The sequence below is a fragment of the Actinocorallia aurea genome (assembly GCF_054783995.1).
In genome coordinates this window covers 1-55,336 of the sequence record NZ_BAAGPQ010000035.1, presented here as the reverse complement: position 1 = coordinate 55,336, position 55,336 = coordinate 1, and the positions used below count along the sequence as shown (strand labels likewise).

Genomic DNA, 55,336 nt, shown 5'->3' with positions numbered 1-55,336 from the left:
CCCGATCCGCCCCCTCGCGGCGGTGAGCGCGTGAGCACCGCGGTCCAGCGCCTCGGCGCCTTCGCCGCCGGAGTCCGCGCCGAGGGCCTGCCCGCCGAACTGCGCGCCGACGCCGCCCGCCGCGTCCTCGACGTGCTCGGCAACAGCTTCGCCGCGACGAACGAGGCGCCCGCCATGGCCGTCGGCGCGCTCGTCGCCGAGTGGGGCGGCGCAGGCCGCTCCACCGCGCTCGGCCAGGCCGGACCCCTGCCGGAACCGAGCGCCGCGCTCCTCAACGGCACCCTCGCCCACTCCCTGGACTTCGACGACACCCATCTGCCGTCGGTGCTGCACCCGTCGGCGTCGGTCGTGCCCGCGGCCCTGGCCGTCGCCGAGGCGCGCGGCGCGTCGGGCGCACAGCTCCTCGACGCGATCGGCGTCGGCGTGGAGATCGCCGTCCGGGTCGGCATGGCCGGGTACGACCCGGGCCTGGGCAACTCGGTGTTCTTCGAGCGCGGCCTGCACGCCACGGCGATCTGCGGCGCGCTCGGCGGCGCGGCGGCGGGCGCGATGCTGTCCGGGCTGGACGCCGAAGGCGTCGCGCACGCCATCGGGATCGCCTCCAGCATGGGGTCGGGCCTGCTGGAGGCCAACCGCACGGGCGGCACCGTCAAGCGGGTGCACTGCGGCTGGGCGGCGCACGCCGCCGTCACCGCCGCCGGGCTGGCGCGGACGGGGCTGACCGGTCCGCCGACCGTGCTGGAGGGCAGGTTCGGCCTGCTCCAGGCGTTCTGCGGCGACCAGTACCACCTCGGCCCGCTGCTGGACGGGCTCGGCGAGCGGTGGGAGCTGCCGGGGATCTTCTTCAAGCCCTACCCGTGCAACCACTTCACCCACGCCGGGATCGACGCGGCCCGGCGGCTGCGCGCACGGGGCCTGGACCCGGCCCGGATCGAGCGGATCGACCTCGGCGCGCCGACCCCCGTGCTCCGGACGATCGGGGAGCCCCGCGAGGACAAGATCCATCCGAAGTCCGGCTACCACGCGGCGTTCTCCGGCCCCTACACGGTCGCGGCGGCGCTGCTCGGCGGGGGCGGGCTCGGCCTGTTCCACGAGGACTTCACCGACGAGGCCGCCGCCGACCCCGCGCGGCTCGCGCTCGCCGCGAAGGTGCACTGCGCGCCGGACGCCCGGTGCGACGAGATCTTTCCGCACCAGTTCCCCGCGGTCCTGCGCGTCACCCTGGACACCGGCGAGGTCCTGGAGGAGCGGGTGGACGTCAACCGGGGCGGCCCCGGGGACCCGCTGAGCGCCGACGAGCTCGCCCTGAAGTTCCGGCTCAACGCGACCCGGCTCCTCTCGGAGGCCGAGGCGGACGAGGTGACCGCGCGCACCTACGGCCTGCCCGACGCGCCCGATCTCGCGGCCTTCACCGGTGCGCTGAGGGCCCCGGCGTCCCGCTGATCCGGCGCCCTCCCGTCGCGGTCACCCGCGAGGCGGCGGGAGGGCCCCTTCCCCACGGCGATTCCGGATGGGGCCCTGTCTTCACTGGCATGAAACTCTCACTTTGGGAGTCTTGTTTGTGAGGAGGTGGGCGTTTACTTTCGGGGCGAACCCGGCGAAGGGAACGTCACCGTGTCCGCTGAAACGCCCGAACTGCCGATCCACCGCGAGGAACCGCTGGACCCGCCCCCCGGGCTGGGCGCCTTCCGCGCCGAGGCGCCCGCGCGGGTGCGGCTCCCCGACGGGAGCGGCGCCTGGCTCGTCGTGGGGCACGCCGACGTGCGCGGCCTCCTCGCCGATCCGCGCCTCAGCGCCGACGACACCCACCCGGCCTACCCGACGCTGCTGCCGGTCCCCGCGGAGAAGGGCGCGCTGTCGTTCCTGCGCTTCGACGACCCCGACCACGGCAGGATGCGCAGGATGCTCGCCGCCGAGTTCACCGTCCGGCGGATCAACCTGCTGCGCCCGTCGATCGAGGAGGCCGTGGACCACCTCCTGGACGACATGCTCGCCAAGGACCGCAGGGCCGACCTCGTCGTGGACTTCGCGCTGCCGCTGCCCTCCCTGGTGATCTGCCTCCTGCTCGGCGTCCCCTACGCCGACCACGAGTTCTTCCAGGCCAAGAGCCTCGACTTCCTGAACGTCGAACTCGACCCCGAGGTCGCGACGGCCTCCGTCGCCGAACTCGACGCCTACCTGGCCCGGCTCGTCGCCGCGAAGGTCGCCGAGCCGACCGACGACCTGCTCGGCCGGGTGGCCGCCGCCCAGGTGGCGACCGGGAACCTCACCGAGGAGGAGCTGGTCCTCATGGCCCGGCTGCTGCTCATCGCCGGGCACGAGACCACCGCCAACATGCTGTCGCTCGGCACCTACACCCTGCTGAGGTCGCCCGATCAGCTCGCCCTGCTGAAGGCCGACGCCGAGCACGCCCCGGCGGTGACCGAAGAGCTCCTGCGCTACCTGTCGATCGTGCACTTCGGAGTGGCGCGGACCGCGCGCGAGCCCGTCGAGGTCGGCGGCGTCACGATCGGCGCGGGCGAGGGCGTCCTCATGTCGCTGGCGGCGGCCAACCGCGACGCGGCGCACTTCGGCGCGGCCCCCGACACGTTCGACGCGACCCGCCCGCCCGGCCACCATGTCGCGTTCGGGTTCGGGATCCACCAGTGCATCGGGGCGGCGCTGGCCCGGCTGGAGATGAACGTCGCGCTGCCCCGCCTCTTCGCCAGGGCTCCCGGACTGGCCCTGGCGATCCCGCCGCAGGACGTGGTCTTCCGGCCCGAGCAGTTCGTCTACGGGGTCGCCTCCCTGCCCGTCACATGGTGAGGCTCCGGGCGGATCTGACCGCCTGCCGGGGCGCGGGCCAGTGCGTCTTCACCGCGCCCGAGCTGTTCGACCAGGACGACGAGGAGGGCAGGGTCGTGCTCCTGCCCGTGGCCGGCCCCGATCCGGAGCGGGCGGCCCGCGCCGTGCAGGCCTGCCCGAACCGGGCGCTCACCCTGGAGTGAGGATCAGGGCACGCGGGCGATGAAGCCGTGCATGCAGATGTCCTCGACCCGGGCGCGCTGGTCCTCGGGGATGTTCGGGCGCCAGAGCGGCAGCGGGCTCACACCCGGCTCGATGAGTTCGAGGCCCTCGGCGAACGCGGCGATCTCCGTCGAGGTGCGCACCCGGAACGGGATTCCGCTCTGGGTGTTCACCTTTTCGTGCGCCTCGGGGCCGCCGGGCAGGTCGTCGCTGCTGGCGTGGGAGAACACGATGTGGCTTCCCGGCGCGAGCGCCTCGCGGAGCGTCCGGAAGATCCTGGCGGCCTTCTCGTCGTCGACCATGAAGTGGAAGACCGCGAGCAGGATCAGCCCGACCGGCTTCGACATGTCGATCGTCTCGTGCAGCCCGGGAAGGCCGAGGATGTGCTCGGGGTCGTCCAGGTCGGCTTCCAGGTAGGCGGTCCTGCCCTGGGCGGAGCTGTTCAGCAGCGCCCTGGCGTGCACCAGGACGATCGGGTCGTTGTCGATGTAGACGACGCGGCTCTCGGGCGCGGACTGCTGCGCGATCTCGTGGACGTTGCCCGCGGACGGCAATCCGGCGCCGACGTCGAGGAACTGTCGGATCCCCGCGTCCTCGGCCAGATAGCGCACCGCGCGGTGCAGGAACCGCCGGTTCTCGATGGCCGACATCCGAATGGTCGGGAACAGTTCGGCGACGACGCGGGCGGACTCGCGGTCGGCCTCGAAGTTGTCCTTGCCGCCGAGCCAGTAGTCGTATCGGCGCGCCGGGTGCGCACGGGAAGCGTCGATACCCCCAGGTACCTCTTCAATATCCACAAACCGCATTCTCCTGTAAATCAGGAGCGTTTGGTACATGATCGACTAAGGCCCTCGAAAGATCGTTCCCCCGCCCCCTCCTCCCAGAAGGCAGCCGGCATGGACCTGCACTACAGCCCGTTCGACTTCGCCATCCAGAAGGACCCGTACCCCGTGTACAAGCGGATGCGGGAGGAGGCGCCCGTCTACCGCAACGAAGAGGACGACTTCTACGCGCTGTCCAGGCACGCCGACGTGGTCGCCGCGCTGAAGGACTCCGAAAGGTACTCCAGCAAGAACGGCCTCCGCCTTGAGCCGGCGTTCTGGGGCCCGCAGGCCGAGCAGATCTTCTCCTTCGTGGCGATGGACCCGCCCCGGCACACCCGGCTGCGCTCACTGGTGCAGAGCGCGTTCACCAACAAGCGCGTGCAGGCGCTGGAGCCGCGGCTGCGCGAGATCGCCAAGGCCCACCTGGAGCCGCTGCTGTCCGGCGACACCTTCGACCTCATCCACTTCGCCGGGGGCTTCCCGACCGACGTCATCTCCGAGCTCGTCGGCGTGCCGGAGTCCGACCGCGCGAAGGTGCGGGACCTGGGCATGGCCATCATGTACCGCGAGCCGGACGGCGGTCCCGTCAAGGACCTGCCGCCGTCGGCGATGGCCGCGGTCGGCGCGCTCGTCGGCTACTACACCGAGCTGACCATCGACCGCGCCAAGGTCAGGCAGGACGACCTGCTCTCCGGCCTGCTCGACGCGGCCGAGGGCGAGGACAGGCTGACCCCCGAGGAGGTCGTGTCCATCCTCATCCTCCTGGTCGGCGCGGGCATCGAGACCACCATGCTGCTGCTCGGCAACGCCTGGCACGGCGCCTGGTCGCACCCCGACCAGAAGGCGCTCGCGCTCGGTGGCCGGATCGACGACTGGGTCGAGGAGACCCTGCGCTTCGACCCGCCGTCGCAGACCATCGCGCGCACCACGGTCGCCGACGTCGAGGTGCACGGGACCGTCATCCCCGCCGAGTCGCGCGTCCTGCTGATGACCGGCGCCGCCAACCACGACCCCGCGGTGTTCGAGAACCCCGACGCGTTCGTGCTCGGCCGCGACACCTCGGGCTCCCTGGCGTTCGGCTACGGCCGCCACCACTGCCTGGGCTCCATCCTGGGCCGGCTGGAGGCCAGGATCGCGCTCCAGACGCTCAGCTCCGCCATCGCCGACTACGAGATCGACGAGGCGAGCGCCGTCCGCGTCGGCTCGTCGAACAACCGGGGCTTCGCCTCCCTGCCGACGGGCTTCACCAGGCGCTGACCGGCGAAGGGCCCGGCAGCGCCGCCGGGCCCTCCACCCAGGGGTCAGGGCAGGAAGCTGGTGTGCGCGATCTCGACGGAGATGCCCGCCGCGCGGTGCAGCGAGACCATCGGCGACACCGAGGCGAGGCGGGAGAAGCCGGCCGCGTCCATCTGGGCGCCCGCCGAGGGCACGTCGCCGGTGAGGAAGACCGGGTAGAAGGGCGTGCTGGTCGTCGTGCACGCGTTCTGCGGCAGCGCCGGCGACTGCGTGACGACGCTGACGTACGGGTCGTCGGTGTCGCCCAGCTCGACGGTCTCGTGCACGAACACCGAGGAGCCGTTGGACAGGTCCCAGGGCATGTCGTAGGACACCTCGGGGGAGAAGGAGATCCCGGAGACCGACGCGACCTGCGTGCGCACCGCGGCGATCGGGCACGGCAGGATCGAGATGTTGCGGACCGCGCCGAGGTCGATGCCGGGCGGCTGCCCGGCGTCCTGGCCGCCCGGCGCGGCCGAGACCTCCACCAGCTGGACCAGCACGCCGCCCGCGCCCTTCCAGAACGCGAACGCGCCGCTGTCGGAGACCCGCTGGAAGCCCGCGTTCGACATCCTGGCGGCCGCGTCGTCGACGTCGGCGACGTCGTAGGACAGGTACGGCCTGGCCTGCGTGGGGGTCGCGGCCCAGGGGCCCGGCGCGGGGGCCTGCAGGAGCTCGATGTTCGGCGCGCCGCGCAGCGTGCGGGCGCGGCGGACGTCCACCCGCGAGCTGCCGAAGCCCGCGACGGCCACGACGGGCTGGGTGGTCCTGATCTGGGTGAACCGGTTGCCGGTGCCCGCTCTCAGGTACCGCACCGCCGCGTCGATGTCGGCGACGGCGAAGCCGATGTGGTCGGGCGCCCCGAGCGGGCCGCTCACGCCGGGCCGGTCGGCCGTGTCCTCGGTCATCGCCGTGCCGGGGAACGCCAGCGCGAGCACCGGCACCAGCCCCAGGGCCAGAGCGCGCGCGATCTTGGGAACCTTCACGAATCTCTCCATGACGTGTCTGCTGACCGCGCCGCGCGGCGCCCTCCGAAAGCGCGCGCGACCACGGGACGGCATCGAGCCGTCGCGGTCAGTACGGGGGGACCGCCCGTTAATGTCCCGGTCGGCCACGTTGGGTGATGATTAAATCACTTCAAGCAGCCAATGTTGCAGAAATCGCAGGATTGGTCACTCTGTGAGAGTTTCTGGGGCTTCCGGCGGGTGCTAAAACCCGTCGCCCTTCCCTCCGGACAGGGCTAGGCTCGGCGCGTCCCCCGCCGCCCCCAAGGAGGCGCAGGAGATGGACGTGCTACTCGACATCGAGACCCAGGACCCCGACGACGTGCTGGCGTTGTGCCTGCTCGCGGGGCATCCCCGAGCGGAGCTGCGCGCGGTGACGGTCACGCCGGGCTCCGCCGACCAGATCGGGCTCGTCCGCCGGGTCCTCGCCCTGCTGGGGCGGCCGGACGTGCCCGTCGGAGGCGCCGACCCGGAAAACGGGCGGGAATATGTGTCGGGGTTCCACCGGCGCTGGCTCGGCTCCTGGCGCCCGGCCGATCCCGACGGCCCCGCCGTCACCGTGCTGGCGGACGTGCTGCGCGCGCGTCCGCGGGCCGTGCTCGTCACGGGAGGCCCACCGCACCACTTGGGCGCGCTGCTGGAGGAGCGCCCGGACACGCGGCTCGACAGGTGGGTCGCGCAGGGCGGCTTCGCCGGTGACGCGCTCGTGCCGCCGGAGCACCGGCTGCCCAAGTTCGCGGGGCGCGACGTGTGCCCCACGTTCAACTTCAACGGCGCGCCGCGGGCGGTGCTGCGCGCGCTGGCCCCCGAGGCGCCCATCGCCCGCCGCGACCTCGTGGGCAAGAACGTCACGCACGCGATCCGCTACGACCGGGCGTTCCACGAGCGCGTCGCGCCGCACGCCGAGGGGTCGCCGTCGCTCGCGCTCATCCACCGCGGCATGGAGCTGTACCTGCGGCGCCGCCGCGACGGCAAGCTCCTGCACGACCCGGCGGCAGCCTGCTGCGCGCTCGTCCCGGACCTCGCCGTCTGGGCCGAGGCCGAGATGCGCCGCGAGCCCGGCGGCTGGGGCGGGCGTCCCGCCGAGGGCACCCGCACCTTCCTCGCCACCGCCCTCGACCACGAGGCGTTCTTTCGCGTGTTCACCGGCCGGGACTGACCTCCGCTTCGCCGGGCGCGAGAGAACCCGCGTGCGCGGCGCCCGCCCGTCGGCAAGACTGCCGGGATGCTCACCGCACGCGCAGCCCTGCTCCTGGACCAGCTCGACATCGCCGAAGCGCTTCTGGAGTACCACCTGGACGGCCTGGGGGACGCCGAGTGCCTCTGGGAGCCGTCTCCGGTGTCCTGGACCATCCGGCCGGACGGCGCGGGAGGGTGGACCGCGGACTGGGCGGAGACCGAGCCCGAGCCCGTGCCGACGCCGACCATCGCCTGGCTGATGTGGCACATCGGGTTCTGGTGGACGACGGCGGCGGGGGAGTGCTTCGGCGCGGGCGCGCCCGGCCGGGCGGAGATCGCCTGGCCGGGGTCGGCGGACGCGGCGGCCGCGTGGCTGCGCGGGCTCGCGGCGGAGTGGCGCGAGCGCCTCGCGGAGGTGTCGGACGCCGAACTCGACGGAAGGACCGTCACCCTGTTCGGGCTGGACCGGACGCTCGCGCAGGCGGCGGCCTGGGTCAGCGTCGAGCTGGTGAAGAACGTCGCCGAGATCGGGTCGCTGCGGCTGCTGCACGCGGCGCTCGGCTCGGCGGGGCGGTGAGGCCGGCGGCCGGGGCGAGGGCGCGGAGGCGTTCGGCATCGCGGATCGCGGCGCAGCCGTGGTCGTTGTTGAAGTAGACGTAGGCGCGGGTGAAAGGGCCGCCGTCGGCGAGGCGGTCGAGCCAGGTGCGCAGGGCTCGGTCGCCGTAGTGGGGGCGGGGGGAGGCGGTGCCCTCGTGCAGGCGCAGATAGGCCCAGTCGGCGGTCGCCCACAGCGGGTTCTGGGGGCGGCCGAGGCGGTCGGCCCAGGCGAGGGCCGCGCCGCGCGCCTCCAGGACGGCCCGGACGTCGTCGGTCCACCAGGACGGATGGCGGAACTCCACCGCGAGGCGCACGCCCCGGGGGAAGGCGCGCAGGCAGGCGTCCAGACGGTCGGGGTCGGCCCGCAGCGTCGGCGGGAGCTGGAGGAGGACGGGCCCCAGAGCGGCGCCCAGCCCTTCGGCGGCCCGCATCAGCCGCGCGACGGGTTCGACGGGCTCGCGCAGCCGCTTCATGTGCGTCAGGTAGCGGCTCGCCTTGACGGCCATGACGAAGCCTTCCGGAACCGTTCCCTTCCAGTCCGCGAACGTCTCCCGGCCGGGCAGCCGGTAGAACGCGTTGTTGTTCTCGACCGTGCGAAACCGTTCGCCGTAATAGGCGAGCCAGCCCTTCTTGGCGACGTCCCGCGGATAGAACCGCCCCCGCCAGTCGTCATACATCCACCCGGACGTCCCCACCAGCACCTCGTCCATCCGTCGAGCACCCCCCTCGCGCACCTCGTCCCGGGCACCGGGTCGTGCGGTGCCGGGCCCCGCGGGGCCCGGGTCCGATACTGGGGGCGTTTCCGGAGGAAAGGCTGGGGAAGCTCAAGTTTCGGTCAGATGCCTCGGGCCAGGAGGACCACCCCGGTCGTGGCGGCGAGCCTGTCCTTGGAGATCTCCTGGTATTCGGGGGAGTGGGCCCAGCGGCGGAAGGCGTCGGCGTCGCGGAAGGACATGAGGATGACCTTCTCGTAGGACCACTCGCCCTCGATGACCTCGGGCTTCTCGTCGGCGGACAGGAGCCTTCCCTCGTAGGAGATGAGGACGTCCATGAAGCCCCGGACATAGGCGTCGTAACGCGCCCGGTCGTGGATCGCTATCTGTGCCACCGCGTAGACCGTCATGTGGACAAAGTAACGAATGCGGTTCGGTTGTGCCAGGTATGCGGTGATTCACGGTAAGACGGGAGGACTGCGGCGTGCGGAGGTGTTGTGGGAGGGACGATGCGGGCCTACCGGCTCGGCGAATGGCTGGCGGAACCCGGATTCGCGGAGGTGCCGGTGCCCGAGCCGGGACCGGGCGAGGCCCTGGTGCGGGTGGCCGGATGCGGGCTGTGCCACTCGGACCTGGCGATGCAGGGGATCACCGCCGACGTCGGCAGGGCGCTCGGCTGGCACGCTCCCTTCACCCTCGGGCACGAGACCGCCGGGCACGTCGCCGCGGTGGGGCACGGCGTCCACGGGGTGGCCGAAGGCGACGCGGTGGCCGTGGTGTCGCCCGCGTCCTGCGGCTCCTGCCGGTTCTGCGCCCGCGGCCTCGACAGCGTCTGCCCCGAGCGGCCCTACGGGCGCGGGTACGGCCGCGATGGCGGGCTCGCCGAGTACGTCCTCGTGGAGGACGCCGTCCGGGCGCTGGTAAGGCTCGCGCCCGGCTTGGACCCGGTGACGGCCGGTCCGTACACCGACGCGGGCGCGACCTCCTACCACGCGGTCAAGCGGGTGCTCCCGCGCGTCCCCGACGGAGGGACCGCCGTCGTCATCGGCGTGGGCGGGCTCGGCGGGTTCGCCGTGCAGTTCCTGCGGCTGCTCACGGGAGCCCGGATCGTCGCCGTCGACACCGACCCCGACGCCCTCGCCCGCGCGCTCGAACTCGGCGCCCACGAGACGATCGTCGGCGGCCGGGGTGTCGTCCGCGCCGTGCGCGAGCTGACGGGGCACGGAGCCGACGCCGTCCTGGACTTCGTCGGCGCGGACGCCACCCTGCGCGCCGGCGTCGGGTCGGTCGCCCCCGGCGGCGCGTTCGGCCTTGTCGGAGCGGGGGGCGGCACCTACGACCGCCCATGGTTCGGCGGCCTCCCTAAGGACGCGGAGATCTTCACCTTCCAGGGCTCGTCCGTCGCCGACCTCCGCGAGGTCCTCGCCCTCGCCGCCTCCGGCGACCTCCGCAACGATGTGGCCCTCTACCCCTTCTCCGACACCCCCGCCGCCTACGCGGCCCTCCGCGAGGGCGCCCTGGCGGGCCGCGCCGTCATCTCCCTCATCTGACCCTCCCCTGGCGCGGGGAGCCGCAGCCGGAACGAAGGACCGCGTGAAATTCGACGTACCGGAAAACCCGCGCCTACCTGGGGATACGTACGTCGTGGACGGCCCGTGGCCAATGCGGCGAAACGCTTTCCCATCCTTTGTCGGGGGGCGCGGGACATCGGAGTATTCCGGCTTCTAAAGAATTGATCAAAGGGCCCCGCGCGGACTTCGCGGGGCGGCCGGGAGGGCAGGAAACGCGCGGATCCCGCGGTGCCTACCGCGCGCCGCCGTCCGGGCGGCCCGACCGCGGGGAGGCCGAGGAGGGCGTGTGAAGGTGAACCGGCGGGCGGCGCTGGCGTTGTGCGGCGCGGTCCTGGCAGGCGGTGTGGCGGCGACGGCAGCCCCCGCGGCGGCGAACATCGTGCGGGCGGCTGATCCCTACTCCGACAAGTGGGGTGTCATCGGCCGCAACTCGATCGGGTCGCCCGTCGCCGAGCTGCGCTTCGGACCCTGGGGGCGCACCACCGCCACCCCCGCGGCGACCCAGCCGCCGCCCTCCGGCCGCGGCAGCCTCGGGCTCCTGGTCGCGGCGGGCCCCAACCCGGGCACCGCCACCGACGACGAGAAGATCGCCTACGGCAACGAGACGGACTTCGCCGGATTCCGGATCGCCGACATCCGCGCCCTCCGGTACTCCATCTTCACGGCGATGGACTCGATCGAAGGGGTGTCCCTGCCGAGGATCTCCTTCGAGATCGACCCGAAGCTGGACAAGAACGTCACCTACTCGACGCTCGTCTACCTGCCGGACCGCTCGGCGAGCCCGTCGGCCCCGGCGTCTCCGGGCCCCGGCCGGTGGCAGACCTACGACGCCGCGGCCGCCGGCGGGGCCTGGTTCGCCACCGGCACGACCGGCGCGACGATCGGCTGCACCCTGGCGCAGCCGTGCACCTTCTCGCACGCGAAGGAGAAGCTGCCGAAGGCCGTCGTCACCTACGCCGTCCAGTTCCAGAAGGGCCGCGACAACGCCTTCATCGGTGCCGTCGACGCCCTCCGCATCAACAGCACCCTCTACGACTTCGAACGCGAAGGAGTCCGCAGGCGCCCGATCTGAACCGTCGCGGCGCGGCGACCGAGAGGACGGGGCCGTGCCCCCTGCCCTCCAGGGCAGGGGGCACGGCGTTCTCGGTTCGGGCGTCCGGGGCCGGGCCCCGGGCCGGGTCCCCGAGCCGGGCCCCTGTCCAGGCCGGGTCCCCGGGCCGGGCCCAGGGCCCGGTTCAGGCGTCCCGGCCGGGCGTCCGGTCGGGGGTGCTGCGGGCGGCCCGGCGGGCCAGCGCCAGGGCGGTGAGGGCGCCGAGGGTGGCGGAGGCGCCTTCCAGGCGGGAGCGGCCCGTCGGGGTCTGCGCCGCGGTGCGCGCGCGCTCGACGGTGCCGGTCACCACGGGATGGGTGAGGACGGTGCGGCCCTGGCTGACGGCCCCCTCACCGAAGGAACGAGCGGCCCGCAGGGCGCGGTCCTTACGCGCGACCGGGCGGTGCGCTCGGCGGGACCGGGCCCAGGCCAGCGCACCGAGCGCGAGCGCGCCCGCCGCGAGCGCGACGCCCTTGCCGCGCTCCGGACGGCGCGCGGCATGACCCGCCTTCTCCCGGGCGGCGCGCAGGTGGTCGCGGGCGGAGGCGTCGGCCTTGTCGGCGAGCAGCGTGACGGTCTGCCCGAGCGTGCGCCGCGTGCTGTCGATCTCCTGGTGGACGGCCTCGGCCTCGCGATCCCGCGTCGCCGTGGTCCCCAGGTTCTCGCTGGTCATCGTGTGCCTCTCTGCTGTCGGACGGTCGGCGGGACCCGGCTCCTGGCCGGGGCCCTCGTCAAGGAATCTTCCCCATCACGTAAAGATAAACACATTTCTTCCGAGATTGTGCCGTGATCTGAAAGATCGCCTTCCGTGATCTGCTCACTCTCTGTGCACAATGGCGTGATCCACATCTCTTTTCAGTAAATCGTGATTCAAGGAATGGTCAAGGGGAATGTATCGCTGCGACACCAATCGTGAGTGGAGAGGCATATGACCGTCGCAGGGATCATCACCGCCATCGTCATCGGCGCGATCGTCGGGATGCTGGGCCGGCTGGTTCTGCCGGGTCGCCAGCCGATCGGCGTTCTGCTGACCGTGGGCGTCGGCATCCTCGCCGCGCTCCTGGGCACCGCGCTGGCCCAGGAAGTCGGCGTGGCCGTCACCGACGGCGTCGACTGGATCGAGCTGGCCTTCCAGATCGGCCTGGCGGCCGTCGGAGTCGGGCTCGTCTCGGCGCTGCGCGGCGGCAGGTCGCGCACCGGCCGCTACTGACCGGTCCCGCGCGGCGCGGTCCCGATCGCGCCGCCCCGCAGACGCCGCACCCGACCTTGAAGGCGGGTGCGGCGTCCTTCGCGTCGGCAAGGCGATGGTGTTGGCAGGGCGCGGCAAGGCGATCCGGCAAGGGCGGAACGCGGAAAACCGGTTGCCCGCGAGGTGCCGGGATGAGATGTTCTCACTATGAGAGTAAAGAGGAAGGCGGTCGCCGAGCAGACCGTGGCGATCCTTGAGGCGGGGTCCTACCGGGTCGGCGGACGGACCGTCGCGCTCGACGTGCCGCGCGCGGTGGCCGCGGCCCGGCTCGTCCAGCCGGGAGGGTTCGCGGCGCCGCGGCGCGGTCCGCACGGCACCGTCGTCGAACTGACCCCGGAGACGACGCTGGAGGCGGCGCGCAGGCTCGGGCCCGGTGTCGCCGCGCTGAACTTCGCGTCCGCCAAGAACCCCGGCGGCGGCTTCCTGCGCGGCGCGCACGCCCAGGAGGAGGCGCTGGCCCGCGCGTCCGCGCTCTACCCCACCCTGCGCCGCTTCCAGGCCGAGTTCTACGACGCGCACCGCGCGGCGGGCGACGCCCGCTACTCCGACCGGATGATCTACTCGCCGGCCGTCCCGGTCTTCCGCGAGGAGTCCGGCGCTCTGCTGGAAGAGCCGTACGAGGTCGCGTTCCTCACCTCGCCCGCACCCAACCGCGGCGCGCTGCCTCCGGACGTCGACGTCTCCGCGCTGCTGCGCCTGCGCGCCGCCAAGGTGCTGTCGCTGGCCGCCTCCGAAGGCCACGAGCGGCTTGTGCTCGGTGCCTGGGGCTGCGGCGTGTTCCGCAACGACCCCGCCGAGGTCGCCGCCGTCTGGGCGGACCTCCTCGACGGCCCCTTCGCCGGGGCGTTCGCGCACGTCGCCATGGCAGTCTGGGATCCGGGCCGCGCCACCCCGCAGTACCGCGCGTTCGCCGGACGGTTCAAGGAGCGGGCTGGCAGTTCGGGCACCAGTAGGTGACGCGGTCGTCCTGCCCCGCGACCCGGATCGGCGTCCCGCAGCGCAGGCACGACCGCCCCGCCCGCCCGTACACCCACATCGGCTGGGCCGCCGAGCCGGTGGTGACCCGGCGCGGGCGCTCCCGGTTCGCCTCCAGGAGCCGGTGCGCGATCTCGACGAGGGCGGGCAGGTCGGCCCGTCCCGCGGGAGTCCGCGGATGCGTGCGGCCGGTGAAGAGGATCTCGGCCTTGAAGATGTTGCCTACCCCGGCGAGGTTGCGCTGGTCGAGCAGCGCCTCGCCGATGGGCGTCTCGGGCCGCGCCGCGAGGTTGGCGACGGCGAGATCGGCGTCCCAGTCCGGCCCGAGCAGGTCGGGTCCGAGATGCCCGACGACCTCGCGTTCGTCGGCGACCAGCCGCAACTGGTGCACCCGGTATCCGACGGCGCTGCCCGCCTCGGTGCGCAGCAGCGCCCGGATCTGGTGGAACGGCCCGGAAGGCCGCCTGCCGGGCGGGAACACCTTCCACGCCCCGTCCATCAGCAGGTGGCTGTGCAGGACGAACCGGTCGAAGCGGAAGAGCAGATGCTTGCCGCGCGGCACGACCTCGCGCACCGTCCGGCCCGTCAGATCGACGGTCGCCAGCCGCGGCACCCGCAGATCGGCCTCCAGCAGCACTTTTCCCGCGAGCACCGGCCGCAGGTTGCGCGCCGCCCGCCACACACTGTCACCTTCCGGCACCCTTCCATCATCACAGAGGCCCGTCGGGCGTACCGGTCGACTCCCGGTGTTCTGCGCGGCGTCATCGGCTCCCGCTCGCCAGAAGGCGGCCTTTCTCGGCGGCTCTCCGGCCGTGTCGCCGCAGCCGAAACCGCCTGAAAGTGGTCGATGTCCTCACCAGATGATGACATCATCTGGTGAGGACATCGAAAGGGGCGCGGCGTGGCGGACGGGAGCAGGGGCGAGCAGCAGGCGGAGACGCGGAGGCGGGTGCTCAAGGCGGCTCGGGAGGAGTTCCTCGCCGTGGGGTTCCGCGGGGCGACCGTGGACGGGATCGCGGCGCGGGCCGGGATGACGCGCGGGGCCGTCTACTCCGGGTTCCCGGGGAAGCGGGCACTGTACTTCGAGGTGCTGGCCGGTGCCGCCGAGGCCGCCGCGTTCCGTGAGCCGGTCGGCCTCGAACCCGCCCCCGCGGCGGATCCCGTCGTGGCGCTGACGGAGTTCGCGCGGGCCTGGACGGGGCGGCAGCCGCTGGCGCTCGACGAGCCGGGGGCCGCCGCGCGGCTCGGCCGGGAGGTCCTGGCCGAGATCGCCGTGGACGAGGCGGCGCGGCAGGCCTACAGCGGGCTCGTGGCGCTGGACGCGCTGCTGCTCGGGCTCGCGCTGGAGCGGATCGACCCGGCCCGCACCTTCCGGGGCCGCCGCGTCCGGACCGCCGAGCACGCGCTCACCCTCCTGCACGGTGCCGCCGCCCTCGCGGCCGCCGCGCCCGGCTTCGGCGAGCCCTTCGACCTGATCCGGACCTGCGGCGCGCTCGCCGCCGCGACCCCCGAGGATCCCTGGGACCCGCCGCACCTTCCCTACGTCGGCAAGGCCCGCCCCGTCGACGAGGCGTGGACGCCGCCGAACGCCGTCGACGCGGTCCGCGCCGTGCCCGCCGACCTCGCCACGGACGGGGTCGTCGCCGTGCTCGGGATGCGGCATCTCGGCGCGGTCGAGGAGGCGGTCCGGGGCCTGCCCGACGGCGTTGTCACCGTGGTCCCGGTGTGCGCCGAGCCCCGCGAGTTCGGGCCGCTGGCGCGGCTCGCCGTGGCCGAGGCCGCCGCCTGCCTGCGCGCGGCCTTCCCGCCCTACGCCCTTCCCTCGCTGCGCGTCGTCCACGACCGGGACGGAGCCGTGGCCGCGGCCGCGGGACTCGGCGGCGCGGGCGACACCACCCAGGCCGCGGTCCTGGTCCGCGGAGGCAGGATCGTCGCGCGGGCCGACGGATACGGCGCCTGCCACGCCGCCGCGACGGCCGGCTGATCCCTATCGGGGCCCGATCCGCGGCACGTTCGTCTGGCTGAACTGCTGCGGACGCGCGGGCTTGCCGGATTCGGCGAGGTTCACCTGGTAGGCCCACAGCAGGACCAGCACGGCGACTGTGGCACAGATCCAGAGCGTGACGCGGCGCATGCGTCTCCCTTCCTCGCGGACGTCTCGGACCCTGAACCGGAGCTCACGCACCGTGCTCAGCCATCGGGCCCGACCCGCTTCCCGGGCTCCCCGGCGTAGCCGGGTTCTCGAAGAGGCCGGGGACCGGGCCCAGCGAGTACAGACCGGTTAACCACGCGAAGTCCTCGGTGTGCATCTGGTCGGGACGCACGCCCGCGCGGCGCATGGCGCGGCGGACCGCGCCGAGCCAGGCGGGCGGACCGCAGGCGAAGATGTCGCGCTGGGCGATGTCGGGGACGAGGTGCTTGAGCGCCTCGGCGTCGTCGGCGTGCTCGGAGCCCGCGGGCAGCCACGACAGGCCGGAGCGGCGGCGGCCCGGCAGGAAGTGCACCTCCACGCCCCGCCGGCCGGCGATCTCGCGGATCTCGTCGGCGAAGACGGCGTGCTCGTGGTGTGAGTACCGGTAGATGAAGGTGGTCTCGCCGGGCGCGAACGGGGTGTCCTCGAGGAGCGCCCGCATCGGCGTCACCCCGATCCCCGCGGCGATCATGAGCATCCTGGGGTTCTTGCGGCGCGCGGCCGTGAGCGTGCCGTACGGGCCCTCGATGAGCACCCGGACGCCCGGGGCCAGGCACGCCGCCCGTGAGCTGCCGTCGCCCGCGGCCTTGACGGTGATCCGCATCGTGTCGCCCCGGGGCGCGGCCGAGACCGTGTACGGGTTGCCGCGGCTCCAGCCGGGGCCGTCGAGGAAGCGCCAGATGAAGTACTGGCCGGAGCGGGTGCGCAGCCGGTCGAGGTTGCGGCCGGCCATCGTCACCGAGACGACGCCGGGCGCCTCGATCCGCACGTCGGTGACGCGCAGCCGGTGGTAGGCCGACCGCCACAGTGGCAGCGCCAGGCGGAACAGCAGCACGACGGTCAGCGCCGATCCGAACAGCGCCCACCAGTAAGCGCGCGCGACCGGATCGCGGAAGTCGGTGCCGTGCGCGACCATGTGCGGGAAGCTGAGCGCGATGCCCAGGTAGGCGTACAGGTGCAGCAGGTGCCAGGACTCGTAGCGCATCCGTCTTCGCACCGGCCGCAGCGAGGCCAGCACGACGAGCACCAGCAGCGAGGTGCCGGCGGTCGCGAACAGCATCCAGTGCCGGTGCACGTACAGGTCCCACAGCCGGGTGTCCACGCCGGGCAGGCCGGGGGAGACCCGGCAGGCCGTCGCCATCGCCAGGTGGCCGAGCATCAGCCAGAACGAGGCGAACCCGACCCAGCGGTGCCGCCGGATCAGCCTGTCGTGGCCGAACGCCCGCTCCACCCACGGCACCCGGGCCAGCAGCAGCACCTGGAGCACCATGAGGTCGGCGGCGAGCAGGCCGGTGAGCAGGCCCAGCGACCACAGGGCGGTGTCGGAGGAGGCGAGGCTGGGCGGGCCGTGGTAGCGCGTCCACAGCCAGAGCACCGCGACCACGGACGCGATGCCGAGGGCGCCGAGCAGGTCCGCCTGACCGAACCGGCCGGATGCGGGAGCGGTCTCCCCCGACGGCGCGGTCTTCCCTGACGTCGTCATCGCCCTCCTCCCGTCGGTGTGCGGCCCCGCAGGCATCAATCCCCGATCAGACGGCCCGTGAAAGCAGTCCTGACCTGCGCGTTACCCGACCGATCATCAACCGGGGCGTGTCTTGACGAGATGCGGGCACGCCGACGCGCCCGGATCGTCCGGGTAAGTCAGGCGAACCGGGTGGTGGGGCAGGACCCGTCGGGGTCGAGCGCGCGGGTGACGCGCCGGCCGATCTCGGTGAGCTGGCGCACCTGGGCGCGGGTGAGCGGGTCGAAGACATAGCGCCGGACGGCGGCGACGTGGCCGGGCGCGGTCGCGACGACCTTCTCCCAGCCCGTCTCGGTGAGGACGGCGAGGGTGTAGCGGCCGTCGGCCGGATCGGGGGTGCGGCGGACCCAGCTCTGCTTCTCCAGGCGGGAGACGGCGTGGGACAGCCGGGACAGGGAGCCGTCGGCGACCTCGGCGAGCTCGCTCATCCGCATCGTGCGGTCGGGGCGCATCGACAGGCCCGCCAGGACCTGGTACTCGAAGTGGCTGATCCCGGCGTCCTGCTGGAGCTGGGCGTCCAGGGCCGACGGCAGCCGGATCAGCATGCTGGTCAGCCCCAGCCACGCCTGCATCTCCTCGTCGGTCAGCCAGCGCGGCGCCCCCTCGTCCATGCGCCCAGCCTAACTTGACCGCTCAAGCGTCGGGCGCCGCCGCGGGACGGCCGGGGCCTGTGAGGGATGTCTCGTGCGAAACCCCGCCGTTCACCTGGCCGTCGCCCTATCGTAAAGAAACTCGATCGTTCACTTAAGGGGGCCGCGATGCCGAGCGACGGTCCGGTGAAGACCCGCAAGAGCAGGGTCTCGCCTTCCCGCGAAGGCGAACTCTTCGCGCTCGTGCTGGAGCGGCTGCGCGCCGACGGCTATGAGCTGCTCAGCGTCGGGGACATCGCGGCGTCCGCCAAGATGAGCAAGGCCACCATCTACCGGCAGTGGGGCGGCAAGCCCGAACTCGTCGTCCGGGCCCTGCGGTGGCGCGGCGCGCTGTGCGCCGAGGACATCGACACGGGCACGCTGCGCGGCGACCTCAAGCGCTATCTCGCCGCCCTGGCCGAGCGGCGCGACTCGGAGCTGAACCGGGCGATGGCGCAGGCCGTTCACCGGGACCCCGCGCTGCTGGAGGCGTTCCGCGCGCACTTCCCCGGCCCCGGCTCCCAGGTGACCGACCGGCTGATCGCGCGGGCGGTCGCCCGCGGGGAGATCGCCGCCGGATGCGGGGCCCTGCCTTACGTGCGCGGCGCCCTGCTGGGCGCGTTCTTCGGGCAGGGCCTCCTCGGCCAGCCCGTCGGGGAGGACTTCCTGGACGGCTATGTGGATCACCTGATCGCGCCCGCCCTGGGCCTCTGACCTCGGCGCGGACCGCCCCCGACGACGCGGGCGGACGGCCCCCGCGCGCCTTCCTCCCGCCCCTGTCCCACCCGTCTCCGGCCCCCCGCCGGGGACAGCCGTCGCCTCCTGGACGGTTCCGCAAGAAAGAAGCCGGTTTTGCACCCGCCGCAGCCCGCCCCCGCCGTCTCCCGCCCCAAGCTCCTGCGCGAACTCGCGCTGATCACCGTCCTGTACCTCGTGTACCGGTTCGGGCGGCTGCTCGCCAACGGGCACGTCGCCGAGGCGTTCGTGAACGCCTCCCGGGTCTGGGACTGGGAGCGCTGGCTGAAACTGCCGTCCGAGACCGCCGTCCAGTCGGTCCTGCTGCACGGTGACGTGTGGACGAAGGCCGCGAACATCTTCTACACCGGGGTGCACTTCCCGGCGACGATCGTGTTCCTTGTCTGGATGTACAGCAGGCATCCCGCGCACTACGTATGGGTCCGAAGGGCCCTCACCCTGCTCACCGCCGCGGGGCTCCTCCTGCACCTCGCGTTCCCGCTGGCCCCGCCGCGCATGGTGCCGTCGTTCGGGCTCGTCGACACAGGGCAGCTCGTCGGGCCGTCGCCTTACGGCGAGGTCGAGACGGGCGGCCTGGCCAACCAGTTCGCGGCGATGCCGTCGCTGCACGTCGGCTGGGCCCTCGTGGTGGCGATCGGGCTGATCGCGGTCGGCCGCTCCCGCTGGCGCTGGCTGTGGCTGGCCCATCCCGCGCTGACCGTCTTCGTGGTGGTGGCGACCGCGAACCACTACTGGCTCGACGGGATCACCGTCATCGTCCTGCTCACCGGGATCCTGCTGCTGCTGCCGTCGCCGGGGAGGGAGCGCGGTGCGGCGGCACTGGCCGTTCCCGGGGAGCTGACCGGCCGCGCGCCGGCGCCCTCCAGCTGAGGAATCGATGAGAGCCGGCTCAGAAGTTGGAGATCTACCTGTTTCTGGTGGATTTCTGGCGGTCCGCTCTGTGGGGCGTGGCGGGATGGCGGTCCCGTGGGTCCAGGTTGACGGCCGTGATCACCCATGGCTTCTGATTTTGTCGGGGTTGGCCGGAGCTTGGGGGAGTATTTCAAGATCAATCGGGCCTTGTCGCAATCCGTGAGAGTGTGGTCACTGTCGGTCACAGAATGTGACCTCAATGACGAGGGGGAATCGACATGAAGGCGACCTCGATCGCACGGCGCATCGCCGTTACGGGAGCCATCGTCGGCGCGGCGCTGCTCGGGGCGTCGCCCGGTGCCTCGGCGGCGGTGCCGACGGGCGGCGGGCACGGACACCACCACGGCGGCCATGGCGGCTGGAACAACGGCTGGGACCGCGGCGGTCACGACGGCTGGAACAACGGCTGGGGCGGCGGCGGCTGGGACCGCGGTGGCCACGGCGGCTGGAACAACGGCTGGGACCGCGGCGGCGACGACGGCTGGCGTCACGGTGGCCACCGCCACCACGGCGGCAAGCACCACGGCCACCACGGCCACCACGGCCACCACCACGGCGGCCACCACGGCCACGGCCACCGGTAGAACCTGGGCTGCACCGTCAGGGCGTCGTGTTGGCGGCCGGACGGGGTGTGGGTCCGAGGGAAGGGCGCCCTTTTCGGGGGGCGCCCTTCTCAGCGTCCCGGGCCGGGTTCCGCAGACCGCCCGGTGAGGGTGCGGCGGGGGAGGGGGCTCGAGTAGACGACGCTCGTGGTGATCGAGCCGAGCCCGGCGATCCGTCCGGTGGTCTGCTCCAGGTGGCGCATCGAGCGGGCGACGACCTTGAGCATGAAGCAGTCCTCGCCGGTGACGTGGTGCGCCTCGATGATCTCCGGGGTCGTGTCGAGGAAGTCGTGGAAGGGCTTGTAGTTGCCCGTCGGGTACTTCAACCGGACGAAGGCGAGGATCGTCAGGCCCAGCCCCTCGGGGTCGACCGTCGCCGCGTACCCGGTGATCACGCCGCTCTCCTCAAGGCGCCGGACGCGCTCGGTGACGGCGCTCGGCGACATGGAGACGGCGCGGGCGAGTTCGGCGTAGCTGGCCCTTCCGTCCGCCTGGAGGGCTTCCAGCAGGCGGATATCGGTTTCGTCCAGGGATTCGCTGGTCATGCTGAGTTTCTACCATGGGATCCATGGTCGATCAGAGGTAAGGCCGTGGATCGTCACTTCCCGGGAAAAGCCGCGAAATCTACGATTTCGGACATGCAAACGCTACCGCCCGTCCTCAGCACCCCGCCCGCCGCGCCCGCCGAGGCCGCCGCCCACTTCGCCGCCCGGCTCGCGTTCCAGACCGACGTCTCCGACGTCCGCGCGTCCCTGACCTCGCAGGACCCCGGGTTCGTCCTCATCGACTCGCGCGCCCTGCCCGCCTGGGACCAGGCGCACATCCCCGGGGCGCTCCACCTGCCGACCCGTGAGATCCCGGAGAAGGCGGCGGCCCTGCTCGACCCGGCCGTGCCCGTCGTCACCTACTGCTGGGGGCCGGGCTGCGACGGCGCGACCCGGGCCGCCCTCGCCCTCGCGCTGCTCGGATACCGGGTCAAGGAGATGATCGGCGGCATCGAGTACTGGATCCGGGAGGGCTTCCCCGTCGAGACCGCCGACGGCGTCCAGACCCGGCCCGCCGACCCGCTGACCGCGCCGCTCGGCGGACCGTCCTGCGCCTGCTGACCGGATCCCGTCGGCTGCGCGTTCTGTCCGACCCGGATGGCATAGTGAAGGGCGTGTCCGGCGGGTTCAGTTCTGATCTTGTGGGGCGCGTCGCCGAGCTGGGGCTGCTCGGCGACGCGCTGGCCGAAGCGCGCCGCGGCTCCTCTCGCGCGCTCCTGCTCGGCGGTGAGGCAGGGGTCGGCAAGACCCGGCTCGTCGGCGAGTTCACCGCCCGCGCCGAGGCCGAAGGGGCGCGCGTCCTCGTCGGCGGGTGCCTGGAGCTCGGCGTGGACGGCTTCCCGTTCGCGCCGTTCACCGCGGTGCTGCGGGCCCTGGTGCGCGAGATGGGCGCCGAAGGAGTCGGCGCGCTCCTCGACGGCCGCACCGACGGCCTGGCCAGGCTCCTGCCGGAGTTCGGCGACATCGCCGAGGGGGAGACCGGCTACCTCCAGGTCCGCCTGTTCGAACAGGTCCTCACCCTTCTCGACCGGCTCTCCGCGAGCGGGCCCGTCGTCCTCGTCGTCGAGGACGCCCACTGGGCCGACAAGTCCTCCCGGGATCTGCTGACCTTCCTCGTCCGCAACCTCGGCGCGGCGGCGGCCCTGCTCATCGTCGTCACCTTCCGCTCCGACGAGCTGCACCGCGCCCACCCGCTGCGCCCGCTGCTCGCCGGGCTGGAGCGGATCGACCGCGTCGTCCGGTGCGAGCTGGGCAGGCTCACCCGGCGCGAAGTCGGCAGGCTCATGGGCAACTTGCGCGGGAGCGAGCCGGAACCGCGCCGGGTCGGGCAGTTCTTCGAGCGCAGCGACGGCAATCCCCTGTTCGTCGAGTGGCTGATGGAGGCCGACGGGCGGATCGCCTGCGAGCTGCCCGAATCCCTGCGGGATCTGCTCGTCGCGGGCGTCCAGCGGCTGCCCGACGACACCCAGGAGCTGCTGCGGATCGCCAGCGCGGGCGGCGCCCGCATCGAGCACCGGCTGCTGGCCGCCGTCAGCGGGCTGGACGAGCGCGGCCTCACCCGCGACCTGCGGCCCGCCGTGGAAGGCAACGTCCTCGCCGTCGACGGAGAGGGGTACGCCTTCCGGCACGCCCTCATCCGCGAGGCGCTGCACGACGACCTCCTGCCGGGCGAGCACACCCGGCTGCACACCCGCTACGCCGAGGCCCTGGAGGACGACGACTCGCTCGTCCCACCCGGGCGCGCCGCGGCCGAGCTCGCCTTCCACTGGCATGCCGCCCACAACGTCGAATGGGCGCTGATCAGCGCCTGGCGCGCCGCCAAGCAGGCCGAGAAGGCCGCCGCCTACGCCGAGGAGCTGCGCTTCCTGGAGCGCGTCCTCGAACTGTGGGAGCGGGTGCCCGGCGCCGCGGCGAAGATCGGCAGGTCGGCCTCCGAGGTCGCCGAGGACGCGGCGTGCGCCGCCGACCTCGCCGGGGACAGCGAACGCGGCATCAAGCACGTCACCGCGGTGCTGCGCACCATCGCCGACGACGATCCGCTGCGCTGCGCGGTCCTGCTGGAGCGGCGCGGCAGGCTCAAGCACCGCGCCGGCCGCGACGGCTGGCTGGACGACATGCGCGAGGCGGTCCGGCTGGCCGAGCGGCTGGAGGAGAGTACCGGCATCGCCCGGATCCTCGCGGGGTTCGCCCAGTACATCTTCATGGGCTGGGCGAGCGAGGAGGCGTCGAAGGCCGCCGCGCACGCCCTGGAGATCGCCCGCCGGGTCGGCGACCCCTTCTCCGAGGCGAGCGCCCTGCTCACCCTGGCCTGCCTGGACGGCGGCACCGCCTACGGCGCGGCGGTGTCGCCCGCGCTGGAGGAGGCCGAGCGGATCGCCCGCGAGCACGACCTGTCGCAGCTCGTGCTGCGCTCGGCGGTCAACCGGTCGCACTTCCTCGAAGGCGCGGGAAGGCACGCCGAGGCCGCCGAGGTGGCCCGCGCGGGCATGGAGCAGGCGCGCGCGTCGGGGCTGTTCCGCACCCAGGGGTCGTTCCTGGCGATCAACCGCGCCGAGTCGCTGTTCTCCCTGGGCCGGTGGGACGAGGCGCGCGCCGCCGTCGAGCAGGGCCTCGCGGTCGACCCGCCGCTCGCCCACCAGGCCAACCTGATGGAGCTCGACGCCGAGATCGCGCTCGCCCGCGGCCACCAGGCCGAGACCGCCGCGCTGACGGAGCGGTGCCGGGAGTCCCGCGCGTGGGACATCGACCGGAGGCTCCAGGAGTACGTGCCGCTGGTGCGCGTCGAGGCCGAACTGGCGCTCGCCCGGGGCGACGCCGCGGCAGCCCTCGACGGCCTGGCCGTGCTGCTGCCGCGCACCGGCCGCCCCGACGACTCCCGCTACCTCTGGCCTGCGCTGATCACCGCCGCGCGCGCCGCCGCCACCCCCGCGCAGCTCGCCCCATTCGCCGAGCGAGCCGCGCAGACCGGCGTCCACGGCCCGCTCCAGAAGGCGCAGCAGGCCACCTTCCGCGCCGAGGCAGCCCGTCTGACGGGCGAATCCGCCGACTGGCCGCAGGTCCTGGCCGCCTGGGAGGCGATCGGCCAGCCGCACACGCTCGCCCGCGCCCTGGTCTCGGCGGCCGAGTCCGCCGCGTCCCTGGGCGATCGCGCCACCGCCCGCGCCTACGCGGACCGCGCCGCCGAACTGGCCCGCGGCCTCGGCACCGTCCCGCTGCACGCCCGCGCCCGCGACCTCGCCCGCCGCCTCGGCGGCGCCCCGAACCCCGCGCACGGCCTCACCGCCCGCGAACTCGAGGTCCTCCGCCACCTCGCCGAAGGCCGCTCCAACAAGGAGATCGCCGAAGCCCTCTTCATCTCCGCCAAGACCGCCAGCGTCCACGTCAGCAACATCCTCGCCAAGCTGGGCGCCTCCTCCCGCACCGAGGCCGCGGCCGCCGCCCACCGCCAGGGCGTCCTCACCGAGTCCCCACCCAGCCTCACCGCCTGAGGCCCCCGGGCCGGTCCGCGCCTCCGCCTGCCCAGGCGGGCTCGCACACGCCGCGAACCCTGCTCCACGCCGCGAACCCTGCTCCACGCCGCGAACCCTGCTCCACGCCGCGAACCGTGGTCCGCGCCGCGATTCGCCCGCCGGTGGGCGGCCGACGGCCTCGGCGAGTACCGCCGCCTGACGTCCGCCCCGGCCCCCACCCCCGACACCCCCGCCTCACCGACCGCGAGACCGCGCCATCACCGCATCCCGTGCCGCCCCGACCGAGGCGCCGGACGGCCTCGTCCGCACCCCGCGCGGCACGATCGGGGCGCGTGCGTCGGGGCCTCGACCGCCGCCGCCTAGGTGGGCTGGGTGCTCCGCCTAAGGACCTTAGGGGGCCTGAGCCGGTGGGGCGGTCGGCTTAGGAACGGGCGGGGGGCGGAGATAAGGAAATCGTCCGATGTGCGGGGGCGGGGCTTAGCGCGAGATTGAGGGTGTCGGAAAACCTGACTTGAAGAGCGGAGACACCCGAGATGCACCCCGATTTCGTGAAGCAGGCGGCCAAGGACCACGTAGAACTCCTGGCCAAGGACGGATGGCTGCTCAAGCTGCTCAAGAAGAAGCTGTGAGCGCGTCCCGGGCGATCCTCAGCAGCAGGACGCCGAAGCCGTACGCCGCCGCCCAGGCCGCGGCGTACGGCAGGATCACCCGCCCCCACAGGGACCGCGCCAGCACCAGGGTCGGCGGGACGGCGAGGGCCGCGAGCGCGAGGACGGCGAGGGCCGCGAGCGCGAACAGCGTGCCGGGCCCCGTCGACCCCTCCTGAACCATGCGGAAGACGCGGACCCCGGCCGCGAAAGAGAACGCCCCCGGGCTGAGTGCCGCGAAGAGCCCGAACGACATCCGCCCCCCCGGACTCGAACCGCTCCCGCCGCTCGAACCGCTCCGGATCGAACGTTCCGCCCCCCCCGAGCCGCGAACCGCTCCTGACGCTCGAACCGATCAGGACCGAACGTTCCGCCCCCGAGCCGCTCCTGACGCTCGAATCGGCCCGGATAGAACATTCCGCCCCGAGCCGCTCCTGTCCGTCGAAACGAGCCGGATGGAACATTCCGGCCCTGAGCCTCGAAGCCCCGCCGCAGGGGATCCTGGGCGTCATGCCAGAGGTCCGCGGGGGATGAGTCCGACATCGCAGATCGTTGCCCTGTGGGGAATCCTCTGTCTCAGAGGCGGGCTCGTGCGTCAGGTCAGGGGTTCGGACCTCCCCGCGGGTGATCCCTTCGAGGCGACCGATCGCGGTGTCGCCTTCGGTCAGGGGCGGGCGGTTCCGTAGAGGGTGCGGATCTCGGTGCGGTGGAGCTTGCCGGTGCGGGTCCGGGGCAGGGAGGGGACGATGGCGGCGGTGCGCGGGATCTTGTAGCGGGCGAGGTGGCCGTGGAGTGAGGTGAGGACGGTGGCGGGGTCGAGGGTGGTGCCGTCGGCCGGGACGAGCAGGGCGTGGCCGACCTCGCCCCAGCGGGTGTCCGGGACGCCGATGACGGCGCATTCGGCGATGCCGGGAACCGCGGACAGGGCCCGTTCGACCTCGGCGGGGTAGATGTTCTCCCCGCCGGAGATGATGACCTCCTTGAGCCGGTCGACCACGTGGAAGCTTCCGCCGGGGTCGCGGCGGACGATGTCGCCGGTGCGCAGCAGACCGCCGGTGAAGGAGGCCGCGGTCTCCTCAGGACGGGCCCAGTAGCCGGCCATGACGTTGGGCCCGGAGACCAGGAGTTCGCCGGTGCCGTCGGGCGAACCGGGCAGGGGGGCGAGGTGGACGTCGGTGAAGAAGTGCGGGACGAGGCCGGCGCCGCCGTCGACCAGGACGCCGGGGGACGCCTCGGTCAGCCCGTAGCCCTCGCGGACGGCGACGCCCCGGGCCTCGTAGAGCGCCTTCAACGCGGGAGGAACCGGAGCGCCCCCGCACAGAAGGGTGCGCAGACTCGTCAGGTCCGCCTCCGCGAAGGAGGGTGCCGCGGCCATCCGCTCCAGCATCGTGGGCACCGCGAACATCGAGGTGACGCGGTGGCGGGCGATGAGGTCGAGGGCGCCCGACGCGTCGAAGGACTCGGTGAGAAGGCAGGTGCCGCCCTTCAGCAGGACGGGCAGGGCCAGCATGTTGAGCGCGGCGGCGTGGAAGAGCGGGGCCGCGACGAGGGCGGTCTCGGCGCCGGTGAGGTCGAGGTCGACCAGGACGTTCAGGCAGTTCCACAGCACGTTGCGGTGGGTGAGGACGGCGCCTTTGGGCCGTCCCGTCGTGCCCGACGTGTAGAGGATGAGGCACGGGCCGTCCGCCGAGCCCGTGACGGGGAGCGGTTCGGCGGACGCGGCGGCCAGCGCCGCCTCGTGTTCGGCGCCCCCGACCGGGCGGACGAGGACGGGACCTGCCAGGGCAGGGGCGGGTACGAGGGAGTCGAGAAGGAGCACGCGCGCTCCGCAGTCCGCGATCTGGTGGTCGAGTTCCGGACCCGACAAAAGTGTATTAAGAGGTACGAATACCCCATCGAGCATGCCGACCGCGATGAGGCTCTCCAGGAACCCCGGCCGATTCCGTCCCAGGTGGGCGACCCTGTCGCCGGCCCGGACCCCGTCGGCGCGCAGGACGTGCGCGAGCCGAACGGCCCGCTCGTGCAGCCGCGCGTAGGTGAGCGCGGAGTCTCCGTAAATCAGGGCAGGGCGGTCGCCGGAGCGTTCCGCGCGGCGCTCGACCCAGGATGCAATACGGGCTGATTTGTCGGATTCTCTCCGGTCAATGGGCGTGCTGAAGTGCGGGTCGTGCAGGTGGTCGCGCATGTCCGCTCCCGTCGGTGAAGTCTCGGAAGTACGCGTTTGGATCTGCGTATCCCGGCAATTGCTACGGATGGCAACATCATAGTTACTTGTTGTAATTGCGGGTGGGAGGGGTGGGCATGGTGGAAGCCGGACCGGGCACCGCGGCGCTGATGGACGCGCGCGTGCGGCACAGCCCGGAGGGCGAGCGCATCGACACCCGGGACGAGCCTCCGGTCTGGCGGGCGCCGCTGCCCGACGGCACCTTCGTCTGGACGGTCTCGGGATTCGACGCCGCGCGCAAGGCGCTCGGCGAGCCGACGTTCGCCCGGTCTTTCAGCGAGAAGGGCGGCGACAGGTGGAAGCAGTACCTCTGGTTCTCCGAGCCGCCCGTCACCGACAGCATCGTGCGCAGCATGTTCAACACCGACGGCGAGCCGCACCGCAGGCTCCGCGCGTTGGGCGCGGCGGCCATCACGCCCGAGCGGATCGCCCGCGCCGCCCATGACGCCGCGCCGCTCGCGGCCGAGCGGCTCGCCGCGATCGCCGACCGGGGAGAGGCCGACCTCGTCGCCGACTTCTGCCACCCGTTCGTGCTCGACATCGCCGCCGGGATCTTCGGCTATCCGGCCGACATCATGCGCCGCATCCGCGCGCTGCCCCGCTGGGCGCCGTCCCCGCTCTTCGAGCCGGAGGGCTCACCCGAGCGGGTCCGCTACAGCGCCGAGCGCGAGGAGATGGTGACGCTCCTGTACGACCTCCTCGCCGCGCGCCGCCGCGATCCCGGCCCCGACGGGGTGAGCGCGATGCTCGCCCTGGCCGCCGAGACCGGCATGGACGACCAGGAGCTCACCTCGACGGTCTTCGCGACGCTCATGGCCGTCACCGAGCCCGTCACCGACTTCCTCACCACCGCGCTGTACGCCCTGTGGACCCGTCCGGGCCTGGCCGACGACCTCGAAGCGGTCGAACGCGGCATGGCGGAACTGCTCCGGTACACCACACCGGTCGCCGCGCCCATGCCGCGCCTGGTCACCAGGCCGCTGGCCTTCCACGGGGCCTATCTGGAACCCGGGGAGGCCGTGGTGGTCCACCTGGGCCTGGCCAACCGCGATCCGAGCCGGTTCGAGCGACCGAACCGGCTCGATCTGTCCCGGGACGTAGGCCACGACCTGGCTTTCGCGCACGGTCCGCACCACTGCCTGTCGCCCTCCTTGGGCTCCCACCTCTGCCGGGTCGTCCTCCTGACGGTCCTGCGCGGCCTGTCGGAGCTCGCCCCGGCCCGTCCCCTGGACGAGCTGCCTTGGCGGCCCGGATGCACCGGGCCCTTCACCCGCTTCCACGTCACCTCGGGCCTCGCCGAACTGCCGGTGACGTTCCGGCCCGCGGCCGGGTCGGGCTCGGAGAACGCGGTGGCGGCCCGCGCGGCGACGGGGGTGGCGTGATGGCGCACGTCACCGGACTTTCCGCGCTCACCGCCTACGGCCCGGGGCTCGACGCGCTCTGGGAAGGGGTCTCCTCGGGGGTTCCGGCGGTCTCGCCGGTCACCAGGTTCGAGACCCGCCACCACCGCGCGCACCACGCCGCGGTGCTGCCCGGCGATCCCGACCTCTTCGAGGCGCTGCGCGGCCTCGTCGAGGAGGCCTGCGCCCAGGCGGGCCTGACGCCCGCCGAACGCGCCACGACGCCGCTGGTCCTGGCCGTCCACGCGGGCCGCGACACCGCCGCCAAGGCCGCCGCGCTCGCCGAGGCGTGCGGGCTGCGCGGGGTGGCCGCGATCCACACCGCGGCCTGCGCCGCGTCCAACTCCGCGCTGGCCGACGCCGCCGAGCTGATCTCCTACCTCGTCGAGGACAGGGTCGTCGTCGCGGGGGGCAGCTTCGTCGATCCGAGCATGTTCGCGGCGTTCGACAGCGCGGGCATCCTCACCGCCGAGGAGGTCAGCAGGCCGTTCAGCGCGGGCCGCAGCGGGCCGATCCTCGGCGACGGGGCGGCGGCGGCGGTCCTGGAGCGCGCGGGGGCGCGGCCGGCCCAGCCCGGAGCCTGGCTGCGGGTCGCCGGCTGGGGCAACACCTCGGAGGCGCACCACGTGGTCCGGCCGCGCGCCGACGGGCGGGGCCCGGCCGAGGCGATCACCCGGGCGCTGGCCCGCGCGGGGAGTCCCCGCGTCGGCTACGTCAACGCGCACGCGACGGCCACGCCGGCGTTCGACGCGGCAGAGGCCGCCGCCATCCTGCGCGGCCTACCTGCGGATTCCGCGGACGTCAGGGTCAGCTCCACCAAGGCCCTGCACGGCCACTGCCTGGAGGGGTCCGGCCTCGTCGAGATGGCCGTGTGCGCGCTCTCGTTCCGCGACGGGCGGCTCCCGGTCAACGCCGGATTCACCGGCGCGGACGCCGACTGCCCGCTCAACCTCGTGCTGGACACCGGGCAGCGCCCGGAGACCGGCCACATGCTCAGCCTCAACACCGGTTTCGGCGGTGTCAGCACCGCCCTCGTCCTGGCGGCGCCATGAACACGACCATGAACACGACCATGAACACGACCATGAACACGACAAAGCAAGCGCACCCGGCCGTCCCGCAGACGGCCCCGACAGACGGCCTGGCCGTGCTCGCCGAGGCGCAGTGGCCGCCTCCGGGCGAGGCCGACCCGCGGCTCCCCGAGGTGCCGCGGTGGGACGAGTCGTTCTTCGCCCCGCTGCTCATGGCGGTCGCCGAACCCTGCCTGGCCGGGCATTTCGGCGTCCCGCCGCTGGCACTGGAGCGGGGTGACCGGGTCGGCCTCGTCATGGTCGCGACCCGCGGCGACGTGGTCACCCAGGCGGCGATCGACGACGCGGCGGCCGAGCCTCGGAAGGTGCCCAAGCACCTGCTGTTCCAGAACGTGCCCAGCACCGCGCCCGGCCACCTGGCCGCGTTGTGGGGCCTGTCCGGACCCTTCGTGACCCTCCTGGCCGCCGGCTCCCCGCTGGCGGCGGCCCGGGAGCGGGCGGCGCGCCTCGTCACGACGGGCGACGCCGACCATGTCCTGGCCGTCGCACTCGACCCGGGCGACCACCCGAGCCGTCCCGGCACGGCCCGGGCCCAGTTGCTGGCGGCGGCCGGCCGATAGGCCGCCGTCCACAAAACCACCAGGAGGAGACATGTCCGTCGACCAGCTACCCGTGACGGCCACGCTGGTGTTCCCGGCGCGGCTGACCCCGGAAGCGCTCGAACAGGCCGCCGCGCCCGTCGAGGTGACCCTGGACGAGGCCGCGCGGAGCGCCGTCGTGGGCTGCCACGACTTCCTGCACCTGTGCCTGGCCGAAGGCCGCGAGATCTACGGCGCGACGACGGGGTTCGGGCCACTGGTCACGTTCGCCGGGCAGAAGGAGGCCACCGACCAGTGCGAGAACCTGCTGTTCCACCTGGAGGTCGGCCAGGGCGCCGACCTCCCGCCGGAGATCGCCCGCGCGGCCCTGCTCGCCCGCGTCTGGACGCTGTCACAGGGCCGTTCCGGCGTGTCGCTGGCCGTCATCGACGCGTTGCGGGCCACCCTGGCGACCTCGTTCGCCCCGGCCATCCCGGAGTTCGGGTCGGTCGGCGCGAGCGGAGACCTCGCGCCGATGGCGCACGCCGTCCGGTCGCTCCAGGGGCGCGGCCAGGCCTATCTCGGCAACGTCAGGATGGCCGCCGACGAGGCGCTGGCCGGGGCGGGCCTCGCCCCGCTGGAGCTGGCCGGGCGTGACGCGCTCGCGCTGGTCAACGGCACGTCGGTGACGGCCGCGGCGGCGGGCCTCGCGCTCACCGCGCTGTCGCGCGGCCTGGCCTCGGCCACCGCGCTGACCGCGCTCATGGCCGACGTCCTCGGCTGCCGGACGGACTTCGTCGTCCCGGAGATCTACGAGGCGCTCGGTCATGACGACACCGCCGGGCAGGCGGCCGTCCTGCGCGCGCACCTCGCCGACCACGTCCCGGGAGCCGAGCGGCCGCTCCAGGAGCCGTACTCGCTGCGCTGCGCCCCGCACCTGCTGGGCGCCGCGGCGAGCAGCCTGCGGCACGCCCGCCAGGTCGTCACCGACGACCTCAACGGGGTGAGCGACAACCCGCTCTTCTTCCCTGAGCGGGACGTCGTGGCGCACGGCGGCAACTTCTTCGGCCAGCAGGTGGCGTTCGCGGCGGACCTGATGTCGGTGACCGCGACGCAGATGGCCAACCTCGCCGAGCGGCAGCTCGACCTGCTCATGGACCCGCACCGCAACGGCGGGCTCAACCCGGTGCTCGCCGAGCTGCCGGGCCGTGACCACGGCGTGCAGGGCGTCCAGCTCGCCGCGACGTCCCTGGTGGCCAGGATGCGGCGCCGTGCCGTCCCGGCCTCCATGCAGAGCATCCCGACCAACCACCACAACCAGGACGTCGTTCCGTTCGGGACGCAGGCGGCGCTGACCGCGCACGAGCAGGCCGAGACCCTGCGCCTGCTGCTCGGTTCGCTCGCGGTGGCGCTGGTCCAGGCGGTCCGGGTCGGCGCCCGCCGCCCGGCCACCGAGGACGGCGCCCGGCTCCTGGCCGCCCTGGAGCCCGCGTTCGCTCCGGACGCGCCGTGGGCGACCCGCGTCCGTCACGCGGCCGACATCCTGGACACTGCGGTCAAGTAGTGACCCGCGGCCCAGGGCCGCGGAGGCAAGGCCGGCGGCGGGACCCCAGGGTCCCGCCGCTTTGCCGTGCGCGAGTGACTCGAATCACCCGCCGACCGGCGGAGAAAGCTCGTCCGTGCATGATCACGGACGGACTTTCACGTGAGAATCATCACCCTGAGTGATCACGAGAAGGGGAGTTCCACCTCGTCCAGGGCGCCCGAGACATGGTCGTGGAGGGGCACTGTGCAGCCGTCGTCGAACCAGAGGTGGCCGCCGGTCCGGATGGCGGAGAGGAAGGCCGCGGCGACGACCCGTGCGTGCTGGTGGGTACAGTCGTCCCGGTCGCTCACGCGCTGGGCGAGGTCGCGCTCCAGGTCGGCCTGCCCGGCGAGGAGCCGGGCGAGAAGGCACGGGTGGCGGCGGGCCAGGCGTGAGCGCTCCACCCACTCGGGGTCGGGTAGCCGCATCGGGGCCAGCAGATGTTCGGCGGCCGCGCGCAGCGCCTGCCATCCGGACATCTCCGGCGGCTGGCGGTCGACGACGACGAGCAGCATCCGGAAGAGATCGTCCTCGCCGAACGTTATGGCCTCGGCCTTGTCCGTGAAGTAGTTGAAGAACGTGCGGCGGGAGATGTTGGCCGCGTCGGCGATCTCCTCGACGGTGACCTTGTCGTAGCCGTGTTCTGACGCCAGCCGGATCGCGGCATGGTGGACGGCTCGACGGGTCTCGGCCTTCTTCTGTTCGCGCAGGCCGTGGGTGCTGCTCATGTCCCCATGCTATGCAGAAATCCAAGGTTTCTGCCCAGTGTGCAACTTTGCACAAAGTGCAGGTAGTCTTGGGATGTTCAATCGTTACTTGGGGGACGTCTGGTGACAAACACGGCAACTGAGGCGAAGAGCCATCGGGAGATCATGAGATCCCTGGTCGGCCTGCTCACGGTCATGGGCATCGGTCTGATGAGCAGCACCATCGTTTCGGTGGCGCTGCCGCAGATCGTCGGTTCACTGGGCGGCTCTCAGTCCCAGTACACCTGGGTGGTCACCGCGACGCTCCTGACCACCACCGCGACCACCCCCATCTGGGGACGGCTCGCGGACCTCTTCAACAAGAAGCTGCTGCTCCAGATCGGCGTCGCCGTCTTCGTGGTGGCGACCATCGCGTGCGGCTTCGCGCAGAACACCGAGCAGCTGATCGCGTTCCGCGCGGTCCAGGGCATCGGCGCGGGCGCGCTCCAGGTCCTGGTGCAGGTGATCATCGCCGCGATGATCCCGCCGAAGGAGCGCGGCAAGTACAACGGCTACCTCGGCGGCGTCATGGCGTTCGCCACCGTCGGCGGCCCGCTCGTCGGCGGCGTCATCTCCGACTCGTCCCTCGGCTGGCGCTGGTGCTTCTTCATCGCGGTGCCGTTCATGGCGGTCGCCGTGGTCGTGCTGCAGAAGTTCCTCCACCTCACGCACGTGCGCAAGGAGGGCGTCAAGATCGACTACTGGGGCGCCACCCTCATCGCGGCGGGCGTCTCGGTGCTCCTGCTCTGGGTGACCTTCGCCGGTGACTCCTTCGACTGGCTGTCCTGGCAGACCGCCGCCATGCTCGGCGGCACCATCGCGCTCCTGGTCGCCGCGGTCCTCGTCGAGCTGCGCCACCCGCAGCCCGTCGTCCCGATCCGCATCGTCAAGCAGCGCACGCCCGCGCTGGCGATCATCGCCAGCCTCGCGGTCGGCATGGCGATGTTCGGCGGCTCGGTCTTCCTCGGCCAGTACTTCCAGATCGGCCGCGGCTACTCGCCGACCGAGGCGGGCCTGCTCACCATCCCGATGATGCTCGGCGTGCTGGTCGCCTCGACGGTCACCGGCCGCATCATCAGCAAGACCGGCAACGTGCGCCCGCACGTGATCATCGGCCTCGTCGTCCTCATCGCGGGCTTCGGCCTGATGTCCGTGATCGACCACGAGACCAGCCTCGTCTACATCAGTGTCGCCATCGCGCTCATCGGCGCGGGAGTCGGCGCGTCGATGCAGAACCTGGTCCTGATCGTGCAGAACGGCGTCCACATCCGCGACATGGGCGCGGCGAGCGCGTCCGTCACGTTCTTCCGGTCCCTCGGCGGCACCATCGGCGTCTCGGTGCTGGGCGCGATCCTGGCCACCCGCGTCGCCGACCTCATCAAGGAGGGCTTCGCCAAGATCGGCATCGCCCCGAGCGGCTCGCAGGGCGGCAACCTCGACGTCTCGTCCCTGCCCGCGCCGCTCGCGGAGATCGTCCGCTCGGCCTACGGCGACGCCACCGGGCACATCTTCATGGTCTCGCTCGGCATCGCGATCATCGGCCTCATCGCCGCCCTGTTCCTCAAGCCGCAGATGCTCCGCGAGAGCCTGGAGCTGATCGAGGAGCCGGTCGTCGCGCCCGCCGAGATGACGACTCCGGACCTCGGCCGTCACGCGGCGCCCGAGCCCGTCCTCGCCTCGGCGACCACCGGACCGATGACCGCGGTCAGCACCCTGACCACGGCCGAGCGGGAGCTCCAGCTCCTCACCGAGAGCCGGTCGGAGACCACCGACGGCCTGATCATCCCGGCGGCGCTCCGCGAGGAGCGCGAGCCGGAGGTCCTGCGGGTGTCGTCGCGCGGACCGCGCCACCTCAACCCGAGCGCCAAGCGCGAACGGCTGACCGCCAACGCGCTGCTGGTCAGTGCGGTCGTGATCATCGGCGCCGCGGGAGCCGGGTTCGTCGCCTTCAACGGCGACCAGGACCAGACCGACGTGGCCCGCGACGGCGTCACCGTCTCCCAGCAGGCGCAGGCCGCCGACCAGTACACCAAGGCGGTCCGCCAGCTCGGCGCGGCCAAGGCCGAGGTGCGCACCGGCGCGGTCTACACGCTGGAGCGGGTCGCCGCCGACTCGCCGCGCGACCGCCAGGCGGTCGTGGGCGTCCTCGCCGCGTTCGTCCAGGCGCAGAGCCCGGCCGCGGGCGAGACCGTCCCGGCGGCGCCGGCGACCGACGTCGCCGTCGCGCTGAAGGTCATCGGCCAGCAGCCGCACGAGGACGGGCAGAAGCTCGACCTCTCGGCGATCGTCGTCCGCGGCGCGGACCTGTCGGGCGCGGACCTGCGCGGGGCTGACCTCGCCGGGGCCGACCTGCGCAAGGTGGACCTGACCGGGGCCGACCTGCAGGGCGCGAACCTGACGGGCGCCCGCCTGAAGAACGCCGACCTGACGGGCGCCGACCTGTCCGGGGCCGACCTGAGGAACGCCCACGGCGTCTCCCAGGCCCAGCTCCAGGCCATGACGACCCGTCTCGACGGGGCCGCCTTCGGCGTCGACCCTTCGGTCGGCTGAGGCCCGGCACGTAAGAACGCGAGAAGGACCCCGGCTCACCCCGAGCCGGGGTCCTTCTCTGTGTCAGCGCGCCTGGTGCGCGGCGTGCAGGAGCTGCTGGAAGTCCACGGCGGCCTCGCCCGTCCAGACCACGGAGCTCGCGGCGAGCGCGAGCGGCAGGACCGCGGCCCAGGGGAGCGGGAGCCTGCGGTTCGGGGAGAGCAGGGAGGTGACGCGCCGGGGGACGGCCCCGGGACGCGCCATGTGCAGGCCGAGCGAAGGCGCCTGCCGGGAGGCCAGCGCCGCCGCCGCGATCGCCTTGGCGACCGTGCTGCGGCTGCCGACCTCGGTCGCGGCCCGCTCGTCGGCGTCGCGCTCGACGAGGTAGCCGACCCGCCGCGCGACCCACGCCAGCGCGGGATGCACGGCGCCGGCCAGATCGGCGGTGAGGACGAGGCCGTGGTGCCGCCTGTCCAGGTGGGCCCGCTCGTGCGCCAGCAGCGCGGCGTACTGGGCGTCGGTGAGCCTGTCCCGCATCCCGCTGGTGACGACGATCCGCCCCGGGCTGCCGGGCACGGCGAACGCGTCGGGGGCGTCCTCGGGCACGAGCACGATCCGCTCGTCGGCAGGCAGCGCCGCGAGGCTCCTGGCGACCGCCCGCCCGCGCCGGTGCCGCCGCCAGACCAGCGCCGCGGAGACCGCGCACCAGGCCAGCAGCGCGGCCGACGCCCACGACACCCACGGGACGCCCGCGGTGTCGGCGAGCACGGTGCCGCGCGACCAGCCGAAGAAGGAGTCCACGACCGGGACCTCGGCGGCGGCCTTGGCGCTGAAGAGGGCGAGGTTGGCGACCGTCCCGAAGGCGGCCCCGGCGGCGGACCAGGCGAGCACCGCGGCCCCCGCGCCGGGCCTGAGCCGTCCCGCGACGGCCCAGGCCGCGGCCACCACGAGGAGCGGCGCCACCAGCACTGACCAGACGAAATGATCGAACACGCTGCTCAGTGTCCCACCGAGTCGGGGATCTGCCGATAGGGTCGAATGGTGAGCACTTCCGATCCTTCCGGCCCCAGGCGGGGGAGCGGGCGGCGGAAGGCGGGCCAGCTCGAAGGGCAGATCGCCACGGTGCTCACCGAGGCGGGCATCGCCCTCACCCCGGCAGAGGTGCGCGACCGGCTTCCGGAGCTGTCCTACAGCACGGTCGTGACGATCCTCACCCGGTTGTACGACAAGGGCGCCGCGACCCGTCGCAGAGACGGCCGTTCCTACCGCTACGAGGCGGTCTCCGACGCCGCGGCGCTGGTCGCGGGCCGGATGAGCCGCCTGCTCACCGAGGAGCCCGACCGCGCCTCGGTGCTGCGCCGCTTCGTCGGCACGCTGAGCGAGCAGGACGAGGAGTTCCTGCGCGGCCTGCTCAACGAAGACGAGAACTGAACTCTCCGGCCCGTCTTCGCACGACCCGATTTCCGACGTCTTCGCAGGCCCTCCGGTCGCCCCGTGAATTTACACGCTGTAGAAGGTAGGTTAGGCTCACCTATGTCGGAGCGTGTCGGCTCCGGCCCGCCCAGCATTTCCGCTTGCGCTCTGCGCCAAGCGCCTCGACCCCCGCGGAGACCCCCAATGCGCTCCCTGCCCCTGCTCGCCCTGACCGGCGCGGTCTCGCTGTCGGCCCTCACCGCCTGCGGCGGGTCTGATCCCGCCGCCGACCCCGCCGCCCTCACCGTCGTGTCCACCGACACCGCGTGCGAGGTCTCCGCGAAGGAACTGGCGGCCGGCTCGCACACCTTCACCCTGGTGAACAAGGGCTCCAAGGTCACCGAGGTCTACTTCTACGCGCCCGACGGCAAGACCCTGTCGGAGAAGGAGAACATCGGCCCCGGCACCAGCTACGACATCACCGTCACGCTGCCCGCGGGGGACCAGCAGATCGCGTGCAAGCCCGGCATGGTCGGCGACGGCATCCGGCAGGACGTGAAGGTGTCCGGCGAGGCCGCCGCGCTCGACCCTCGGCTGGTCAAGGCCGTGGTCGACTACCGGCTCTACATCGACGCCCAGGTCGCCGACACCGTCACCAAGAGCGAGGCGTTCGTGGCCGCGGTGAAGTCCGGCGACACCGCCAAGGCCAAGGAGCTGTACGCGCCCTCCCGCTTCGGCTGGGAGAGCGTCGAGCCCGTCGCGGAGTCCTTCGGCGACCTCGACCCGAAGATGGACGCCCGCGAAGCCGACCTGACCGACGCGGAGAAGGCCGACTGGACGGGCTGGCACCGCCTGGAGAAGGCGCTGTGGACCGACGGCTCGGTCAAGGGCCTGGACGGGATCGCCGACCAGCTGATCACCGACCTCAAGGACCTCCAGACCCGCGTCCACACCGTCGACATCACCCCGGCGTCCATGGCCAACGGCGCCAAGGAACTCCTCGACGAGGTCGCCACCGGGAAGATCACCGGCGAGGAGGAGGCCTTCTCGCACACCGACCTCGTGGACTTCAAGGCCAACGTCGACGGCGCCTTCAAGGTCTACGAACTGCTCTCCCCGGTGGTGAAGGAGAAGGACGCGGCTCTCGCGGGCACCCTCGACACCGCCTTCGCCGACGTGTTCGGCGCGCTGAAGAAGCACGAAGAGGGCGAAGGCTACGTCTCCTACGACAAGGTCTCCTCCGCCGACCGCAAGACGCTGACCGACGTCGTCAACGCGCTCGGCGAACCCCTGTCCAAGCTCGCCGCCGCGGTGGCCTGACATGGCGCCCCGCGTGTCCCGCCGCGCCCTGCTCGGCGCGGGCGGGGCGGGTGTCCTCGCGGGGGCGGCCGGCCTGCTGGCCGCCCGTGCCGGAGACGAGCCGGCGCACGCCGACCCGGGCGTCGTCGCCTTCCACGGCCCACACCAGGCCGGGATCGCGACCCCCGTCCAGGACCGCCTGCACTTCGCCGCCTTCGACCTCACCACGCAGGACCCGGCCCGCGTCGCGGCGCTGCTGCGCGCCTGGACCGAGGCCGCCGCGGCGATGACCCGCGGCGCGCCCGTCGGTGAAGGAGCCGTGGACGGGGTGCCGCTCGCCCCGCCGGACGACACCGGCGAGGCCCTCGGCCTGCCCGCCTCCCGGCTGACCCTCACCGTCGGGTTCGGCCCGTCGATGTTCACCAAGCTCGGGCTCGCGCGGCCCGCGGCCCTGATCGACCTCCCGCACTTCCCCGGCGACAACCTCGACCAGGCCCGCAGCGGCGGCGACCTCTGCGTCCAGGCCTGCGCCGACGACCCCCAGGTCGCCGTGCACGCCGTCCGCAACCTCGCCCGCATCGGCTTCGGCACGGTCTCGGTCCGCTGGTCGCAGCTCGGCTTCGGCAAGACCTCCTCGACCACGCCGGAATCCCAGACGCCCCGCAACATGATGGGCTTCAAGGACGGCACCGCCAACATCCCCGGCACCGACGGCGAGCTCCTCGACGAGCACGTGTGGGCCGCCGCGTCCGACGGCACGCCCTGGATGGCCGGAGGCAGCTACCTCGTCGCCCGCCGCATCCGCATGCACATCGAGACCTGGGACCGCACCTCCCTCACCGAGCAGGAGCAGGTCATCGGCCGCTCCAAGGGCGAAGGCGCGTCCCCGGGCCGCTCCCGCGAACACGACCCGGTGATCCTCGCGAAGATGGCCCCCGACGCCCACGTCCGCCTCGCCCACCCCGACACCAACGGGGGCGCCCGCCTCCTGCGGCGCGGCTACTCCTTCACCGACGGCACCGACGGCCTGGGCCGCCTCGACGCCGGCCTGTTCTTCCTCGCCTACCAGCGCGACGTGTCGGCGGGCTTCGTCAAGGTCCAGTCGAGCCTGCGGACCGACCGCCTGAACGAGTACATCCAGCACGTGGGCAGCGGTGTCTACGCGGTTCCCCCCGGCGTCCGAGAGGGCGGTTTCTGGGGAGACGCCCTCTTCGCCAAGTTCGCCTAGCCCGCCCCCGGAGGCGCCCCATGTTCCTCGGCAACTACCTGATCGGCCTCCGCGAGGGCCTGGAAGCCGCCCTCGTGGTGAGCATCCTCATCGCCTACCTCGTCAGGACCGGCAACCGCCGCGCCCTCGTTCCGGTCTGGGCGGGTGTCGGCGCGGCCGTCGCGCTGAGCGTCCTGTTCGCCCTCGTCCTCCAGACCGTCGTCGGCAGCGAGCACCACTTCAAGATCCAGGAGCTCACCGGGGGCGTCCTGTCACTGGTCGCCGTCGGCCTCGTCACCTGGATGGTCTTCTGGATGCGCGGCGCGGCCCGGGGCATCAGGGCGGAGCTCGAAGGCAAGATCGACTCCGCGCTGGACACGGGCTCGGCGGCCCTGGCCTTCGTGGCCTTCCTCTCGGTGGGCCGCGAGGGCCTGGAGACCGCCCTCTTCCTGTGGACGAACATCTCCCACTCCTACGTCTCCCCGGCCCAGTCCGTGGGCGGCGCCCTGGCCGGCCTCGCCACCGCGGTGCTCCTCGGCTACCTCCTCTACCGAGGCGGCCTCACCCTCAACCTGGCGAAGTTCTTCACCTGGACCGGCGCGGCCCTCGTCATCGTCGCCGCCGGCGTCCTCGGCTACGGCTTCCACGACCTCCAGGAGGCCGAGGTCCTCCCCGGCCTCGACTCCGTGGCGTTCCAGCCTTCCGTCTGGTTCGCCTCCTGGGGGCGCCCCGGCGAATGGCTCCAGACCTTCCTCCACGGCATCCTCAACCTCACCCCCACCGTCACCTGGCTCCAGGCCCTCACCTGGCTCGCCTACGCGGTTCCGGTGCTGTACCTGTTCCTCCGCCCGGCCCGCTCCCAGGCCGCTCCGGTTGCCGCTTGAGACGATGCGCGCGAGACCCCCGGCTCGGTTCGAGCCGGGGTCTTCGCGTTCCCTGACGGGTCAGTCCTCGCCCATCTGGTCTTCGGGGGAGAGGTGTTCGACGGTCACGCCGGTTTCGGTGAAGGTGCGGGTGACGTGGCCGGAGCTGTAGACCCACAGGATGCGGAGGGGGGTGGTGCCCACGTTGCGGAAGAGGTGGGGGATGGGGGAGGGGATGTAGGTGGTGTCGTGTTGGACGAGGCGGGTGGCCTCGCCCTCGACGAGGACCTCGGCTTCGCCGTCGAGGATCGTGACGTGTTCGTCGCAGTTGTGGGAGTGCAGGGGGGCGCCGGAGCCGACGGGGTAGACGCTGATGCCGCTGGTGATCCGGTTCTCGCCGGCCGCGGAGGTCGTGGTGATCAGCGGGGTGGTCACTACCGCGCCGCCCCGGTCGAGCAGCTTGACTTCGGCCACCTTGATGATCGTGGTCACGGTGTTGTCTCCTTCACGGCCTCGTAACGTGCCGTTCGAGATTAGAACGGGCGAATGCTCCCGAGGGGTGCCAAGACGTGCAGCTTTACGTTGCGCGCGCAGCGGTGTGGGACACCGTGTACCGAGTTGTACGGTCTTGCAAAACCGGTCCCGAGTGGTCCGCATCACAAGGCAAGGGTTCCCGTACGCATGAGACTCCCCGTTATTGATCCGGCCGACATGACCGCACGGCAGAAGGAGATAGCCGAGCGGATCGCCGGCCGCCGCGGCGCGGTCCGCGGACCGTTCCGCGTCTGGCTGAACAGCCCCGAGCTGTGCGAGAAGGTCGAGGCGCTGGGCGCGTTCGCCCGTTTCGAGTCGAGCCTTCCGCTCCGGCTGCGGGAGCTGACCCTGCTGCTGGCGGCCCGCGCCATGGACGCCCAGTACTCCTGGAACGCCCACGTGGACAAGGCGATCGAGTCGGGCATCCCGGCCGAGGCGGTCAAGGCGATCGCCGAGAAGCGCGAGCCGGAGTTCGCGCTGGAAGAGGACCAGGCGTTCTACCGGTTCTGCGTCGAGATCCTGCGCGACCACTTCGTCACCGACGCGACCTTCCAGGCCGCCGAGAAGCACTTCGGCGCGCAGGGCCTGGTCGATGCGATCGGCTCGCTCGGCAACTTCACGATGCTCGGGATGTGCCTGAACGCCTTCCAGGTGGACCTGCAGGCCGACCGCGAGCCCCCCTTCCCCGACATCCGCGGGTACGCGCGGGTGGAGTCGGGCGAGGAGATCCGGTGACCCGGGTGGACTCCGGCCGCGCGGGCGGGCCGGTCCTCCGGTCCGACGCGGTCATCCGGGTGGAGGGCGTCACCAAGCGGTTCGGCGGAGCGGTCGCGCTGCGCGAGGTCAGCATGGAGTTCCACGCGGGTGAGATCCACGCGCTCATGGGGATGAACGGCGCGGGCAAGTCCACCCTCGTCAAGATCCTCTCCGGGGTCCAGAATCCCGACGGCGGCCACCTGGAGATCTCGGGCAGGCCGCACACCGTGCTCAGCCCCCGCAAGGCCCGCCGACTCGGCGTGTCCATGGTGCCGCAGCGCCGTGAGCTGGTCATGGACCTCACGGTCGCGGAGAACATCCTGCTGGGCGATCTTGTCGCGCGCCGGTCGATCGTCAGCTGGAACGGCGTCAAGGAGACGGCCCGCCGCGCGCTGTCGGAGCTGGGCATCGACATCGACGTCGAGCAGGTCGCCGGCGCGCTGACCGTCGCCGAGCAGACCATGGTCGAGGTGGCGCGCGAGGTGCGCCGCGGCGGCAGGGTCCTCATCCTCGACGAGCCGACCGCCTGCCTGAGCGCCGAGGCCGCCGAGCAGATCCGCTCGCTGGTCCGGCGGCTGCGCGACGGCGGCGTCGCGGTCATCTACATCTCGCACCACATCGACGAGGTCATCGACCTCGCGGACCGGGTCACCGTCCTGCGCGACGGCAGGCTCGTGCGCACCGGCCCCGCCGCGGACTTCGACGAACGCGGGCTGGTGCGCGACATGGTCGGCCGCGAGGTCGTCTCCACCCGGCCGCCGCGCCGGGCCCCGGCGCGGGAGGTCGGGCTCAGCGTCCGCGACCTGTCGCAGGGCCGCTTCATCGACGGGTTCGACGTCGACGTCCGCCGCGGGGAGATCGTCGCGGTGCTCGGCCCGGCGGGCGACGCCCAGTCGCGCCTGTTCGACCTGCTGTCGGGCCGCCGCCGTGCCGACCGGGGCGGCATCGCGGTCAACGGCCGGCCGGTGCCGTGCGGGCAGATCGCCCGCTCGCTGGCGAGCGGGCTGCGGTGCGTGACCGGCGACCGGCGCGCGCTCGGACTGGTCCCCGAGCTGACCATCGACGAGAACGTGCTGCTGGCCGCCGACCGCCTGGCGCGCCGCAGGCTCCACCGGTGGGACCTGCTGTCGCGCCGCGCCCGGCCGCTCCGCGACGCCTACCATGTCCGGTCGCTCACCCCCAACCCGCCGGTCGACCGGCTTTCCGGCGGCAACCAGCAGAAGGTCCTGCTGGCCAAGTGGCTCGGCACCGACCCCGTGGCCTGCCTGCTGGAGGACCCGACCAACGGGGTGGACGTGGCCGCGATGGCCGAGATCCACACGCTCGTCGACGGCCTCGCCGAACAGGGCACGGCGGTCCTGCTCGCCTCCTCCAGCGCGGAGGAGGTCATGCGGCTGGCCGATCGCGTGATCGTCGTCCGCGACGGACGGACGGTCGCCGAATACGACATCAGCAAGATCACGCGCGATGACCTCGTCGCCGCGGTGCTCGGAGGAGACCTCTCGTGAACGTGCAAGCAGTCCCCGGAACCGACGGCCCCACCGCCGGGAAAGGGGCGCCGAGGCGGGCGTTCGTCCCGGCCGCGGCCAAGCGGGTGCCGCACCTCGGCCTGATCGCGGTGCTGGTGCTGATCGTCATCGTCGCCGGCTTCCAGACCGACGCCTTCCTCACCTCGACCAACCTCATCAACGTGCTGCGCCAGGTGAGCGTCCTCGCGGTGATCGCCTGCGGCCTGACCCTCCTCATGGTGGCCGGCGGCATGGACTTCTCCCTCGGCAGCAACGTCGCGGTGACGGTCGGCGTCGCGGCCCAGCTGATCGCGCACGGCCACTCGGTACCGGTGACGATCCTCGTCTCGATCGCGGTCGCCACCGGCATCGGCCTGCTCACCGGCCTGATCGTCACCTACAGCAAGGTCGCCCCGTTCGTCGTCACCCTCGCCACCGCGACGATGCTCGACGGCGTCGCGCTGATCGTCATCGACGGGCAGAGCGTCTCCATCGGCACCGAGCTGTTCTGGCTGGGCGAGACCAAGACGCTCGGCGTCCCCCGGCTGACCATCCTCGCCGCCGTCGTCCTGGTGCTCACCGGGCTGGCCATGCGCTACACCGTCTTCGGCCGCGACGCGTTCGCGATCGGCGGCAACGAGGACGTCGCCCGGCTGAGCGGCATCCGCGTCGACCGCGCCAAGCTCCTGCTCTACAGCCTCGCGGGCCTGCTCTCCGGCATCGCCGGGGTCATGCTCCTGTCCCGCCTCGCGGCGGCCAGCCCCGGCACCGGCGGCCTCATGACCCAACTCCAGGCGGTCGCCGCGGTCGTGATCGGCGGCACCGCCCTGGAAGGCGGACGCGGCAGCATCTTCGGCACCTTCCTCGGCGTGATCGTGCTGGGCGTCGTCGCGAACGTGCTCAACCTGCTCCAGGTCTCGTCGTTCTACCAGATGATCTCGGTCGGCGCGGTGCTGCTCATCGCGGCCGTCGCGAACCTCGTCCAGGGCCGAAGGCACTGACCGCGGGCCCTCCGACGCACCATCCCCATCCCCACCGCATCCCCACCCCCCAGAAAGGCAGCACCCCATGCCCAGAAGTCTCTTCCGCGTGTCCGCGGCCCTCCTCGCCGCCGCCTGCTCCGCCGCCCTGCTGAGCGCCTGCGGCGCCGACTCCGAGGACGCCAAGGACGACGGCAAGCTGACGATCGGCTTCATCAACGGCTCGCACACCGAGTACCACACCTGCCTGGAGAAGGCGATCAAGTCCCAGGCGGGCACGTCCGGCGTCGAGGTGATCACCGCCAACTCCAACCAGAACCCCGCCACGGAGCTGGCCAACCTCGAGGACATGATCTCCCGCAGGGTCGACGCGGTGATCGTCCAGACGGTGAACGTGGACGCCCTCGCGAACGACATCGCCAAGGCCAAGGCCGCGGGCATCCCGATCTACCTGACCGCGGTCATGCCCGAGAGCCTCGACGACGTCCTCGGCGTCACCGCGGTCGACCTCGCGGGGGTCGGCAAGCTGAACGCCGAGTGGGTCGCCAAGGACGCGAACGGCGCCGCCGCCGAGGCCGTCGTCATCGCGGGCGCTCCGGGCGCGGCCTCCGACATCCTCGTCGGCGGCTTCGAGAAGAACCTGCCGGCCAACGTCAAGGTGGTCGCCGCCCAGCCCGGCATGTTCGTGCGGGCCAAGGCCCAGGAGGTCGCCGAGAACCTGATCCAGGCGCACCCGAACGTCAAGTACGCGTTCGTGGCCAACGAGGACATGGCGTTCGGCGCCCTGCAGGCCTTCTCGGCGGTCGGCAAGGACGTCAAGATCGTGACCAGCAACGGCACCGAAGCCGGCGTCCAGGCGATCAAGGACGGCAAGTTCGCCGCGACCGTGTCGAACCCCGCCACCGCCACCGGCCGGACCGCGGTGGAGAGCGTCGTCGCGCTCCTGAACCAGCAGCCGGCGGAGAAGCTCGCCCGCACCCCCATCGAGCTGATCACCAAGGACAACGCGGACACGGCTCCCCAGTACTGCCTCAAGTAGGACGTGACCTAGGGCACACTTAACGGACAATTAACCGAGCCGGGGGGACCGAAAGCCCAGAAGGCGGCCGATCCCCCCGGCTCTGCCTCGTGTCAGGGAGAAACCATGGACCGTCTTCTCGTCATGCGGAGCTTCGTGACCGTCGCGAAGGTCGGCAGCTTCAGCGGCGCGGCCAAGATGCTGGGCACCTCGGGGTCGCTCATCTCGCGGCACGTCGCGGACCTGGAGAAGCAGGTCGGCGTCCGGCTCGTCAACCGGACCGCCCGCTCCGTGAGCCTGACCGAGCCCGGTGTGCGCTACAGCCAGTTCGCCCAGCGGATCCTCGACGAGATCGACGACGAGGACAACAACCTCGCCGAGGCCCACGACAGGCCCGAGGGCACCCTGTCCATCATCTGTCCGAAATGGATCGGCAGCCTCGACCTCGGCGACGCCATCGCGGCGTTCTCCACCGCCCACCCGAAGATCACCGTGCGGTTCGAACTGGGGGGCATGTCCGACCGCACCTACGACTTCCTCGACGACGGCTTCGACGTCGCGTTCCATACCCGGGACCTGCGCGACTCCAGCGTCCGGTTGAAGAAGATCGCGTCGCTGCCGTTCGTGCTGTGCGCGTCGGAGTCCTACATCGAGGCGCACGGGGAGCTCACCGATCCCAACGACCTGGCCCGGCACGACTGCCTCGTGCACGTCAACGACCCGGTCTGGCGGATCGGCCACGGCCACGCGAGCACCCTGCACAAGATCCGCAACGTGGCGTTCTCCTCGAACTCCTACCTCGCGCTCCAGAAGGCCGCCGTGCACGGCAGGGGCATCGCCCTGATCCCGCACCGGCCCGCCTACGACGACCTCATGAGCGGGGCGCTCAAGGTGCTCCTGCCGAAGCTGCCCGTCCCCGCGCGCAGCCTGTACGCGATCTACGGGCCCGCCCAGCAGGCGCCCCGGAAGGTCGAGGTGTTCCTCGACTTCCTCACCGGATGGTTCTCCGACAATCCGATGCCGTCCTATGAATTGTGAGCGGCACGTGGCCGCCGCGTGCAACCAACACTTGCGTATTCGGTAGTGCTCGCAACGCCCCGCACCGGTGGCGGAGTTCCTAGGATCGACAGCGTGCCGCAGGGCGAAACGGCACTCGCTATGAAGGGACGGCAATGGGAATCCAGCGCATCGAATCGGTGGTCCACACCGTCGATGATCTCGGCGAGAACATCAGGTTCTTCACCGATTTCGGCCTGGCCAAGGTGGAGGAGACCGCGACCCGCGCGGTGTTCGCCACGCTGATCGGCCAGACGTTCGTGCTGGACACCGACCCGGACCCGCTGCTGCCCCCAGCGCTGGAGAGGACGCCGACGATCCGCGAGGTGATCTGGGGCGTCGACACCCCCGAGTCGCTGGCCGAACTCGTCGCCAGGGCCGGCGCCGACAGGACGGTGCGCGAAGACTCCCGCGGCGTCTTCCACACGGTCGACGAAACGGGATTCGGCGTCGGCTTGACACTGGCCGGGCCGACCCCGTCGGAATTCGCCGAACCGCGCACCGGAAACAGCTGGGGAAAGGTCGCCCGGTGGAATTCCTCGGTCACTTCGGTGGGCCGGGTGCGGCCTATCCGAATGTGCCATGTGGCGCTCAACATCCGCAAGGCCGGATGGGAGGAGGCGAACGCCTTCTATCTCGACCGGCTCGGTTTCCGGGCGACCGACATCGTCAAGCCGATGGGCGTCTTCATGCAGTGCGAAGGCGACGACGACCAGCACAACCTCCTCCTCTGCCACCGCCCCGACAAGGCGGGCTGCAACCACGTCTCGTTCGAGGTCCCCGGCTTCGACGACGTGATCGAGGGCGGCAACTTCATGATCGAGCAGGGCTGGCAGGAGGCCCGCAAGCTCGGTCGGCACACGATCGGCTCGAACGTCTTCAGGTTCGTCCACGCCCCCTGCGGCGGCCGCGTCGAGCTGGCCGCCGACATGGACCGCGTGGACGACTCCTACGAGACCCGCGTGCACGAGACCACGCCCCCGCACCACATCTGGGCACTGCGCAGTTCGCGCGAACCCGAACAGCGCTGACGAAGACGCGAAGAAGGCATCATGACGACAGACGGCTACACCGCTTTGCAGATGTACATCGCCGGGCGGTGGTGCGACGCCGAGGACGGCGCCACCGCCCCGGTGGTCAACCCCGCGACCGAAGAGGTCATCGGGCACGTCCCCCTGGCGACGCCCGCCGACCTCGACCGCGCGCTCGCCGCGTCCGTCACGGGCTTCCGGGCCTGGCGCGGCACGCCGATCGCGCGGCGCGTCGAGATCCTGCGCGAGGCCGCCGACCTCCTCACCGCCCGCGCGGGGGAGATCGGCCGGATCATGACCCTGGAGCAGGGCAAGCCGTTCCCCGAGGCGCGGACCGAGGCGGCGCGCGTCGCGCACTCGATCCGCTGGGACGCCGAGGACGCGCGCCGCGAGTACGGCAGGATCATCCCGTCGACCGACGACACGCTCCTATCGGTCCGCAAGGAGCCGATCGGACCCGTCGCGGCGTTCACCCCGTGGAACTTCCCGGCCGGCTCACCCAACCGGAAGATCGCCGCGGCGCTGGCCGCGGGCTGCTCGATCGTCATCAAGGCGTCCGAGGAGACCCCCGGCACCGCGGTCGAGCTGGTGCGCTGCTTCGCCGACGCGGGCGTGCCCGCGGGCGCGCTCAACCTCGTGTTCGGCGACCCCGCCGCGGTCTCGGCGCACCTCATCCCGGCCAAGGAGATCAGGCTCGTCGCGTTCACCGGCTCGGTGCCCGTAGGCAAGCTGCTGGCTTCCGCGGCGGGCGCGGAGATGAAGCCGTCGCTGATGGAGCTGGGCGGGCACGCGCCCGTCATCGTCTGCGCCGACGCCGACCCGGTGGTGGCGGCCCGGCGCGCGGCGGCGGCGAAGTTCTTCAACGCGGGCCAGGTCTGCACCTCGCCGAGCCGCTTCCTCGTCCACGCCGACGTGCACGACGCGTTCGTCGCCGAGTTCGTCAGGGCCGCCGAGGAGATCGTGGTCGGCGACGGACTGGACGACGGCGTCAAGATGGGCCCGCTCGCCAACGAGCGGCGCCTGAAGGCCGTCGCGGAACTCGTGAACGACGCCGTGGCCAAGGGCGCCAAGGCCGTTACCGGAGGCGCCCCGCTCGACCGGCAGGGCTACTTCTACCCGCCGACCGTGCTCGTGGACGTCCCCGCCGACGCCCGCGTCCTGGCCGAGGAGCCGTTCGGGCCGATCGCGCCGATCGTGCGGTTCACGGAGCTCGACGAGGCCCTGGCGATCGCCAACTCGCTGGAGTACGGCCTCGCCGCCTACGGCTTCACCGAGTCCGCGGCGACCGCCGAGCGCCTCGTGCGCGGCTTCGAGGCGGGCATCCTGTCCATCAACCACTGCGGCGGCTCCGTCCCCGAGGCCCCGTCCGGCGGCGTCAAGGCCAGCGGCTACGGGCGCGAGGGCGGGCCGGAGGGGCTGGAGGCCTACTTCCTCACCAAGCGCGTCTCCCACCTGCTCGGAGACCTCGGGTGAGGTACTGCCGCGTCGAGATCGAAGGCCGGCCCGTGTGGGGGCGGGTGGACGGCGGGACCGTCCGCCTCCTCACCGGGTCGCCCATCGAAGGGGGCCCGTCCGGAGGGCGGAGCACGGAGGACGGGCGCGTCATCGCCCTGGACTCCGCGAAGCTCCTCCACCCCGTCGTCCCGCCCGTGTTCTACGCAGTCGGGATGAACTACAAGAGCCACGTCGCGCACGCTCGGGCGCTCGGGAACAAGGCCGCCGTCCTGCCCGACAGGCCGGAGGTCGCCTACCGCGCCAACAACGCCCTCACCGGGCACGGCGCGGCGATCGTCAAGCCCGCCGAGGTCACGGGGCGCTTCGAGGCCGAACCCGAGGTCGTCGCCGTCATCGGCAGGACGCTCCGGCACGCGACCTACGAGGAGGCCCGCGAGGCGGTCTTCGGCTGGACGATCGGCAACGACGTCAGCGCGCGCGAATGGCAGCACGCCGACCGGTCGTTCTGGCGCTCGAAGAACAGCGACACCTTCAAGCCGATGGGCCCCTGGATCGAGACCGACGTCGATCCGCTCGCCCAGATCACCACCCTCAGCGTCAACGGCGGGGAGCGCGCCTCCTTCGCCACCGGGGACATGGTCTTCGACCCCTACGAGTACATCGTCGAGACCACCCGGCACCTCACGATGCACCCCGGCGACGTCCTGTGGCTCGGCGCGGACGCGACCTGCCAGTTGGCGCCGGGGGACACCGTCGACATCGAGATCAGCGGAATCGGCGTGCTGTCCAACCACGTCGTCCTGGAACAGACCCTCCCAGAAAGGCCCCGGCGATGAGCAACCAGCCGCGCTACATCCACCACGTGAACTTCCCGACCACCGACGTCGAGCGCACCAAGGAGTGGTACACGAAGGTGTTCGGCCTGAAGGCCATCACCCCCAAGTCCAACACCAAGGTCCTGCTGATGACCCGCGGGAACTTCGACCTGCACTTCACCCCGGTCGAGGAGATGGACCGGATGGCCCCCTACCACTTCGCCATCGAGGTCGACGACTGGGACGGCTTCCTCGCGCACCTCAAGGAACTCGGCATCCGGCACACCCGGCCGATCGAGCGGCCGGAGAACCAGTCGAAGTTCTGCTACATCCACGACCCCGACCACACCATGATCGAGCTGGTCTTCCACGGCCGCCGCCCGAACTGACCGTCGGCACCCCTGTTCCAAGGAGATACCCCATGGGCGTCGCACTTTCCGACGGCACCGTCAAGATCTACTACGAGGTCCACGGCTCGGGCCCGGCCATCGCGCTCATCCACGGCTCCGGCGGCCACCACGCCGCCTGGTGGCAGCAGGTCGCCGAACTGCGCGACCGGTACACGCTCGTCACCATCGACCTGCGCGGCTTCGGCAACTCCGACTCCTCCATGCCGGAGTTCGACGGGCAGGACTTCCCCGGCGACATCCTCGCCGTCCTCGACGCCGAGAACCTGACCGACGTGCTCGTGTTCGGCCAGTCGATCGGCGCGGTCGCCGCGCTGCGGGCCGGCCTCGCCCGCCCCGACCGCGTCAGCGGGGTCGCGCTCGGGCACTCACTCGGCGGGATCGACCACCCGGAGCTGTCCCCGCTCGTCGCGGCGGACCGGGCCGAGGCCGTCAAGCTGCCCGTCATCGACCGGCTCCTGTCGAAGGAGTTCCAGGAGAGGGACGCGGCCAAGACATTCCTGTTCCAGCAGCAGGGCACGTTCAACGTCGCCAAGATGGCCGACCTGCGCAACCTCTCCGTCGGCGGACCCTCCCTGGACGAGGTCGTCGCCTCCGGCCTGGAAGTGACCTTCCTCGCCGGCGAGAAGGACGCCGTCATCAGCCCGGCGACCGTCCGCCGCGCCCACGAGCTCCTCAAGGGCTCCCACCTGGAGCTCATTCCGGACGCCCCGCACTCCATGTACTGGGAGCGCCCGGACCTGTTCAACGCCGCGCTCGTCCGCATCCGCGAGCGCCTTTCGGCTAAGAAGGCCTGACACCCATGAAACTCACTCTCGAAGAGGCCGAGCAAATCATCGAGGCCGTGCTCGAGCAGGGCCGGACCCTCGGCAAGGCGTTCAGCGTCGCCGTCGTCGACGAAGGCGGCTTCCTGAAGTCCGTCAAGCGGGCCGACGGGGCCCGGCCGCTCACCCCGTCGATCGCCCTGGCCAAGGCCTACAGCGCCGCCGTCATGGAGCGCCCGACCACCATGCTCAAGGACTGGGCGAACAGCAACCCGGGCTTCTTCGCCTCGCTGTCCTCCATGGGCACCCACCCGATCGTCGCGACCGAAGGCGGCGTCACCATCAAGCGCGACGGCGCGATCCTCGGCGGCCTCGGCGTCTCCGGCGGCACCCCCGCCGAGGACCAGCAGGCCTGCGACGACGTGCTCGCCGCGCTCGGCTACGAGCTGGAGTTCCGCGCCTGGGGCAAGCCGGCAGGGGAGAAGTAGAGATGGCCGACACCTTCAAGTACCGCATCGACCACCACGGCAGCCTGATCCGCCCCGCCGAGGTCCTGGCGGCGCGGAGCCGGTTCGAGGCGGGCGCCCTGGACGCGGACGGCCTGCGCGCCGCCGAGGACGCGGCCATCGCCGAGGCGGTGCGCTTCCAGCGCAGGCTGCGCCTCTCCGTCGTCACCGACGGCGACTTCCGCCGCGCCGACTTCCGCGGCGCGATCCTCGGCGCCGTCCACGGCCTCCGCCGCACCGACGACACCGACAAGTACGGCCGCGCGACCTGGCTGGCGTCCGAGGAGCTCAAGGCCGACGGGCCCCTCATCGCCGAAGACGTCGCCGCGCTCGCCGAACTCACCGGCGCGGCGGCCCCGAAGGCCGCCCTGCCCTCGCCCGCCTACCTCGCGGCGACCTGCTTCGACCCCGCAGGCCCCTACAAGACCCCGGTCGAACTCGGCGAGGCCCTCGCGGTGATCGTCCGCGCCGAGATCGAGGCCCTCATCGCGCACGGCGTCCGCCTCGTCCAGCTCAACAACTTCCGCTACCAGGCGTACCTGTTCGGCCGCGGCGGCCAGCCCCTCACCCTGGAGCAGGCCATCGGGATCGACGCGGCCGCCGTCGCCGTCACGGAGCGACCCGAAGGCGTCCGCATCGGCCTGTGCCCCACCCACAAGGCCGCCGACGTCGACAAGGAGGCCGCGGCCCGCCTCTTCGCCGAGCTCCCCGTCGACCGCTGGATCCTCCCCTACGACCAGGGAACGCAGGGCGAGATCGACCTCCTCAAGGCGGTCCCCGCCGACCGCGACGCGGCCCTCGGCATCGTCAGCCCGCGGGTCGCCGAGCTGGAGGCCATCGACACGATCATGGACCGCATGGACGCGGCCGCGGAGCTGAAGGACATCGAGGACATCGCCGTGACCCCGTCCTCCGGTTTCTCCGACACCGCGGGCGCCCCCGAGATCGGCGCCGACGACCAGCGCCGCAAGCTCATCCACGTCGAGACCATCGCCCGCATGTGCTGGGGCAACGAACTCTGACGTCCACGAGAAGCCCCGCCCGGTCCGACCGAGCGGGGCTTCTCCGCGTTCGGGCCCAATCAGAGGAGAACTATGGACGCAGTGTATAGAACGCGGGTATACACGGAGGTATGACTGTTTCGTTGGCGTTGCTGGGGCTGCTCGAGCAGGAATCCAGGCACGGGTACGACCTGAAGCGGGACTACGACTCGTTCTTCGGGCGGGCCAAGCCGCTGCCTTTCTCGCAGGTGTACTCGACCCTGGGGCGCCTGGCCCGGGACGGGAAGGTGGTGGTCGGGGATCCGGAGCCGGGAGCGGGACCCGACCGGAAGCGCTACGTGATCACCGAGGCGGGGGCGACGGAGGTCCAGGAGTGGCTGGCCGAGCCGATCGCGCCCGAGCCGCACCTGCAGACCGTGCTGTTCACCAAGGTCGTCCTCGCGCTGATCCTCGGCCGGGACGCACGGGGCTACCTCGACGCGCAGCGCGCGGCGCACATGGCGCGGATGCGTGAGCTGACCGAGATCCGGCGCGGCGGTGAGCTCGTCGACCGGCTGCTGGCCGACCACGGCCTCTTCCACCTGGAGGCCGACCTGCGGTGGATCGACCTGACCACGGCCCGCCTGGCCGACCTCGCCGCGGAGGTGACCCGATGAGCTCACCCATCCTGGAGGCCCGCGAAGCGGTCCTGTCGTTCGGCAGCACCCCGGCACTGCGGGGCGCCTCCCTGGCCGTCGAAGCGGGCGAGATCCTCGCCGTCACCGGCCCGTCCGGCTCGGGGAAGACCACGCTGCTGCACTGCCTCGCCGGAATCCTCACCCCGGAGTCCGGCGAGATCCACTTCGACGGCCGCCGGATCGACACGCTGAAGGAGCCGGCGCGCAGCGCGCTGCGCCGGGAGCGCTTCGGCTTCGTCTTCCAGTTCGGCCAGCTCGTCCCCGAACTCACCGCCGAGGAGAACGTCGCGCTGCCGCTGCTGCTGTCCGGCACGCGGCGGAACTCGGCGATGGCCGACGCCCGCGCCTGGTTCCCGCCGCTGGGCCTCGACGGGCTCGAAGGCCGCCGCTCCGGCGAGCTGTCCGGCGGCCAGGCCCAGCGGGTGGCCCTCGCCCGGGCGCTCGTCGCCCGCCCGTCCGCGCTGTTCGCCGACGAGCCGACCGGCTCCCTGGACTCGCTGACCGGCGAACACGTCATGGACCTGCTCGTGGACTCCGCCCGCACGGCCGGCACGACCGTCGTCCTGGTCACGCACGAGGCACGGGTCGCCGCCTGCGCCGACCGCGAGGTGGTCGTGCGCGACGGCGTCGCGACCTGCCTGAGCACGGGGCGGGCAGCGTGATCCGGCTGGGGCTCCGGCTGGGGCTCCGGCTCGCCTTCGCGGGCGGCAGGGAAGCGCTGGGAAGACTCGTCCTCATCGCCGCCGCGGTGTCCCTGGGAGTCGGGCTGCTGCTCGGGGTCCTCGCGGCGCTCAACGCCACGACCACGCAGAACGACCGGAACCTCTGGCTCGGCTCCGGCACGGGGGTGGCCGCCGCAGACGTCTCGCCGGGCGCGGCCCCGCTGTGGTGGCTGCTGCGCGCCGACGCCTTCGCCGGGGAGCCTGTGGGACGTCTCGACGTCGCCGCGACCGGCCCCGGCTCGCCGGTCCCGCCCGGCCTGCCCCGGCTGCCGGGGCCCGGCGAGTACTACGCCTCACCCGCCCTGGCGGAGCTGATCCGCACCGTTCCCGCCGACGAACTTGCCGCGCGCTACCCCGGCCGTCTCGCGGGGACGATCGGGGACGCCGCGCTCGCCGGTCCGGAGACCCTCCTCGCGGTGGTCGGGCGCACCCCGCAGGAGATGTCCGGCATGCCCGAGGCGGTGCGGGTCGAGGCGATCGCGTCCGCGGAGAGCGGCACCTGTGCCGGCCCCAACTGCAGGCTCGGCATCAACGCCGCGGGCACCAGGCTCATCCTGTCGGTCGCGGCGGCCGGACTCGTGTTCCCCGTCGTCGTCCTCATCGGCACCGCGACCCGGCTGTCGGCCGCCCGGCGGGAGCGGCGGTTCGCCGCGATGCGCCTGGTCGGCGCGACCCCGCGGCAGATCTCCCTGCTCGCGGCCGTGGAGTCCGCGGTGGCGGGCGCTCTCGGCGTCGCCCTGGGCTTCGCCGTCTTCCTCCCGCTCCGCCCGTTCCTGGGGAAGGTCGACTTCACCGGCACGCACTTCTTCGGCGCCGACCTCACGCTGACGCCCGCGCAGTGCGCGGTGGTCGCGGTGGGCGTCCCGCTGGTCGCGGCCGCGGCCACCCTCGCGGCACTGCGCCGGGTCCGCGTCTCGCCGCTGGGCGTCGCCCGGCGCGCCACCCCGCGGCCGCCGCACGCGCTGCGGGTCGTGCCGCTGGTGGCCGGACTCGCCGAACTCGGCTACTTCGTCGGCAGGCGTCCCGAGACGACCGACGGCCAGATCGCCGCGTTCCTCTCCGGCGCGCTCCTGGTGCTGGCCGGGATCGTCGTCGCCGGGCCGTGGCTGACGATGGCGGGCGCCAGGCTGCTGGCGCGGCGCTCGCGGCGTCCCGCGGCGCTCATCGCGGCCCGTCGGCTCGCCGACGACCCGCGCGCCGGCTTCCGGGCGATCAGCGGCCTGGTGCTGGCCCTGTGCGTCAGCACGGGCGCGGTCGGCGTCATCACCGCGATGGTGGACGAGCGGAGTGCGCCGGAGGGGCCCGCCGCTGTGGGGAACACACTGATCGCCGACTTCGCGGGCGGCCCCGAAGGCCCGGAGAACAGTGCCGCGGCCCCTCGGGAGCCGCTGCTGGCGGCGCTGCGCGCGGTGCCCGGCGTGGCGGGCGTGACCGTGCTGCGGGAGAACCCGCTCGGCACCCCCGACCCGACCGAGAACCCCGCGACGGGACGCGACCCCTTGACGGCGGCCCTGGCGTCATGCGCGGAACTCGCCACCACCCCGGTCTTCAGCGTCTGCGAACCGGGGGCCCGGACCGCGTCGGTCGCGCCGGACTTCGCCCTCTACGGCCTCGGCTTCGACTCCGTCGTCTGGCCGGACGCGTGGCCGCGGGCAGACCTTCCCGCAGCGGCCCTCGCCGCGCTGCCCGCCAAGCAGATCGTCGTCTCCACCGACGGCTCAAGGAGCGCGATCGAACAGGCCCGCACCCTCCTGACGACCGCCTACCCCAGCGAATGGCCACCGGTGACGCTCGCCGAACGACGCGCCATGAACGAGGCGGACCTGACGGGCTACCGCAGGCTCGCGCAGGCCGTGGTCCTGGTGAGCTTCCTGGTGGCGGGCTGCGGCATGGCCGTGGGCGTCGCGGGCGGCCTGAGCGAGCGCAAGCGACCGTTCGGCCTCCTCCGGCTCGCCGGGGTGCCGACGGCGGTGCTGCGCCGGGTCGTCCTGCTGGAGAGCGCGGTCCCGCTGCTGATCGCGGCCGCCGCCGCCATCGGGACGGGGCTCCTCGCCGCGCACCTGTTCCTGCGCGCCCAGCTCGACTACGGGCTGCACGCCCCGGGCCCCGAATACTGGCTGCTCGTCGTCTGCGGTCTGGCCGCCGGGCTCGCGGCGATCGGCGCTGCGCTGCCCCTCCTCGGCCGCCTCACCGGGCCGGAGGCGGCCCGCGGCGACTGACCCCCGCGCCCCTGCGCGCGGGACGGCTCGGTTTGACCCCGCGGCGGGGGCCACGTAAGCTCAACGAGCCGATCTACGAAAACCACTGCGGGGCGCAACGCCACGGGGTTACTCTGGATCGGTCGGCCCGTTGAGGGGACGCAGGACGCCGGAAGGCGGCCGGCCCCGGTGGGACTCCACTCCAGCAAGAATCCGCGGACTCTTCGAAGTTCGGGCTTATTGCTGTGCGTGGAAATGGGCCGAAGTGTGGAATGG

The 55,336-nt window shown here is 72.5% G+C and carries 56 protein-coding genes (1 of these 56 cut by a window edge); 41 read left to right on the top strand and 15 right to left on the bottom strand.

Annotation, left to right across the window (positions count from 1 at the left end; all coding sequences use genetic code 11):
• From ACYVOM_RS36950 to ACYVOM_RS36935, 4 genes are all read left to right on the top strand, one after another.
• Positions 1–34, top strand: partial view of a cyclase family protein gene (locus ACYVOM_RS36950; protein WP_460308260.1) — the final stretch only. 794 nt of this gene lie to the left of the window's left edge; the window shows 34 of its 828 coding nt (coding positions 795–828); its start codon lies beyond the left edge, outside the window; its stop codon occupies positions 32–34.
• Entirely contained in the window at positions 31–1,443 is a 1,413-nt protein-coding gene (locus ACYVOM_RS36945; RefSeq protein ID WP_460308259.1) for an MmgE/PrpD family protein, read from the top strand. Before ACYVOM_RS36950 ends, ACYVOM_RS36945 begins: the two co-directional genes overlap by 4 nt.
• Before the next feature lie 171 nt (positions 1,444–1,614).
• Positions 1,615–2,805, top strand: a complete 1,191-nt coding sequence (locus tag ACYVOM_RS36940) for a cytochrome P450 (RefSeq protein ID WP_460308258.1) — start codon at positions 1,615–1,617, stop codon at positions 2,803–2,805.
• On the top strand, positions 2,799–2,987 hold the full coding sequence (locus tag ACYVOM_RS36935) for a ferredoxin (protein ID WP_460308257.1): 189 nt from the start codon (positions 2,799–2,801) through the stop codon (positions 2,985–2,987). The genes ACYVOM_RS36940 and ACYVOM_RS36935 overlap by 7 nt, the downstream gene beginning before the upstream one ends.
• A gap of 3 nt (positions 2,988–2,990) precedes the next feature.
• Here the strand turns inward: ACYVOM_RS36935 and ACYVOM_RS36930 are convergent, their stop codons facing one another.
• On the bottom strand, positions 2,991–3,812 hold the full coding sequence (locus ACYVOM_RS36930) for an SAM-dependent methyltransferase (protein WP_460308256.1): 822 nt from the start codon (positions 3,810–3,812) through the stop codon (positions 2,991–2,993).
• Between the two features lie 90 nt (positions 3,813–3,902).
• Between ACYVOM_RS36930 and ACYVOM_RS36925 the strand changes: the two genes are divergently transcribed.
• The gene (locus ACYVOM_RS36925) at positions 3,903–5,087 is read left to right on the top strand and encodes a cytochrome P450 (protein WP_460308255.1); all 1,185 of its coding nucleotides are present in this window, start codon (positions 3,903–3,905) and stop codon (positions 5,085–5,087) included.
• Positions 5,088–5,131: 44 nt separating this feature from the next.
• Here ACYVOM_RS36925 and ACYVOM_RS36920 read toward each other — a convergent pair whose 3' ends face one another.
• Complete coding sequence (locus tag ACYVOM_RS36920; RefSeq protein ID WP_460308254.1) at positions 5,132–6,091, bottom strand: VOC family protein; 960 nt, start codon at positions 6,089–6,091, stop codon at positions 5,132–5,134.
• Positions 6,092–6,389: 298 nt separating this feature from the next.
• On the opposite strand from ACYVOM_RS36920, the gene ACYVOM_RS36915 reads away from it, so the two are divergent.
• Positions 6,390–7,268 carry a nucleoside hydrolase gene (locus tag ACYVOM_RS36915; protein WP_460308253.1) on the top strand — a complete coding sequence of 293 codons (879 nt, stop codon included), beginning with the start codon at positions 6,390–6,392 and terminating at the stop codon, positions 7,266–7,268.
• 66 nt (positions 7,269–7,334) lie between these two features.
• On the top strand, positions 7,335–7,865 hold the full coding sequence (locus ACYVOM_RS36910; RefSeq protein ID WP_460308252.1) for a DinB family protein: 531 nt from the start codon (positions 7,335–7,337) through the stop codon (positions 7,863–7,865).
• On the opposite strand, the gene ACYVOM_RS36905 is transcribed toward ACYVOM_RS36910, so the two are convergent.
• Both ACYVOM_RS36905 and ACYVOM_RS36900 read right to left on the bottom strand, forming a co-directional pair.
• Positions 7,783–8,595, bottom strand: coding sequence for a DUF72 domain-containing protein (locus ACYVOM_RS36905; RefSeq protein ID WP_460308251.1), 813 nt, complete (start codon positions 8,593–8,595; stop codon positions 7,783–7,785). The two genes, ACYVOM_RS36910 and ACYVOM_RS36905, sit on opposite strands and share 83 nt — an antisense overlap.
• Before the next feature lie 125 nt (positions 8,596–8,720).
• Positions 8,721–9,008 (bottom strand): DUF1330 domain-containing protein, encoded by a 288-nt coding sequence (locus ACYVOM_RS36900; protein WP_460308250.1) that lies wholly within the window; start codon positions 9,006–9,008, stop codon positions 8,721–8,723.
• A 99-nt stretch (positions 9,009–9,107) separates the two neighbouring features.
• Between ACYVOM_RS36900 and ACYVOM_RS36895 the strand changes: the two genes are divergently transcribed.
• Entirely contained in the window at positions 9,108–10,148 is a 1,041-nt protein-coding gene (locus ACYVOM_RS36895; protein WP_460308249.1) for an alcohol dehydrogenase catalytic domain-containing protein, read from the top strand.
• Between the two features lie 307 nt (positions 10,149–10,455).
• On the top strand, positions 10,456–11,241 hold the full coding sequence (locus tag ACYVOM_RS36890) for a hypothetical protein (protein ID WP_460308248.1): 786 nt from the start codon (positions 10,456–10,458) through the stop codon (positions 11,239–11,241).
• Between the two features lie 163 nt (positions 11,242–11,404).
• Here ACYVOM_RS36890 and ACYVOM_RS36885 read toward each other — a convergent pair whose 3' ends face one another.
• On the bottom strand, positions 11,405–11,932 hold the full coding sequence (locus tag ACYVOM_RS36885; RefSeq protein ID WP_460308247.1) for a hypothetical protein: 528 nt from the start codon (positions 11,930–11,932) through the stop codon (positions 11,405–11,407).
• A gap of 255 nt (positions 11,933–12,187) precedes the next feature.
• Here ACYVOM_RS36885 and ACYVOM_RS36880 point away from each other — a divergent pair, with 255 nt between their 5' ends.
• Complete coding sequence (locus ACYVOM_RS36880; protein ID WP_460308246.1) at positions 12,188–12,469, top strand: GlsB/YeaQ/YmgE family stress response membrane protein; 282 nt, start codon at positions 12,188–12,190, stop codon at positions 12,467–12,469.
• A 186-nt stretch (positions 12,470–12,655) separates the two neighbouring features.
• Positions 12,656–13,465 carry a TIGR02452 family protein gene (locus tag ACYVOM_RS36875; RefSeq protein WP_460308245.1) on the top strand — a complete coding sequence of 270 codons (810 nt, stop codon included), beginning with the start codon at positions 12,656–12,658 and terminating at the stop codon, positions 13,463–13,465.
• On the opposite strand, the gene ACYVOM_RS36870 is transcribed toward ACYVOM_RS36875, so the two are convergent.
• Complete coding sequence (locus ACYVOM_RS36870; protein ID WP_460308244.1) at positions 13,428–14,183, bottom strand: DNA-formamidopyrimidine glycosylase family protein; 756 nt, start codon at positions 14,181–14,183, stop codon at positions 13,428–13,430. The genes ACYVOM_RS36875 and ACYVOM_RS36870 overlap by 38 nt on opposite strands.
• 201 nt (positions 14,184–14,384) lie before the next feature.
• On the opposite strand from ACYVOM_RS36870, the gene ACYVOM_RS36865 reads away from it, so the two are divergent.
• Positions 14,385–15,467 carry a TetR family transcriptional regulator gene (locus tag ACYVOM_RS36865; RefSeq protein ID WP_460308243.1) on the top strand — a complete coding sequence of 361 codons (1,083 nt, stop codon included), beginning with the start codon at positions 14,385–14,387 and terminating at the stop codon, positions 15,465–15,467.
• Positions 15,468–15,470: 3 nt separating this feature from the next.
• Here ACYVOM_RS36865 and ACYVOM_RS36860 read toward each other — a convergent pair whose 3' ends face one another.
• From ACYVOM_RS36860 to ACYVOM_RS36850, 3 genes are all read right to left on the bottom strand, one after another.
• Positions 15,471–15,617, bottom strand: coding sequence for a hypothetical protein (locus ACYVOM_RS36860; protein WP_460308242.1), 147 nt, complete (start codon positions 15,615–15,617; stop codon positions 15,471–15,473).
• Positions 15,618–15,660: 43 nt separating this feature from the next.
• Positions 15,661–17,157 carry a ferredoxin reductase family protein gene (locus tag ACYVOM_RS36855; RefSeq protein WP_460308241.1) on the bottom strand — a complete coding sequence of 499 codons (1,497 nt, stop codon included), beginning with the start codon at positions 17,155–17,157 and terminating at the stop codon, positions 15,661–15,663.
• A gap of 158 nt (positions 17,158–17,315) precedes the next feature.
• Complete coding sequence (locus tag ACYVOM_RS36850; protein WP_460308240.1) at positions 17,316–17,807, bottom strand: MarR family winged helix-turn-helix transcriptional regulator; 492 nt, start codon at positions 17,805–17,807, stop codon at positions 17,316–17,318.
• A 147-nt stretch (positions 17,808–17,954) separates the two neighbouring features.
• Here ACYVOM_RS36850 and ACYVOM_RS36845 point away from each other — a divergent pair, with 147 nt between their 5' ends.
• The 3 genes from ACYVOM_RS36845 (at position 17,955) to ACYVOM_RS36835 (ending at position 20,077) form a co-directional block, all read left to right on the top strand.
• Entirely contained in the window at positions 17,955–18,539 is a 585-nt protein-coding gene (locus ACYVOM_RS36845) for a TetR/AcrR family transcriptional regulator (protein WP_460308239.1), read from the top strand.
• A gap of 138 nt (positions 18,540–18,677) precedes the next feature.
• Positions 18,678–19,451, top strand: a complete 774-nt coding sequence (locus ACYVOM_RS36840) for a phosphatase PAP2 family protein (protein WP_460308238.1) — start codon at positions 18,678–18,680, stop codon at positions 19,449–19,451.
• Positions 19,452–19,711: 260 nt separating this feature from the next.
• Positions 19,712–20,077: a hypothetical protein gene (locus ACYVOM_RS36835; protein WP_460308237.1), complete on the top strand. Its 366-nt coding sequence runs from the start codon at positions 19,712–19,714 to the stop codon at positions 20,075–20,077.
• A gap of 89 nt (positions 20,078–20,166) precedes the next feature.
• Here the strand turns inward: ACYVOM_RS36835 and ACYVOM_RS36830 are convergent, their stop codons facing one another.
• On the bottom strand, positions 20,167–20,640 hold the full coding sequence (locus ACYVOM_RS36830; RefSeq protein WP_460308236.1) for an Lrp/AsnC family transcriptional regulator: 474 nt from the start codon (positions 20,638–20,640) through the stop codon (positions 20,167–20,169).
• A gap of 93 nt (positions 20,641–20,733) precedes the next feature.
• Between ACYVOM_RS36830 and ACYVOM_RS36825 the strand changes: the two genes are divergently transcribed.
• Both ACYVOM_RS36825 and ACYVOM_RS36820 read left to right on the top strand, forming a co-directional pair.
• Positions 20,734–21,201, top strand: coding sequence for a rhodanese-like domain-containing protein (locus ACYVOM_RS36825; RefSeq protein WP_460308235.1), 468 nt, complete (start codon positions 20,734–20,736; stop codon positions 21,199–21,201).
• Positions 21,202–21,254: 53 nt separating this feature from the next.
• The gene (locus tag ACYVOM_RS36820; RefSeq protein ID WP_460308234.1) at positions 21,255–24,128 is read left to right on the top strand and encodes an ATP-binding protein; all 2,874 of its coding nucleotides are present in this window, start codon (positions 21,255–21,257) and stop codon (positions 24,126–24,128) included.
• A 594-nt stretch (positions 24,129–24,722) separates the two neighbouring features.
• Here ACYVOM_RS36820 and ACYVOM_RS36815 read toward each other — a convergent pair.
• A complete protein-coding gene (locus ACYVOM_RS36815; RefSeq protein ID WP_460308233.1) occupies positions 24,723–25,013 on the bottom strand; it encodes a hypothetical protein in 291 nt (96 codons plus the stop codon).
• 408 nt (positions 25,014–25,421) lie between these two features.
• Complete coding sequence (locus tag ACYVOM_RS36810; protein WP_460308232.1) at positions 25,422–26,942, bottom strand: acyl-CoA synthetase; 1,521 nt, start codon at positions 26,940–26,942, stop codon at positions 25,422–25,424.
• A gap of 116 nt (positions 26,943–27,058) precedes the next feature.
• On the opposite strand from ACYVOM_RS36810, the gene ACYVOM_RS36805 reads away from it, so the two are divergent.
• Genes ACYVOM_RS36805 through ACYVOM_RS36790 form a run of 4 tightly spaced genes read left to right on the top strand, consistent with a single transcriptional unit; the run spans position 27,059 to position 31,554 of the window.
• Positions 27,059–28,363 carry a cytochrome P450 gene (locus ACYVOM_RS36805; RefSeq protein WP_460308231.1) on the top strand — a complete coding sequence of 435 codons (1,305 nt, stop codon included), beginning with the start codon at positions 27,059–27,061 and terminating at the stop codon, positions 28,361–28,363.
• Positions 28,363–29,433: a beta-ketoacyl synthase N-terminal-like domain-containing protein gene (locus ACYVOM_RS36800; RefSeq protein ID WP_460308230.1), complete on the top strand. Its 1,071-nt coding sequence runs from the start codon at positions 28,363–28,365 to the stop codon at positions 29,431–29,433. The genes ACYVOM_RS36805 and ACYVOM_RS36800 overlap by 1 nt, the downstream gene beginning before the upstream one ends.
• 32 nt (positions 29,434–29,465) lie before the next feature.
• Positions 29,466–30,032, top strand: coding sequence for a beta-ketoacyl synthase N-terminal-like domain-containing protein (locus tag ACYVOM_RS36795; protein ID WP_460308229.1), 567 nt, complete (start codon positions 29,466–29,468; stop codon positions 30,030–30,032).
• A 31-nt stretch (positions 30,033–30,063) separates the two neighbouring features.
• Entirely contained in the window at positions 30,064–31,554 is a 1,491-nt protein-coding gene (locus ACYVOM_RS36790; RefSeq protein ID WP_460308228.1) for an aromatic amino acid ammonia-lyase, read from the top strand.
• 164 nt (positions 31,555–31,718) lie between these two features.
• Here ACYVOM_RS36790 and ACYVOM_RS36785 read toward each other — a convergent pair whose 3' ends face one another.
• On the bottom strand, positions 31,719–32,303 hold the full coding sequence (locus ACYVOM_RS36785) for a TetR/AcrR family transcriptional regulator (RefSeq protein ID WP_460308227.1): 585 nt from the start codon (positions 32,301–32,303) through the stop codon (positions 31,719–31,721).
• Positions 32,304–32,447: 144 nt separating this feature from the next.
• Between ACYVOM_RS36785 and ACYVOM_RS36780 the strand changes: the two genes are divergently transcribed.
• Positions 32,448–34,871 (top strand): MFS transporter, encoded by a 2,424-nt coding sequence (locus tag ACYVOM_RS36780; RefSeq protein WP_460308226.1) that lies wholly within the window; start codon positions 32,448–32,450, stop codon positions 34,869–34,871.
• A 63-nt stretch (positions 34,872–34,934) separates the two neighbouring features.
• Here ACYVOM_RS36780 and ACYVOM_RS36775 read toward each other — a convergent pair whose 3' ends face one another.
• The gene (locus tag ACYVOM_RS36775) at positions 34,935–35,843 is read right to left on the bottom strand and encodes a M56 family metallopeptidase (RefSeq protein ID WP_460308225.1); all 909 of its coding nucleotides are present in this window, start codon (positions 35,841–35,843) and stop codon (positions 34,935–34,937) included.
• Between the two features lie 48 nt (positions 35,844–35,891).
• Between ACYVOM_RS36775 and ACYVOM_RS36770 the strand changes: the two genes are divergently transcribed.
• The 4 genes from ACYVOM_RS36770 to efeU all read left to right on the top strand — a co-directional run bounded on the left by ACYVOM_RS36770 (position 35,892) and on the right by efeU (position 39,653).
• Positions 35,892–36,281 carry a BlaI/MecI/CopY family transcriptional regulator gene (locus ACYVOM_RS36770; RefSeq protein WP_460308224.1) on the top strand — a complete coding sequence of 130 codons (390 nt, stop codon included), beginning with the start codon at positions 35,892–35,894 and terminating at the stop codon, positions 36,279–36,281.
• Positions 36,282–36,467: 186 nt separating this feature from the next.
• Complete coding sequence (efeO, locus tag ACYVOM_RS36765) at positions 36,468–37,583, top strand: iron uptake system protein EfeO (protein ID WP_460308223.1); 1,116 nt, start codon at positions 36,468–36,470, stop codon at positions 37,581–37,583.
• Position 37,584: 1 nt separating this feature from the next.
• Positions 37,585–38,790: an iron uptake transporter deferrochelatase/peroxidase subunit gene (gene efeB, locus ACYVOM_RS36760; protein WP_460308222.1), complete on the top strand. Its 1,206-nt coding sequence runs from the start codon at positions 37,585–37,587 to the stop codon at positions 38,788–38,790.
• 20 nt (positions 38,791–38,810) lie between these two features.
• The gene (gene efeU, locus ACYVOM_RS36755) at positions 38,811–39,653 is read left to right on the top strand and encodes an iron uptake transporter permease EfeU (RefSeq protein ID WP_460308221.1); all 843 of its coding nucleotides are present in this window, start codon (positions 38,811–38,813) and stop codon (positions 39,651–39,653) included.
• A 60-nt stretch (positions 39,654–39,713) separates the two neighbouring features.
• Here the strand turns inward: efeU and ACYVOM_RS36750 are convergent, their stop codons facing one another.
• Positions 39,714–40,124, bottom strand: coding sequence for a cupin domain-containing protein (locus tag ACYVOM_RS36750; protein WP_460308220.1), 411 nt, complete (start codon positions 40,122–40,124; stop codon positions 39,714–39,716).
• A gap of 219 nt (positions 40,125–40,343) precedes the next feature.
• Here ACYVOM_RS36750 and ACYVOM_RS36745 point away from each other — a divergent pair, with 219 nt between their 5' ends.
• From ACYVOM_RS36745 to ACYVOM_RS36675, 15 genes are all read left to right on the top strand, one after another.
• Positions 40,344–40,901 carry a carboxymuconolactone decarboxylase family protein gene (locus ACYVOM_RS36745; RefSeq protein ID WP_460308219.1) on the top strand — a complete coding sequence of 186 codons (558 nt, stop codon included), beginning with the start codon at positions 40,344–40,346 and terminating at the stop codon, positions 40,899–40,901.
• Positions 40,898–42,430, top strand: a complete 1,533-nt coding sequence (locus tag ACYVOM_RS36740; protein WP_460308218.1) for a sugar ABC transporter ATP-binding protein — start codon at positions 40,898–40,900, stop codon at positions 42,428–42,430. Before ACYVOM_RS36745 ends, ACYVOM_RS36740 begins: the two co-directional genes overlap by 4 nt.
• Positions 42,427–43,431, top strand: coding sequence for an ABC transporter permease (locus ACYVOM_RS36735; RefSeq protein ID WP_460308217.1), 1,005 nt, complete (start codon positions 42,427–42,429; stop codon positions 43,429–43,431). Before ACYVOM_RS36740 ends, ACYVOM_RS36735 begins: the two co-directional genes overlap by 4 nt.
• Positions 43,432–43,498: 67 nt before the next feature.
• Positions 43,499–44,449 (top strand): sugar ABC transporter substrate-binding protein, encoded by a 951-nt coding sequence (locus tag ACYVOM_RS36730; protein ID WP_460308216.1) that lies wholly within the window; start codon positions 43,499–43,501, stop codon positions 44,447–44,449.
• Positions 44,450–44,554: 105 nt separating this feature from the next.
• Positions 44,555–45,466, top strand: coding sequence for a LysR family transcriptional regulator (locus ACYVOM_RS36725; protein ID WP_460308215.1), 912 nt, complete (start codon positions 44,555–44,557; stop codon positions 45,464–45,466).
• A gap of 134 nt (positions 45,467–45,600) precedes the next feature.
• The gene (locus ACYVOM_RS36720) at positions 45,601–46,515 is read left to right on the top strand and encodes a VOC family protein (protein WP_460308214.1); all 915 of its coding nucleotides are present in this window, start codon (positions 45,601–45,603) and stop codon (positions 46,513–46,515) included.
• A 21-nt stretch (positions 46,516–46,536) separates the two neighbouring features.
• The gene (locus ACYVOM_RS36715; protein ID WP_460308213.1) at positions 46,537–47,988 is read left to right on the top strand and encodes an NAD-dependent succinate-semialdehyde dehydrogenase; all 1,452 of its coding nucleotides are present in this window, start codon (positions 46,537–46,539) and stop codon (positions 47,986–47,988) included.
• A complete protein-coding gene (locus tag ACYVOM_RS36710) occupies positions 47,985–48,806 on the top strand; it encodes a fumarylacetoacetate hydrolase family protein (RefSeq protein ID WP_460308212.1) in 822 nt (273 codons plus the stop codon). Before ACYVOM_RS36715 ends, ACYVOM_RS36710 begins: the two co-directional genes overlap by 4 nt.
• Positions 48,803–49,174 (top strand): VOC family protein, encoded by a 372-nt coding sequence (locus tag ACYVOM_RS36705; protein WP_460308211.1) that lies wholly within the window; start codon positions 48,803–48,805, stop codon positions 49,172–49,174. The genes ACYVOM_RS36710 and ACYVOM_RS36705 overlap by 4 nt, the downstream gene beginning before the upstream one ends.
• Positions 49,175–49,206: 32 nt before the next feature.
• The gene (locus tag ACYVOM_RS36700) at positions 49,207–49,989 is read left to right on the top strand and encodes an alpha/beta fold hydrolase (protein ID WP_460308210.1); all 783 of its coding nucleotides are present in this window, start codon (positions 49,207–49,209) and stop codon (positions 49,987–49,989) included.
• Positions 49,990–49,994: 5 nt separating this feature from the next.
• On the top strand, positions 49,995–50,444 hold the full coding sequence (locus ACYVOM_RS36695; RefSeq protein ID WP_460308209.1) for a GlcG/HbpS family heme-binding protein: 450 nt from the start codon (positions 49,995–49,997) through the stop codon (positions 50,442–50,444).
• Positions 50,445–50,446: 2 nt separating this feature from the next.
• Positions 50,447–51,484 carry a hypothetical protein gene (locus tag ACYVOM_RS36690; protein ID WP_460308208.1) on the top strand — a complete coding sequence of 346 codons (1,038 nt, stop codon included), beginning with the start codon at positions 50,447–50,449 and terminating at the stop codon, positions 51,482–51,484.
• 110 nt (positions 51,485–51,594) lie between these two features.
• Positions 51,595–52,119, top strand: coding sequence for a PadR family transcriptional regulator (locus tag ACYVOM_RS36685; RefSeq protein WP_460308207.1), 525 nt, complete (start codon positions 51,595–51,597; stop codon positions 52,117–52,119).
• On the top strand, positions 52,116–52,802 hold the full coding sequence (locus ACYVOM_RS36680) for an ABC transporter ATP-binding protein (RefSeq protein ID WP_460308206.1): 687 nt from the start codon (positions 52,116–52,118) through the stop codon (positions 52,800–52,802). Before ACYVOM_RS36685 ends, ACYVOM_RS36680 begins: the two co-directional genes overlap by 4 nt.
• Positions 52,799–55,081 carry an FtsX-like permease family protein gene (locus ACYVOM_RS36675; RefSeq protein ID WP_460308205.1) on the top strand — a complete coding sequence of 761 codons (2,283 nt, stop codon included), beginning with the start codon at positions 52,799–52,801 and terminating at the stop codon, positions 55,079–55,081. Before ACYVOM_RS36680 ends, ACYVOM_RS36675 begins: the two co-directional genes overlap by 4 nt.
• Positions 55,082–55,336 lie beyond the last annotated feature (255 nt).

Coding starts and splice junctions, on each gene's coding strand:
- ACYVOM_RS36825 (WP_460308235.1), top strand. CDS start 20,734: ATGCAAACGCTACCGCCCGTCCTCAGCACCCCGCCCGCCGCGCCCGCC.
- ACYVOM_RS36935 (WP_460308257.1), top strand. CDS start 2,799: ATGGTGAGGCTCCGGGCGGATCTGACCGCCTGCCGGGGCGCGGGCCAG.
- ACYVOM_RS36700 (WP_460308210.1), top strand. CDS start 49,207: ATGGGCGTCGCACTTTCCGACGGCACCGTCAAGATCTACTACGAGGTC.
- ACYVOM_RS36720 (WP_460308214.1), top strand. CDS start 45,601: ATGGGAATCCAGCGCATCGAATCGGTGGTCCACACCGTCGATGATCTC.
- ACYVOM_RS36745 (WP_460308219.1), top strand. CDS start 40,344: ATGACCGCACGGCAGAAGGAGATAGCCGAGCGGATCGCCGGCCGCCGC.
- ACYVOM_RS36780 (WP_460308226.1), top strand. CDS start 32,448: ATGAGATCCCTGGTCGGCCTGCTCACGGTCATGGGCATCGGTCTGATG.
- ACYVOM_RS36815 (WP_460308233.1), bottom strand. CDS start 25,013: ATGTCGTTCGGGCTCTTCGCGGCACTCAGCCCGGGGGCGTTCTCTTTC.
- ACYVOM_RS36685 (WP_460308207.1), top strand. CDS start 51,595: ATGACTGTTTCGTTGGCGTTGCTGGGGCTGCTCGAGCAGGAATCCAGG.
- ACYVOM_RS36895 (WP_460308249.1), top strand. CDS start 9,108: ATGCGGGCCTACCGGCTCGGCGAATGGCTGGCGGAACCCGGATTCGCG.
- ACYVOM_RS36725 (WP_460308215.1), top strand. CDS start 44,555: ATGGACCGTCTTCTCGTCATGCGGAGCTTCGTGACCGTCGCGAAGGTC.
- efeU (WP_460308221.1), top strand. CDS start 38,811: ATGTTCCTCGGCAACTACCTGATCGGCCTCCGCGAGGGCCTGGAAGCC.
- ACYVOM_RS36835 (WP_460308237.1), top strand. CDS start 19,712: ATGAAGGCGACCTCGATCGCACGGCGCATCGCCGTTACGGGAGCCATC.
- ACYVOM_RS36785 (WP_460308227.1), bottom strand. CDS start 32,303: ATGAGCAGCACCCACGGCCTGCGCGAACAGAAGAAGGCCGAGACCCGT.
- ACYVOM_RS36860 (WP_460308242.1), bottom strand. CDS start 15,617: ATGCGCCGCGTCACGCTCTGGATCTGTGCCACAGTCGCCGTGCTGGTC.
- ACYVOM_RS36680 (WP_460308206.1), top strand. CDS start 52,116: ATGAGCTCACCCATCCTGGAGGCCCGCGAAGCGGTCCTGTCGTTCGGC.
- efeB (WP_460308222.1), top strand. CDS start 37,585: ATGGCGCCCCGCGTGTCCCGCCGCGCCCTGCTCGGCGCGGGCGGGGCG.
- ACYVOM_RS36800 (WP_460308230.1), top strand. CDS start 28,363: ATGGCGCACGTCACCGGACTTTCCGCGCTCACCGCCTACGGCCCGGGG.
- ACYVOM_RS36705 (WP_460308211.1), top strand. CDS start 48,803: ATGAGCAACCAGCCGCGCTACATCCACCACGTGAACTTCCCGACCACC.
- ACYVOM_RS36850 (WP_460308240.1), bottom strand. CDS start 17,807: ATGGACGAGGGGGCGCCGCGCTGGCTGACCGACGAGGAGATGCAGGCG.
- ACYVOM_RS36695 (WP_460308209.1), top strand. CDS start 49,995: ATGAAACTCACTCTCGAAGAGGCCGAGCAAATCATCGAGGCCGTGCTC.
- ACYVOM_RS36810 (WP_460308232.1), bottom strand. CDS start 26,942: ATGCGCGACCACCTGCACGACCCGCACTTCAGCACGCCCATTGACCGG.
- ACYVOM_RS36730 (WP_460308216.1), top strand. CDS start 43,499: ATGCCCAGAAGTCTCTTCCGCGTGTCCGCGGCCCTCCTCGCCGCCGCC.
- ACYVOM_RS36830 (WP_460308236.1), bottom strand. CDS start 20,640: ATGACCAGCGAATCCCTGGACGAAACCGATATCCGCCTGCTGGAAGCC.
- efeO (WP_460308223.1), top strand. CDS start 36,468: ATGCGCTCCCTGCCCCTGCTCGCCCTGACCGGCGCGGTCTCGCTGTCG.
- ACYVOM_RS36900 (WP_460308250.1), bottom strand. CDS start 9,008: ATGACGGTCTACGCGGTGGCACAGATAGCGATCCACGACCGGGCGCGT.
- ACYVOM_RS36910 (WP_460308252.1), top strand. CDS start 7,335: ATGCTCACCGCACGCGCAGCCCTGCTCCTGGACCAGCTCGACATCGCC.
- ACYVOM_RS36885 (WP_460308247.1), bottom strand. CDS start 11,932: ATGACCAGCGAGAACCTGGGGACCACGGCGACGCGGGATCGCGAGGCC.
- ACYVOM_RS36930 (WP_460308256.1), bottom strand. CDS start 3,812: ATGCGGTTTGTGGATATTGAAGAGGTACCTGGGGGTATCGACGCTTCC.
- ACYVOM_RS36905 (WP_460308251.1), bottom strand. CDS start 8,595: ATGGACGAGGTGCTGGTGGGGACGTCCGGGTGGATGTATGACGACTGG.
- ACYVOM_RS36880 (WP_460308246.1), top strand. CDS start 12,188: ATGACCGTCGCAGGGATCATCACCGCCATCGTCATCGGCGCGATCGTC.
- ACYVOM_RS36790 (WP_460308228.1), top strand. CDS start 30,064: ATGTCCGTCGACCAGCTACCCGTGACGGCCACGCTGGTGTTCCCGGCG.
- ACYVOM_RS36855 (WP_460308241.1), bottom strand. CDS start 17,157: ATGACGACGTCAGGGAAGACCGCGCCGTCGGGGGAGACCGCTCCCGCA.
- ACYVOM_RS36875 (WP_460308245.1), top strand. CDS start 12,656: ATGAGAGTAAAGAGGAAGGCGGTCGCCGAGCAGACCGTGGCGATCCTT.
- ACYVOM_RS36915 (WP_460308253.1), top strand. CDS start 6,390: ATGGACGTGCTACTCGACATCGAGACCCAGGACCCCGACGACGTGCTG.
- ACYVOM_RS36845 (WP_460308239.1), top strand. CDS start 17,955: ATGCCGAGCGACGGTCCGGTGAAGACCCGCAAGAGCAGGGTCTCGCCT.
- ACYVOM_RS36795 (WP_460308229.1), top strand. CDS start 29,466: ATGAACACGACAAAGCAAGCGCACCCGGCCGTCCCGCAGACGGCCCCG.
- ACYVOM_RS36690 (WP_460308208.1), top strand. CDS start 50,447: ATGGCCGACACCTTCAAGTACCGCATCGACCACCACGGCAGCCTGATC.
- ACYVOM_RS36715 (WP_460308213.1), top strand. CDS start 46,537: ATGACGACAGACGGCTACACCGCTTTGCAGATGTACATCGCCGGGCGG.
- ACYVOM_RS36805 (WP_460308231.1), top strand. CDS start 27,059: ATGGTGGAAGCCGGACCGGGCACCGCGGCGCTGATGGACGCGCGCGTG.
- ACYVOM_RS36925 (WP_460308255.1), top strand. CDS start 3,903: ATGGACCTGCACTACAGCCCGTTCGACTTCGCCATCCAGAAGGACCCG.